This window comes from Aurantimonas sp. DM33-3 (assembly GCF_014334315.1).
Taxonomy (GTDB): Bacteria; Pseudomonadota; Alphaproteobacteria; order Rhizobiales; family Rhizobiaceae; genus Aurantimonas; species Aurantimonas coralicida.
This window is the reverse complement of the sequence record NZ_JACSGS010000001.1, coordinates 436,832-493,134: the sequence shown is the minus strand read 5'-3', so window position 1 is coordinate 493,134 and position 56,303 is coordinate 436,832. Positions and strand designations below refer to the sequence as shown.

Annotated in this window: 53 protein-coding genes and 1 tRNA gene (1 of these 54 cut by a window edge); 35 read left to right on the top strand and 19 right to left on the bottom strand. The window is 66.7% G+C overall.

Features of this window, described 5'->3' with window-relative positions:
• Positions 1 to 69: 69 nt before the first annotated feature.
• Positions 70 to 822, bottom strand: a complete 753-nt coding sequence (lipB, locus tag H9Q09_RS02710) for a lipoyl(octanoyl) transferase LipB (protein ID WP_187389765.1) — start codon at positions 820 to 822, stop codon at positions 70 to 72.
• A gap of 168 nt (positions 823 to 990) precedes the next feature.
• Between lipB and H9Q09_RS02705 the strand changes: the two genes are divergently transcribed.
• The 3 genes from H9Q09_RS02705 to H9Q09_RS02695 all read left to right on the top strand — a co-directional run bounded on the left by H9Q09_RS02705 (position 991) and on the right by H9Q09_RS02695 (position 3,211).
• Positions 991 to 1,075, top strand: a tRNA-Leu gene (locus H9Q09_RS02705).
• 206 nt (positions 1,076 to 1,281) lie between these two features.
• Positions 1,282 to 2,694 (top strand): magnesium transporter, encoded by a 1,413-nt coding sequence (gene mgtE / locus H9Q09_RS02700; protein WP_187389764.1) that lies wholly within the window; start codon positions 1,282 to 1,284, stop codon positions 2,692 to 2,694.
• A gap of 115 nt (positions 2,695 to 2,809) precedes the next feature.
• On the top strand, positions 2,810 to 3,211 hold the full coding sequence (locus H9Q09_RS02695; RefSeq protein ID WP_009209463.1) for a MerR family DNA-binding transcriptional regulator: 402 nt from the start codon (positions 2,810 to 2,812) through the stop codon (positions 3,209 to 3,211).
• 12 nt (positions 3,212 to 3,223) lie between these two features.
• Here H9Q09_RS02695 and H9Q09_RS02690 read toward each other — a convergent pair whose 3' ends face one another.
• The gene (locus H9Q09_RS02690; RefSeq protein WP_187389763.1) at positions 3,224 to 4,186 is read right to left on the bottom strand and encodes a heparan-alpha-glucosaminide N-acetyltransferase; all 963 of its coding nucleotides are present in this window, start codon (positions 4,184 to 4,186) and stop codon (positions 3,224 to 3,226) included.
• 93 nt (positions 4,187 to 4,279) lie between these two features.
• On the opposite strand from H9Q09_RS02690, the gene H9Q09_RS02685 reads away from it, so the two are divergent.
• The 3 genes from H9Q09_RS02685 to H9Q09_RS02675 are packed head-to-tail and all read left to right on the top strand — an operon-like array spanning position 4,280 to position 7,268.
• Positions 4,280 to 5,110, top strand: coding sequence for an aldo/keto reductase (locus tag H9Q09_RS02685; RefSeq protein WP_187389762.1), 831 nt, complete (start codon positions 4,280 to 4,282; stop codon positions 5,108 to 5,110).
• A complete protein-coding gene (locus H9Q09_RS02680) occupies positions 5,110 to 6,459 on the top strand; it encodes a mechanosensitive ion channel domain-containing protein (protein WP_187389761.1) in 1,350 nt (449 codons plus the stop codon). Before H9Q09_RS02685 ends, H9Q09_RS02680 begins: the two co-directional genes overlap by 1 nt.
• Before the next feature lie 17 nt (positions 6,460 to 6,476).
• On the top strand, positions 6,477 to 7,268 hold the full coding sequence (locus tag H9Q09_RS02675; RefSeq protein WP_187389760.1) for a YdcF family protein: 792 nt from the start codon (positions 6,477 to 6,479) through the stop codon (positions 7,266 to 7,268).
• Positions 7,269 to 7,285: 17 nt separating this feature from the next.
• On the opposite strand, the gene H9Q09_RS02670 is transcribed toward H9Q09_RS02675, so the two are convergent.
• Positions 7,286 to 7,969, bottom strand: a complete 684-nt coding sequence (locus H9Q09_RS02670) for a DUF599 family protein (RefSeq protein WP_348646263.1) — start codon at positions 7,967 to 7,969, stop codon at positions 7,286 to 7,288.
• 266 nt (positions 7,970 to 8,235) lie between these two features.
• Here H9Q09_RS02670 and H9Q09_RS22650 point away from each other — a divergent pair, with 266 nt between their 5' ends.
• Complete coding sequence (locus H9Q09_RS22650) at positions 8,236 to 8,361, top strand: hypothetical protein (protein WP_266102132.1); 126 nt, start codon at positions 8,236 to 8,238, stop codon at positions 8,359 to 8,361.
• Between the two features lie 243 nt (positions 8,362 to 8,604).
• Positions 8,605 to 9,042 (top strand): DUF1489 family protein, encoded by a 438-nt coding sequence (locus H9Q09_RS02665; RefSeq protein WP_187389759.1) that lies wholly within the window; start codon positions 8,605 to 8,607, stop codon positions 9,040 to 9,042.
• A 47-nt stretch (positions 9,043 to 9,089) separates the two neighbouring features.
• Here H9Q09_RS02665 and H9Q09_RS02660 read toward each other — a convergent pair whose 3' ends face one another.
• A complete protein-coding gene (locus tag H9Q09_RS02660; RefSeq protein WP_024350588.1) occupies positions 9,090 to 9,359 on the bottom strand; it encodes a hypothetical protein in 270 nt (89 codons plus the stop codon).
• Between the two features lie 115 nt (positions 9,360 to 9,474).
• Positions 9,475 to 10,953, bottom strand: a complete 1,479-nt coding sequence (locus H9Q09_RS02655) for a serine hydrolase (protein WP_348646262.1) — start codon at positions 10,951 to 10,953, stop codon at positions 9,475 to 9,477.
• A 373-nt stretch (positions 10,954 to 11,326) separates the two neighbouring features.
• Here H9Q09_RS02655 and H9Q09_RS02650 point away from each other — a divergent pair, with 373 nt between their 5' ends.
• The 3 genes from H9Q09_RS02650 (at position 11,327) to clpA (ending at position 14,780) form a co-directional block, all read left to right on the top strand.
• Complete coding sequence (locus H9Q09_RS02650; RefSeq protein ID WP_230785356.1) at positions 11,327 to 11,722, top strand: phasin family protein; 396 nt, start codon at positions 11,327 to 11,329, stop codon at positions 11,720 to 11,722.
• A 191-nt stretch (positions 11,723 to 11,913) separates the two neighbouring features.
• Positions 11,914 to 12,306, top strand: a complete 393-nt coding sequence (gene clpS, locus H9Q09_RS02645) for an ATP-dependent Clp protease adapter ClpS (protein WP_228240492.1) — start codon at positions 11,914 to 11,916, stop codon at positions 12,304 to 12,306.
• Positions 12,307 to 12,314: 8 nt separating this feature from the next.
• Positions 12,315 to 14,780, top strand: a complete 2,466-nt coding sequence (clpA, locus tag H9Q09_RS02640; RefSeq protein WP_187389757.1) for an ATP-dependent Clp protease ATP-binding subunit ClpA — start codon at positions 12,315 to 12,317, stop codon at positions 14,778 to 14,780.
• A gap of 83 nt (positions 14,781 to 14,863) precedes the next feature.
• Here clpA and H9Q09_RS02635 read toward each other — a convergent pair whose 3' ends face one another.
• The 4 genes from H9Q09_RS02635 to H9Q09_RS02620 form a co-directional block, all read right to left on the bottom strand.
• Positions 14,864 to 15,286 carry an HIT family protein gene (locus H9Q09_RS02635; RefSeq protein ID WP_009209475.1) on the bottom strand — a complete coding sequence of 141 codons (423 nt, stop codon included), beginning with the start codon at positions 15,284 to 15,286 and terminating at the stop codon, positions 14,864 to 14,866.
• Positions 15,287 to 15,363: 77 nt separating this feature from the next.
• The gene (locus tag H9Q09_RS02630; protein WP_210315173.1) at positions 15,364 to 16,593 is read right to left on the bottom strand and encodes a GNAT family N-acetyltransferase; all 1,230 of its coding nucleotides are present in this window, start codon (positions 16,591 to 16,593) and stop codon (positions 15,364 to 15,366) included.
• A gap of 38 nt (positions 16,594 to 16,631) precedes the next feature.
• Positions 16,632 to 17,360, bottom strand: a complete 729-nt coding sequence (locus H9Q09_RS02625; protein ID WP_187389756.1) for a glycerophosphodiester phosphodiesterase family protein — start codon at positions 17,358 to 17,360, stop codon at positions 16,632 to 16,634.
• A gap of 1 nt (position 17,361) precedes the next feature.
• Positions 17,362 to 17,829 (bottom strand): RidA family protein, encoded by a 468-nt coding sequence (locus tag H9Q09_RS02620; RefSeq protein WP_187389755.1) that lies wholly within the window; start codon positions 17,827 to 17,829, stop codon positions 17,362 to 17,364.
• Positions 17,830 to 17,967: 138 nt separating this feature from the next.
• Here H9Q09_RS02620 and H9Q09_RS02615 point away from each other — a divergent pair, with 138 nt between their 5' ends.
• The 14 genes from H9Q09_RS02615 (at position 17,968) to lpxB (ending at position 32,662) form a co-directional block, all read left to right on the top strand.
• On the top strand, positions 17,968 to 18,894 hold the full coding sequence (locus H9Q09_RS02615) for a DUF1849 family protein (RefSeq protein WP_187389754.1): 927 nt from the start codon (positions 17,968 to 17,970) through the stop codon (positions 18,892 to 18,894).
• Positions 18,895 to 19,104: 210 nt separating this feature from the next.
• Positions 19,105 to 19,953, top strand: a complete 849-nt coding sequence (rpsB, locus tag H9Q09_RS02610) for a 30S ribosomal protein S2 (protein WP_187389753.1) — start codon at positions 19,105 to 19,107, stop codon at positions 19,951 to 19,953.
• Positions 19,954 to 20,094: 141 nt separating this feature from the next.
• Entirely contained in the window at positions 20,095 to 21,021 is a 927-nt protein-coding gene (tsf, locus tag H9Q09_RS02605; RefSeq protein ID WP_187389752.1) for a translation elongation factor Ts, read from the top strand.
• A 255-nt stretch (positions 21,022 to 21,276) separates the two neighbouring features.
• Complete coding sequence (gene pyrH, locus H9Q09_RS02600; RefSeq protein WP_024350599.1) at positions 21,277 to 21,996, top strand: UMP kinase; 720 nt, start codon at positions 21,277 to 21,279, stop codon at positions 21,994 to 21,996.
• A 37-nt stretch (positions 21,997 to 22,033) separates the two neighbouring features.
• On the top strand, positions 22,034 to 22,591 hold the full coding sequence (frr, locus tag H9Q09_RS02595; RefSeq protein ID WP_029703112.1) for a ribosome recycling factor: 558 nt from the start codon (positions 22,034 to 22,036) through the stop codon (positions 22,589 to 22,591).
• 59 nt (positions 22,592 to 22,650) lie between these two features.
• Positions 22,651 to 23,367 carry an isoprenyl transferase gene (locus H9Q09_RS02590; RefSeq protein WP_009209484.1) on the top strand — a complete coding sequence of 239 codons (717 nt, stop codon included), beginning with the start codon at positions 22,651 to 22,653 and terminating at the stop codon, positions 23,365 to 23,367.
• A gap of 4 nt (positions 23,368 to 23,371) precedes the next feature.
• The gene (locus tag H9Q09_RS02585) at positions 23,372 to 24,223 is read left to right on the top strand and encodes a phosphatidate cytidylyltransferase (protein WP_187389751.1); all 852 of its coding nucleotides are present in this window, start codon (positions 23,372 to 23,374) and stop codon (positions 24,221 to 24,223) included.
• A 194-nt stretch (positions 24,224 to 24,417) separates the two neighbouring features.
• Entirely contained in the window at positions 24,418 to 25,557 is a 1,140-nt protein-coding gene (rseP, locus tag H9Q09_RS02580; protein WP_029703115.1) for an RIP metalloprotease RseP, read from the top strand.
• A 204-nt stretch (positions 25,558 to 25,761) separates the two neighbouring features.
• On the top strand, positions 25,762 to 28,218 hold the full coding sequence (gene bamA, locus H9Q09_RS02575; RefSeq protein WP_187389750.1) for an outer membrane protein assembly factor BamA: 2,457 nt from the start codon (positions 25,762 to 25,764) through the stop codon (positions 28,216 to 28,218).
• Between the two features lie 42 nt (positions 28,219 to 28,260).
• Positions 28,261 to 29,319 carry a UDP-3-O-(3-hydroxymyristoyl)glucosamine N-acyltransferase gene (gene lpxD / locus H9Q09_RS02570; protein ID WP_187389749.1) on the top strand — a complete coding sequence of 353 codons (1,059 nt, stop codon included), beginning with the start codon at positions 28,261 to 28,263 and terminating at the stop codon, positions 29,317 to 29,319.
• The gene (gene fabZ, locus H9Q09_RS02565) at positions 29,312 to 29,779 is read left to right on the top strand and encodes a 3-hydroxyacyl-ACP dehydratase FabZ (protein ID WP_024350605.1); all 468 of its coding nucleotides are present in this window, start codon (positions 29,312 to 29,314) and stop codon (positions 29,777 to 29,779) included. Before lpxD ends, fabZ begins: the two co-directional genes overlap by 8 nt.
• A gap of 2 nt (positions 29,780 to 29,781) precedes the next feature.
• Positions 29,782 to 30,588: an acyl-ACP--UDP-N-acetylglucosamine O-acyltransferase gene (lpxA, locus tag H9Q09_RS02560; RefSeq protein ID WP_009209490.1), complete on the top strand. Its 807-nt coding sequence runs from the start codon at positions 29,782 to 29,784 to the stop codon at positions 30,586 to 30,588.
• A 2-nt stretch (positions 30,589 to 30,590) separates the two neighbouring features.
• Positions 30,591 to 31,490 carry a UDP-2,3-diacylglucosamine diphosphatase LpxI gene (gene lpxI / locus H9Q09_RS02555; RefSeq protein ID WP_187389748.1) on the top strand — a complete coding sequence of 300 codons (900 nt, stop codon included), beginning with the start codon at positions 30,591 to 30,593 and terminating at the stop codon, positions 31,488 to 31,490.
• A complete protein-coding gene (lpxB, locus tag H9Q09_RS02550; protein WP_187389747.1) occupies positions 31,487 to 32,662 on the top strand; it encodes a lipid-A-disaccharide synthase in 1,176 nt (391 codons plus the stop codon). Before lpxI ends, lpxB begins: the two co-directional genes overlap by 4 nt.
• Before the next feature lie 50 nt (positions 32,663 to 32,712).
• Here the strand turns inward: lpxB and gltA are convergent, their stop codons facing one another.
• Both gltA and gltX read right to left on the bottom strand, forming a co-directional pair.
• A complete protein-coding gene (gltA, locus tag H9Q09_RS02545) occupies positions 32,713 to 34,005 on the bottom strand; it encodes a citrate synthase (RefSeq protein ID WP_009209493.1) in 1,293 nt (430 codons plus the stop codon).
• A 144-nt stretch (positions 34,006 to 34,149) separates the two neighbouring features.
• Positions 34,150 to 35,571: a glutamate--tRNA ligase gene (gene gltX / locus H9Q09_RS02540; protein WP_187389746.1), complete on the bottom strand. Its 1,422-nt coding sequence runs from the start codon at positions 35,569 to 35,571 to the stop codon at positions 34,150 to 34,152.
• A gap of 113 nt (positions 35,572 to 35,684) precedes the next feature.
• Here gltX and H9Q09_RS02535 point away from each other — a divergent pair, with 113 nt between their 5' ends.
• Positions 35,685 to 38,060: a ComEC/Rec2 family competence protein gene (locus tag H9Q09_RS02535; protein WP_187389745.1), complete on the top strand. Its 2,376-nt coding sequence runs from the start codon at positions 35,685 to 35,687 to the stop codon at positions 38,058 to 38,060.
• A 94-nt stretch (positions 38,061 to 38,154) separates the two neighbouring features.
• Here the strand turns inward: H9Q09_RS02535 and lexA are convergent, their stop codons facing one another.
• Genes lexA through H9Q09_RS02505 form a run of 6 tightly spaced genes read right to left on the bottom strand, consistent with a single transcriptional unit; the run spans position 38,155 to position 44,382 of the window.
• Positions 38,155 to 38,874 (bottom strand): transcriptional repressor LexA, encoded by a 720-nt coding sequence (gene lexA, locus H9Q09_RS02530; protein WP_187389744.1) that lies wholly within the window; start codon positions 38,872 to 38,874, stop codon positions 38,155 to 38,157.
• Positions 38,875 to 38,917: 43 nt separating this feature from the next.
• Entirely contained in the window at positions 38,918 to 40,159 is a 1,242-nt protein-coding gene (gene glp / locus H9Q09_RS02525; RefSeq protein WP_187389743.1) for a gephyrin-like molybdotransferase Glp, read from the bottom strand.
• The gene (moaC, locus tag H9Q09_RS02520; protein ID WP_187389742.1) at positions 40,156 to 40,656 is read right to left on the bottom strand and encodes a cyclic pyranopterin monophosphate synthase MoaC; all 501 of its coding nucleotides are present in this window, start codon (positions 40,654 to 40,656) and stop codon (positions 40,156 to 40,158) included. Before moaC ends, glp begins: the two co-directional genes overlap by 4 nt.
• On the bottom strand, positions 40,653 to 41,468 hold the full coding sequence (trpC, locus tag H9Q09_RS02515; protein WP_187389741.1) for an indole-3-glycerol phosphate synthase TrpC: 816 nt from the start codon (positions 41,466 to 41,468) through the stop codon (positions 40,653 to 40,655). Before trpC ends, moaC begins: the two co-directional genes overlap by 4 nt.
• On the bottom strand, positions 41,465 to 42,496 hold the full coding sequence (trpD, locus tag H9Q09_RS02510) for an anthranilate phosphoribosyltransferase (protein WP_187389740.1): 1,032 nt from the start codon (positions 42,494 to 42,496) through the stop codon (positions 41,465 to 41,467). Before trpD ends, trpC begins: the two co-directional genes overlap by 4 nt.
• Entirely contained in the window at positions 42,493 to 44,382 is a 1,890-nt protein-coding gene (locus H9Q09_RS02505) for a peptidyl-prolyl cis-trans isomerase (protein WP_187389739.1), read from the bottom strand. Before H9Q09_RS02505 ends, trpD begins: the two co-directional genes overlap by 4 nt.
• Positions 44,383 to 44,564: 182 nt before the next feature.
• On the opposite strand from H9Q09_RS02505, the gene tpiA reads away from it, so the two are divergent.
• The 6 genes from tpiA (at position 44,565) to eno (ending at position 51,111) form a co-directional block, all read left to right on the top strand.
• Positions 44,565 to 45,320: a triose-phosphate isomerase gene (tpiA, locus tag H9Q09_RS02500; protein WP_187389738.1), complete on the top strand. Its 756-nt coding sequence runs from the start codon at positions 44,565 to 44,567 to the stop codon at positions 45,318 to 45,320.
• A 116-nt stretch (positions 45,321 to 45,436) separates the two neighbouring features.
• A complete protein-coding gene (gene secG / locus H9Q09_RS02495) occupies positions 45,437 to 46,102 on the top strand; it encodes a preprotein translocase subunit SecG (protein ID WP_024350617.1) in 666 nt (221 codons plus the stop codon).
• A gap of 116 nt (positions 46,103 to 46,218) precedes the next feature.
• Positions 46,219 to 47,847, top strand: a complete 1,629-nt coding sequence (locus H9Q09_RS02490) for a CTP synthase (RefSeq protein ID WP_024350618.1) — start codon at positions 46,219 to 46,221, stop codon at positions 47,845 to 47,847.
• A 156-nt stretch (positions 47,848 to 48,003) separates the two neighbouring features.
• Positions 48,004 to 48,870 (top strand): VOC family protein, encoded by an 867-nt coding sequence (locus H9Q09_RS02485; protein ID WP_187389737.1) that lies wholly within the window; start codon positions 48,004 to 48,006, stop codon positions 48,868 to 48,870.
• The gene (gene kdsA, locus H9Q09_RS02480) at positions 48,867 to 49,703 is read left to right on the top strand and encodes a 3-deoxy-8-phosphooctulonate synthase (protein WP_187389736.1); all 837 of its coding nucleotides are present in this window, start codon (positions 48,867 to 48,869) and stop codon (positions 49,701 to 49,703) included. Before H9Q09_RS02485 ends, kdsA begins: the two co-directional genes overlap by 4 nt.
• Positions 49,704 to 49,830: 127 nt before the next feature.
• Entirely contained in the window at positions 49,831 to 51,111 is a 1,281-nt protein-coding gene (gene eno / locus H9Q09_RS02475) for a phosphopyruvate hydratase (protein ID WP_187389735.1), read from the top strand.
• Positions 51,112 to 51,192: 81 nt separating this feature from the next.
• Here eno and H9Q09_RS02470 read toward each other — a convergent pair whose 3' ends face one another.
• Both H9Q09_RS02470 and H9Q09_RS02465 read right to left on the bottom strand, forming a co-directional pair.
• Positions 51,193 to 52,101 carry a formate/nitrite transporter family protein gene (locus H9Q09_RS02470; RefSeq protein ID WP_187389734.1) on the bottom strand — a complete coding sequence of 303 codons (909 nt, stop codon included), beginning with the start codon at positions 52,099 to 52,101 and terminating at the stop codon, positions 51,193 to 51,195.
• A gap of 112 nt (positions 52,102 to 52,213) precedes the next feature.
• The gene (locus H9Q09_RS02465) at positions 52,214 to 53,191 is read right to left on the bottom strand and encodes a formate/nitrite transporter family protein (RefSeq protein ID WP_246715965.1); all 978 of its coding nucleotides are present in this window, start codon (positions 53,189 to 53,191) and stop codon (positions 52,214 to 52,216) included.
• A gap of 190 nt (positions 53,192 to 53,381) precedes the next feature.
• Here H9Q09_RS02465 and H9Q09_RS02460 point away from each other — a divergent pair, with 190 nt between their 5' ends.
• The 3 genes from H9Q09_RS02460 to H9Q09_RS02450 all read left to right on the top strand — a co-directional run.
• A complete protein-coding gene (locus H9Q09_RS02460; RefSeq protein WP_187389733.1) occupies positions 53,382 to 53,690 on the top strand; it encodes a septum formation initiator family protein in 309 nt (102 codons plus the stop codon).
• 380 nt (positions 53,691 to 54,070) lie between these two features.
• The gene (gene pdhA, locus H9Q09_RS02455) at positions 54,071 to 55,096 is read left to right on the top strand and encodes a pyruvate dehydrogenase (acetyl-transferring) E1 component subunit alpha (RefSeq protein WP_323133104.1); all 1,026 of its coding nucleotides are present in this window, start codon (positions 54,071 to 54,073) and stop codon (positions 55,094 to 55,096) included.
• Between the two features lie 11 nt (positions 55,097 to 55,107).
• A protein-coding gene (locus H9Q09_RS02450) for a pyruvate dehydrogenase complex E1 component subunit beta (protein ID WP_187389731.1) crosses the window boundary here: on the top strand, positions 55,108 to 56,303 show its 5' portion. Its footprint extends 247 nt past the window's final position; 1,196 of the gene's 1,443 nt are visible here — the first part of the coding sequence; its start codon is at positions 55,108 to 55,110; its stop codon lies off the right edge, out of view.

Genomic DNA, 56,303 nt, shown 5'->3' with positions numbered 1-56,303 from the left:
TGACGACATGCCCCCAAAGGCCCACCCGCTCGGCAGTGAGCGGCGGAAACGCGCCCGACGCCTCGCCGCCTAGCGCTGCGCGTCTGCCGTATCCCCGAACACCGCTTCGAACTGCGTGCGCAGCATCGTGTCGACCTCGGGCATGGACACCAGGATACCGAGATCGGCGAGGCTGGTGATGCCGTGGCCGCGAATGCCGCAGGGCACGATGCCGGTGAAATGGTCGAGATCGGGATCGACGTTCAGCGAGATGCCGTGGAAGGTCACCCAGCGGCGCACACGAATGCCGATGGCAGCGATCTTGTCCTCGGCGACCGTGCCATCGGCGGCGCGAGGGAGCTCGGGCCGTTGCACCCAGACGCCGACGCGGTCCTCGCGGCGCTCGCCGCGGACCTGAAAGCCGTCGAGCGTACCAATGATCCAGGCCTCCAGTGCGGCGACGAAGGCGCGGACGTCCTCGCGGCGGCGCTTCAGGTCGAGCAGCACATAGGCCACCCGCTGGCCGGGGCCGTGATAGGTGTATTCGCCGCCGCGCCCGGCCTTGAACACGGGAAACCGCCGGGCATCGACGAGATCGTCGTCCCGGGCGCCTGTGCCTGCCGTATAGAGCGGCGGATGCTCGACCAGAAGCACGGTCTCGGGCGCCGTGCCGGCGGCGATCTCCGCCACCCGGCGCTCCATCATCTGCAGCGCGTCCGGATAGGGCAGAAGACCGTCGACGACGCGCCACTCGACCGGGCCCGACCCCGCCCTGGCGGCAAATCGTTCGGTGACGGTGGCAAGGCGGGGGATCGCCGGCGAGGCTTCGGAAGACGTCGTCATGGCTGCTATGTAGCGGCTCGGGGAGGGCGCGAAAAGCAGGCCCGGGGCGGCGGCGTGCGATGATCCGACAAATGCCGGCGTCGCGATAGGAAAAGCCCTTGTGCGGTTCCGCGACTCTTGTTACATGCCCGCCACCGACGGCATTACCGGCCCTCGGTTACACGGCGTGCGGTCGTGGCGGAATTGGTAGACGCGCAGCGTTGAGGTCGCTGTGGGGCAACCCGTGGAAGTTCGAGTCTTCTCGACCGCACCAGCCTTCTTTCGACAATCGGATAGTCATGCGGCCTTGCCGCCCCGGTCTGCGGCACCCTCGGTCGCGACCTGACGACTGGCATCGATTGCGACATTCGTCGGAATGCCTGCCGCGGGCGGCTTCCGAATGACGGACATTTCCTCTAGACGCGTCTCGACCGTCCCTGCCGACGGGTTTCTCTGGTAACCCCAAGAATCGGAGGGTGCATGGCTGACACACAGCTCACAAGCGATGTGCCCGAGCCCGAAGCACTGTCGGGCATCTACGACGAGGGCGGCTTCGTCGACGGTGCGTTTCTTGAGCGCATCGAAGCGGCCATCGAGGGCGAGAACCCCGCCTATCTGCGCGAGGAAGTCGGCCGGCTGCACGAATCCGAGCTCGGCGACCTTCTCGAAGCGCTCGACAACGACGCCCGGCAGTCGCTCGTCCGGCTCATGGGCGACGAGTTCGACTACACCGCGCTCACCGAGGTGGACGAGGCGATCCGCCTGTCCATCGTCGACGCGATGCCGAACGCGCAGGTCGCCGAGGCGCTGCGCGAGCTGGATTCCGACGACGCCGTCTACATCCTTGAGGACCTGGACGAGGAGGACCGCAAGGAAATCCTCGACCGGCTGCCGTTTCGCGAACGCATCCGGCTGCGGCGCTCGCTGGAATATCCCGAGGAATCGGCCGGCCGGCGCATGCAGACGGAATTCGTCGCGGTGCCGCCGTTCTGGACCGTCGGCCAGACCATCGACTACATGCGCGACGAGGAGGAGCTTCCCGAATCCTTCGCGCAGATCTTCGTCATCGATCCCAGCTTCAAGCTTCAGGGCGCCGTCGATCTCGACCGCATCCTGCGCGCCAAGCGGCCGGAGAAGATCGAAGACATCATGCATGAGACGCGGCATGCGATTCCGGCCGAGATGGACCAGGAAGAAGCCGCCCAAATCATCGAGCAGTACGATCTTCTGTCGGCGGCGGTCGTCGACGAGAACGAGCGGCTGGTCGGCATCCTGACCATCGACGACGTCATCGACATCCTGCAGCAGGAAGCCGACGAGGACATCAAGCGCCTCGGCGGTGTCGGCGACGAAGAGATTTCCGATACGGTGCTGACGGCGGCGCGGTCGCGCTTCTCCTGGCTGTTGATCAACCTGGCGACGGCGATCCTGGCGTCCTGCGTCATCGGCCTGTTCGACGCCACGATCGAGCAGATGGTGGCCTTGGCGATCCTGATGCCCATCGTCGCCTCGATGGGCGGCAATGCCGGCACCCAGACCATGACGGTTGCGGTGCGTGCGCTCGCGGCGCGCGACATCGACCTCTACAATGCCGGCCGGATCATCCGACGCGAGGCGTTGGTGGGGCTCCTCAACGGCGTGCTGTTCGCCGTGATCATCGGGCTCGTCGCCGCCGTCTGGTTCGAAAGCGCCGGGCTTGGCGGGGTGATCGCGGTCGCCATGGTGGTCAACATGATGGCCGCAGCGCTCGCCGGCATCCTGATTCCGCTGGTTCTCGACCGGTTCGGCGCCGATCCGGCGATCGCGTCGGGTACCTTCGTGACCACCGTCACAGACGTGGTGGGATTTTTCGCCTTTCTTGGGCTGGCCGCCTTCTGGTTCGGCCTCGGCTGAGACCGAAAATGCCCAAGGCTCAGGTAACCATGGGGCAGTTCCCGGATTGACTTTTACGTAAATCTGGCGGCATGCATCACCCTGAGGGCGCCGACCGAGGGATACGGAACGTCGAATGCGAGACTATTATACGATCACGGAGCTCACCCGTGAGTTCGGCATCTCGACGCGGACCATCCGCTTCTACGAGGACGAGGGGCTCCTGGCGCCGATCCGTCGCGGGCGCACCCGGCTCTTCCGGCATTCCGACCGCCAGCTCCTGAAGAACATCCTGCGCGGCAAGCGCCTCGGTTTCTCCATCGCGGAGATCCGCGAGATCATGAGCATGTACAAGAGCCCGCCCGGCGAGGCCGGCCAGCTCAAGGCGATCATCGGGCGGGTCAGCGATAAGCGGCGCGAGCTCGAGCAGAAGCGCCGCGACATCGAGGACCTGCTGCGCGAACTCGACGCCGCCGAGGAAGCCTGCCTCACCCGTATGGCCGAGCTGGGCGTCGGCCAGAGCGTGCGAACCGGCTGACGGTCTCTCCGGTCACTCCGACCGGAACGAACACTCGCGGGTCACGTCGCGGATGGCCGACATCTGCGTCTCGCTCGGATCGCCACCCATCAACACGTCGAACAGGTCCCGGCGCTGCAATTCGCGTTGCGCGCAGCCGCAATAGCGTTCGCAGAAGGCCGCATCGCGCTCGGCGATGCAGGAGCGCTGGCAGTCGGTGTGGAAAACCGCGGTGCGATCGGCCGGCGCGATCTGGGCGAAGACGAAGACCAGCCCGTAGAGGATCGGCTGGTGCAACAGGTAGAACAGCAGCGAATGGCGGCCGATGGCGGCCAGCGGCGAGAGCGGGGCAAGCCCGGCATTCCAAGTGCGCATGCGCGCCACCCAGCCATGGTCGACGGCCAGCCGCGCGGCCGCGATCCCCGCGAGGACCGCCCCGAAGAACGGAAACAGCGGCACGAAGTCATTGGAGAGCGGCGGGGTCTGAAACAGGCCGATCCAGTTGAGCCATTTCGGATCGAGCAGCGGCGTCGCGACGAAGCTGCGCAGGGCGACCACCGCAATCGCCAGCGCCGCCGTCACCAACCAGGGCAGCCGCAGGAAGAGCAGGCCCAGCACGCTGGCGACCGCGATGTGATGCAGGATGCCGAAATAGACGAAGCTGTTGGGCGTCGCGAAGTACGTCGCCACGGTGATGGCGAGCGCGCCGGCCACGACCTGCAGGAGGCGCTTGCCGAAGGGCTGCCAGCGAATGCCGCGGCCGTTAGCCAGCACCAGGCTGACGCCGACCAGGAACAGGAAGGACGACGCGATGGCGCGCGCGAAGATGCGCCAGCCGCCATGGCCCGTCAGCCCGCGCTCGACATAGTTGAAGTACTCCAGATCCCAGGTGAAGTGGTAGATCACCATCGCGAACAGCGCGACGGCGCGCGCGATGTCGATGATGTCGATACGCCCGCGGCTGACGGGCGGGTTGTCTATCTGGCTCACGCACATTCCTTGACGCTGGACACACTTGCCGTCCGCCTATCTTTCAGGACGGACAGCGGCCGGAGCGACCCGGCACGCCGCAATCCGGAAAGGCAGTTCATGAAGATCATCGAGGCAGGCGGAGCCCGCATCCCCGCAATCGGATTTGGCACATTCACACTCGAAGGCCAGACTTGCGTCGATATGGTGGCAAAGGCGATCGATGCCGGTTACCGCCATATCGATACCGCCCGCATGTATGGGAACGAGAAGGAAGTCGGCGCCGGCATCGCGGCCAGCGGGATCGCCCGCGAGGAACTGTTCGTCACCACCAAGATCTGGTGGACGGATATCACTGAAGACAAGCTGATGGACAGCGCCCGGGCGGCGGTGGACGCGATCGGCCAGGGGCCGGTCGACCTCCTGCTGATCCACTGGCCCAACACCGACGTGCCGCTGGAAGAATCGATCGATGCGCTGAACGCGACGATCGGCGAGGGGCTGACCCGCCACATCGGCGTCGCCAATTTCACCAGCGCGATGGTCGACGAGGCGGCCGCCATGTCCTCGGCGCCGCTGGTCTGCAACCAGGTCGAATACCATCCCTATCTCAGCCAGGAGAACGTCCTCGCTGCCTGCCGTCGTCACGACATGGCGATGATCGCCTATTCGCCGATCGGCAAGGGCGGTGAGCTGCTGGCCGATCCGGTGATCACCGAAGCGGCAAGGGCCCACGGCAAGAGCCCGGCACAGATCGTCCTGCGCTGGGAGGTCGAGCAGGACATCGTCGGTGCGATCCCGCGCACGAGCACGCCTGAGCGGCTCAGCGAAAATCTCGACATCTTCGACTTCGAGCTGACCGAAACCGAGCGCACGGCACTGAACCAGCTGACCCTGCAGCGCAAACGCCTGATCGATCCCTCCTTCGCACCCCACTGGGATCGCGCCTGATGGACGAGGCGACGCTGCGGCGGACTGGCGAGTCGCTCGCCAACTGGGCGGGCGATGCGCTCGGCTTCTTCTACGAGCCGTCATCGCTGTTCCAGATCGCCGTTGTCGTCGCCTGCCTCGGCCTCGCCTGGGTACTCGATCGCCTGACCCGCGAACCGATCGAGGTCCAGGCGCGCAGGATCAAGGGCGCCCCCCGGATCCTGCGGCTGGTCGTCGCCGTGCGCCGCCGCATGGGGCTGATCTTCTTCGTGCTGCTTCTGTGGCTGGCGACCAGGATCGACATGGCGGCCGGCGGGCCGCGCTCGCAGATCATTGGTGTCGTGTTCGACCTGGCGCTGGCCTATCTGGTGATCGCCGTCGCCTCGCGCATCGTGCGCAACCGGCTTCTGGCCCGGCTGATCACCATCGTCGCCTCGCTGCTTGCCGGCCTCTCGATCCTCGACCTCCTGGAGCCGGTGGCGTCGGTGCTGGACCAGTCGGCGATCACCGTCGGCCAGAGCCGGATCTCGGCGCTTCTGGTGATCAAGGCGATCGCGGTGATCGGGATCACCCTGTGGCTCGCCTCGGTCGCCGGCAATTTTCTTGACACCCGTGTCCAGCGCAATCAGGAACTGACGCCGACGCTCCGGGTGCTGATCGGCAAGTTCCTGAAGATCGGCCTCATCCTGGTGGCGCTCGCCATCGCGCTGGCCTCGATCGGTGTCGATTTGACGGCGCTGACCGTCCTGTCGGGTGCCATCGGCGTCGGCCTCGGCTTCGGCCTGCAGAAGGTCGTGTCGAACTTCATCTCGGGAATCATCATTCTCCTCGACCGCTCGATCAAGCCGGGCGACACGATCTCGCTCGACGATACCTTCGGCTGGATCCGCGAGTTGCGGGCGCGCTTCGTCTCGGTGGTGACCCGCGACGGCCGCGAATATCTGATCCCCAACGAGGATTTCATCACCAACCAGGTGATCAACTGGTCGTTCTCGAACGACCTGGTGCGGATCGATGTGGAGTTCGGCGTCGCCTATGACAGCGATCCGCATGCGGTGATCCGGATCGCCAAGGAAGCCGCGGAGAGCTGCAATCGGGTGGTCTCCCACAAGCCGGCGGTCTGCTGGATGACCGGCTTCGGGGCGTCATCGATCGACTTCGTCGTGCGGTTCTGGATTCGCGATCCGCAGGCCGGTCTCACCAATGTCAGGGGTGACGTGCTGCTGGCCCTGTGGGATGCCTTCAAGGCGAACGGCATCGCCATCCCGTTCCCGCATCGCGAGATCCTCATGCGCACGCCGGTCGTCGTGCAGACGGAGCCGCGTGAGGATGCGCCGGTGGCGTCACGCCGGGATGGCGACGAGAGCTGACCGGAGAGGGCCCGCCATTGTTCTTCTATGCCGCCAAGATCGGCTGGTTCGTGCTGCAGCCGCTGGCCGCCATCCTGCTCGTTGCGATTCTCGGGCTTCTGGCCGGCTGGCTCGGCCGCCCACGCATCGCGGCGGGTCTGTTCCTGCTGGCCACGGTGACGCTGGCGGTGTGCAGCCTGACGCCCCTGGGTCTCGTGATGACGGCGGTGCTGGAGGACCGGTTTCCGCGTCCCGACCTGCCGCCGGAGATCGACGGGATCATCGTCCTCGGCGGGGCCTTCGACACGCGCGTGGCTCGCACGCGGGGCATGAACGAGCTGAACGATGCCGCCGACAGGGTCACCGCCGGCATGGAGCTGGCGCGGCGTTACCCGGAAGCGAAGCTGCTGTTCAGCGGCGGCGTGGCGGCGCTCCTGGAAGAGGACATTCCCGAGACCGAAGCCGCCGAGACGCTGTACCGGGGGCTAGGCTTGGCACCAGACCGCCTGCTTCTCGACGGGCGCGCGCGCGACACCTTCGAGAACGCCGTCTTCGCCAAGGAGCTTGCGCAGCCGAAGCCGGGCGAGACGTGGGTGCTGGTGACTTCGGCGTCGCACATGCCGCGTGCCGTCGGCTGCTTCCGCGTCGCCGGCTTCGACATCGTGCCCTATCCGGTGGATTACCGCACGCCGTCTGGGCCGGCCCTGTACCGCCCCTCCAGCACGACGACCCGCAACCTGGAAAAGGTGCACTTCGCCATTCGCGAATATCTAGGGCTCGTTGCCTACCGTCTGAGCGGACGCACCGACGCGTTGTTCCCGGCGCCCTGAGGCGGCAAGCGGCCGGTTCAGTCCAGCAGCGCCCGGCGCGCATTCGACATGAACTGCCGGTGGGCGAGAATCACCACGACGAGGACCGTCGCGGCGACGAGCGCCGTCGGGCCGAGGAACCAGCCGAGATAGGCGATGGCGAAGAAGACCGCGCGCAGTCCGGAGTTGAAGTGCTTGCCGGCGAGCTGGTTCAGCCGCGTGGCCTTGGCGAGGGCCCGCTCGGCGGCCTCCGGGTCGAGATCGGCTTCCGCGCGCATGGGAATCGCGCCGATCAGGATCGAGCAATAGTTGAACAGCCGGTAGGCCCAGCCGAACTTGAAGAAGGCATAGGCGAAGATCGTCACGAGGCCGAGCAGCTTGATCTCCACCAGCGCCCGGTCGAGCCGGGCGTGGAAAGGCAGTTCGGCGGCGATGGTGGCAATCTGGTCGGCCGAGCTGAACAGGGCGAAGCAACCGCCGATGGCGAAGATGCAGGCGGAGGCGAAGAAGGCGGTGCCCTGCTGCAGCCCGGCCATGATCGCCGTGTCGATCATCCGCAGATCGCGCAGCAGCATCACCTGCATCCAGCATTCGCGCTGCCGGTTCATCGCCTGGGACAGGCCGCGGGCCGCCAGCGGCCCGTGCTCCGTCACGATATTGTAGACGAGCCACACCGCCAGAAAGAATGCGAGTGCCGCGCCATCCCCCGTATCGATCGTCACAATGCGATGCCCCGCTTTGCCCCTCTGGGCGGGGGGCCGGATTTCCATGAGGTTTTCATAGCGCGCCGACGGGACGCAGGCCAGATGACGCGCGACACGCCAGCATCAGTCCGGGACAAGGTTGCCGTGGAACATAGCAGCCATGAGGAAATATGCATCGCACCCGCCTTGTGGCGTCGTCGCTTAACGGATATTTAAGAGCTGCAACCGCTGGACGGGGGTCATGACCGGTTCGCAAGCCATCTCGATTCAGGATATTCAGTTACATGGATGACAGCGTGCGCAAGTCGTGCTGGGGCGTGACCGTATGGACGGTCGCGATCTTCTCTACGCTCCTCGTTCTGGGGTTCCTCTTCACGGTTCCCGAGACCGTCGCCATCGCCGCCAGCTGACCGAACCGGTCGGCGCCAGGCGCCCACCGACGCAGACCTTTTCCCGACAGATCCGATCCGCTTCGCTTCGGCACGCCAGTGCCGGGCCGTCCTGACCTTGCCGAAGCTTTCGTTCGGCATGGCCGGGCAGGATATGGCGTGTCGGGCGTCTTGCGTGGAATCCGCCCGGCGGCGTCCTGAGGTCGCAGCCACGGGTGCCCGATCCGGCTTGACGCGGCGGGCCGTTTGCTTCGAGAAGCAGCCATGCCTTTGCATCTGATCAAGCTGTGCGTCGGAATCGGCAGCGTCGAGGAACTCGAGGAGCATGTCGCCGCGCGCCTCGACGCGGCGCGTCTTCAGGGTCGGCCTGCCGAACAGGCGCATGTGACGCGCATGGTTCCCAAGCGGATCGACGAACTGCTCGATGGCGGCTCGCTCTACTGGGTGATCAAGGGCCAGATCCAGGTCCGCCAGCCGCTCGTCGCCGTCGCGCCGTTCAAGGATGCCGAAGGCGTCGGGCGTTGCCGGCTCGTTCTGGAGCCGACTTTTGTGCGGACCGCCCGCCAGCCGCGCCGCCCGTTTCAGGGCTGGCGCTACCTGACGCCCGACGACGTGCCGCGGGACATCGGAACCGGCGATGCGGGCGAGGACGATCTGCCGGTGGACATGCAGCGCGAGCTCATCGAGCTCGGCCTGTTCTGAGGCGACGCCGAATCCGGCGGTCGCCTGAAGCTCATATTCTCTCGTCGTCAGCCGAAGCGCATGTGGATCGCCGCGTGCCCTTCGGGCGCGATGGTCCTGATCCGCGTGTAGGCGATCGGCTGCGATGCCCGCCAGGCGCGGGCGCCATGGGACAGAAGCAGCCCCACGAGATCCTTTGCCTTCAGCCGCGAACGGCCGTCGCGGGCTTCGCCGAGGCGAAGCGCGGCCTGCTGCAGCGGGTGGGGATTGGCGGCCCGTGCGCTGCCGGCGAAGGCGAGCGTGTTGGCGAAGCTGGCTGCCTGGTGCTCGGTCGTCATGCTGGAACCCTTCCTACGCGATACATCTTAGGGTCCGTCTGAACGGACGGGCTGGTCGGTCGCACGGCGGCGACAAGGAGGTCGGCGGCCCGGAACAAGGGCCGCCGGACCGGTGTCAGTTGGCGACGGCGTAGCAGCTGTACGAGCTGCGCTTGAGCGCGGCACAGGCCGACCAGGCCTGGTCCTTGCTGGCAAAGCCGGCGAAGCGAGCGCGGTAGAGCGTCTGCGAACCGCTCTTCACCGTCTCGGTGAAGGGCTCGGCATCCGCCAGCTCGCCGCCGACCTTGCGCTTGGCGGTGGCCAGCATCTCCATGGCGGCATCGGCTTCCGGCGTGGCGGCGATCTGGACCACCCAGGGGGAGGACGGCGTGCGAACGGTCTCCGAGACGCTGGCAACCTTTATTGCACCGGTCGTCGAGGGATCGAGATCGCGGCCACCCGGGACGGCTGCCGGCGGCAGGCGGACGCCTGCGCTCGGCACGCGGCTGGCGGCCGGGATCGGCATGCGCACCGACGGACGCTCGGCGACGAGGGCCGCCTTCAGGGCGTCACGGCCGACGATCGGACGCGACTGCGGCTGGACCATGCGGGCCACAGCCGGAGCGGCCTCGGAGCCGTAGGCCATTGCGATGCGCTGGTCGATCTCGGTCATGGCCGGGCGGGAATCGGGAACCGGGCCCTGCTTGGGAAGCGCGGCGACGATGGCCGGGCTGGCCGAGCGGGCGGCGAGCAGCATGCCGGAATCGCGGGTGCTGGCCTTCGGCAGATAGCGCGTCAGCAATTCGACCATGTGATCGTCGCGCGAACGGCCGGAGCGACCGCCCATGACCACGGCGACGAGGCTCTTTCCGTCCCGCTCGATGGAGGTGACGAGGTTGAAGCCCGAGGCGTTGATGTAGCCGGTCTTGATGCCGTCGACACCCTTCACCCGGCCCAGGACCCGGTTGTGGTTGCCGAGCCGGCGGCCACGGAAGCTGTAGGAGCGGGTCGAGAAGATCTTGTAATATTCCGGAAAATGCTCGCGCAGCGCGATGCCCAGGGTCGCCATGTCCCGCGCCGTGGTCTTCTGCCCGGAATCCGGCAGGCCATTGGCATTGCGGAAGGTGGTCTTCGGCATGCCGATCTGACGCGCCTTGGCGGTCATGCGGGCGGCGAAAGCCGATTCGGAGCCGGCCTGGAACTCGCCCAGCACGACGGCCGCGTCATTGGCCGACTTGGTGACCAGCGAATAGACGGCTTCCTCGACGGTGAGGGTCGAGCCGGTCTTCAGGCCGATCTTCGACGGCGGACGCCCGGCCGCATAGGCCGACACCGGCATCTTGTCCTTCATGGAAATCCGACCGCTCTTCAGAGCGTCGAAGGTCATGTAGAGCGTCATCATCTTGGTGAGCGACGCGGGGTAGCGGTACTCGTCGGCCCGGTCGTTGTAGAGGACCTGGCCATTGTTGGCGTCGATGACGAAGCCCGCATATTTGGCGTTGGCTTCGGCATGGCCGGCGCCGGTCAGCAGCATGCCGGCGCCGAAGGCGACGACGCCTGCGAACCTGCTGAGCGATCTGGCGGCGGTGGTGAGGCGGGGGAACGGGTTACGCACGCAGCAACTCTCTGGCTCGGGCAATGGGCGAGGAAGCCGGTCGATATCGTCGCAGCGCTTGGAAAGGCCGTGCAATATCAGCGGGCAACTCCCTCGGGTGTCGATCCGCAGATTAATGCCGGCGGGCTTACCAATCGGTTTATGGTTGCCGGACCGTTCCCATCCCGGATCGAAATTTCTCGTACCCTGCCAAACGAAACGGGCAGGAGTGAGGTGGAATTCCGTATGGGAAGCGTGCGGTGCGTCATTCCGCTTGAATCTTATTGTGCAGTGCAATATCTTAAGACGGGGCGCAGCTCAGGGCACCGGTCGGACCGGCACTTCCTGCTGAATGGACGTCCTTCCACAAACCAGCAATCCGAGGGAAATCCAGATGAACGCATATGAAGATGCCAGCAAGTTCTCCAAGGACGCGATGGACAGCGCGCTGAAGTCGGTGTCGGCCATGACCAAGGGCTTCCAGCAGGTCGCGTCGGAGACGTCCGAATTCGCCAAGCGCGCCTACGAGCAGCAGACCGAGTTCATGGAGAAGCTCTTCCAGGTGCGTTCGCCGGACAAGGCCATCGCGCTGCAGAGCGAATACGCCAAGACCGCCTATCAGGGCTGGGTCAGCCAGGCGACGCGCATGGGCGAAATCTACACCGATGTCGCCAAGGAGACCTACAAGCCGTTCGAGCAGTCGCTCGCGACGCTGTCGGCCGCCGGCACGTCCGTGGCGACCAAGCCGGCCGCTGCCGCCAAGCAGGCCGCCGAGACCAAGGCTGCCTGATCGGCGCCTCGGTTGTCCCGCGGTCGCGGGCACCACATATTCAGTACGAGGAAAAGCCCGGCTCTCCCGCCGGGCTTTTTCATGTCCGGGCCATGCCTTGGGGCGGGCAGGGACGAGACGCCGCACGATGATGCTTTGCCATGCCCGCGTTGCGTCTTAAAATCCGTGCCACGGCACATACATACAGAGCGATGACGAAGGTGGTTGAATTGAGCATGCACGCGTTTCCCGGCAACGGCGCTCCTGCCGTGCGGTCCCAGGCCGGGAAGGACGACGATCAGGTCCCCGATCGCGGGACCGAGGTCATCACGCGAACGAAACCCAAAACCCAGAAGCCGAGCCTTTACAGAGTGCTCCTTCTGAACGACGATTACACTCCGATGGAGTTTGTCATCCACGTCCTCGAGCGGTTCTTCCAGAAGGACCGCGAGGCAGCCACCAGAATCATGTTGCATGTGCACAATCACGGCGTTGGCGAATGCGGAGTGTTCACCTACGAGGTCGCCGAGACCAAGGTGACCCAGGTCATGGACTTCGCCCGCCAGCACCAGCATCCGCTGCAATGCGTGATGGAAAAGAACTGAGGTGAAGCTTGCCGACATTTTCGCAAAGCCTTGAGAAGTCGCTGCACTCGGCCCTGACGCTCGCAAACGACCGGCAACAGGAATTTGCGACGCTGGAGCATCTGCTGCTGGCGCTTCTCGACGACAAGGACGCGGCGGCGGTCATGCAGGGATGCAGTGTCGACCTCGACATCCTGCGCCGCAATCTGACGACCTACATCGATAGCGAACTCTCCAACCTCGTCACGGGACACGACGAGGATTCCAAGCCGACGGCCGGATTCCATCGGGTGATCCAGCGTGCGGTGATCCATGTCCAGTCGTCGGGCCGCGAAGAGGTGACCGGCGCCAACGTGCTCGTGGCGATTTTTGCCGAGCGCGAGAGCCACGCCGCTTATTTCCTGCAGGAGCAGGAGATGACGCGCTACGATGCGGTGAATTTCATATCGCACGGAATCTCCAAGCGCCCCGGCGCCTCCGAGACCAGACCGCTGCGCGGCGCCGAGGATGAGCAGTCGACAGTGGGACAGGATGACGAGGGCAAGCGCAAGAACGCCCCTGATGCGCTCACGGCCTATTGCGGCAATCTCAACGAGAAGGCGCGCAACGGGAAGATCGATCCGCTGATCGGGCGGGCCGAGGAGATCAACCGCACGATCCAGGTGCTGTGCCGCCGGTCCAAGAACAACCCGCTCTATGTGGGTGATCCGGGCGTCGGCAAGACCGCGATCGCGGAAGGGCTCGCCAAGCGCGTCGTCGAAGGCGACGTGCCGGATGTCTTGGCCGACGCGACGATCTTCGCGCTCGATATGGGCACGCTGCTCGCCGGCACCCGCTATCGAGGCGATTTCGAAGAGCGGCTGAAGCAGGTGATGAAGGAGCTCGAGGAATATCCGGGCGCCGTCCTGTTCATCGACGAGATCCACACGGTGATCGGCGCAGGCGCCACCTCGGGCGGCGCGATGGACGCGTCGAACCTGTTGAAGCCGGCGTTGTCCTCCGGCGCGATCCGCTGCATCGGCTCGACCACCTACAAGGAGTACCGGCAGTTCTTCGAGAAGGACCGGGCGCTGGTGCGCCGGTTCCAGAAGATCGACGTCAAGGAGCCGTCCATCGACGACGCCGTGTCGATCCTGAAGGGCCTGAAGCCCTATTTCGAGGATTTCCACCGGGTCAAATACACCAACGAGGCGATCAAGTCGGCGGTCGAGTTGTCGGCCCGCTTCATCAACGACCGCAAGCTGCCGGACAAGGCGATCGACGTGATCGACGAGACCGGCGCGTCGCAGATGCTGCTGGCGGCCGGCAAGCGGAAGAAGCAGATTGGCGTCAAGGAGATCGAGGCGACCGTCGCCACCATGGCGCGGATTCCGCCCAAGGCCGTCTCCAAGGACGATGCCGAGGTGCTGGAGCATCTCGACGCCCAGCTCAAGCGGGTCGTCTACGGCCAGGATGCGGCCATCGGCAGCCTTGCCTCGGCGATCAAGCTGGCTCGTGCCGGCCTGCGCGAGCCGGACAAGCCGATCGGCTCCTACCTGTTCTCCGGCCCGACCGGCGTCGGCAAGACCGAGGTGGCCCGCCAGCTCGCGGCGGCGCTCGGGGTCGAGCTGTTGCGCTTCGACATGTCGGAATACATGGAGCGCCACACCGTCTCGCGGCTGATCGGCGCGCCTCCGGGCTATGTCGGCTTCGACCAGGGCGGCCTGCTGACCGATGGCGTCGACCAGCATCCGCATTGCGTGCTGCTTTTGGACGAGGTCGAGAAGGCGCATCCGGATCTGTTCAACATCCTCCTGCAGGTGATGGACCACGGCAAGCTGACCGATCACAACGGCAAGCAGATCGATTTCCGGAATGTCATCCTGATCATGACGACCAATGCCGGCGCGTCGGAGATGGCCAAGGCGACGATCGGTTTCGGGCATTCCAAGCGCACCGGGGCTGACGAGGAGGCAATCAACCGCCTGTTCACGCCGGAATTCCGCAACCGTCTCGATGCGACGATCCCGTTCGGCCCGCTGCCGACGCCGGTCATCCACCAGGTGGTGCAGAAGTTCGTCATGCAGCTCGAGGCGCAGCTGTCCGAACGCGGCGTGACCTTCGAACTGTCGGAGGACGCGATCACGTGGCTCGCCGACAAGGGCTACGACGAGGCGATGGGCGCGCGGCCGCTGGGCCGGGTGATCCAAGAGCACATCAAGAAGCCGCTGGCCGACGAAGTGCTCTTCGGCAAGCTGAAGAATGGCGGCACGGTGAAGGTGTCCGTGGTCGATGGCGAGGACGGCGCCAAGGCGCTGCATCTGGAAGCCCTTGCCGACGAATTGCCGCCCAAGCCCAAGAAGCCCGCAGCCAGGAAGCGCGCCAAGGTGGCGCCGGACGGCTCGGACATCGAGGACGACGAGCCGGCGGGCGATGCGCCCGAAGCGGGGTCCACGGGATCTGCCGCCGCCAAGCGGGCAGGCACCGTTCCCAAGGTCCCGCGCAAGTCGCGCTGATCAAAACAGAAAGGGCCGCTCTCGGGGCGGCCCTTTTTCGTTGTGGCGGATCGTGCTGCGGGGCCGTGGCCCGATGGCCGAACTCAGTCGAGGGCGGCGCGGATCAGGGCTGCGTGCTCGGCCAGCATGTCCGGATCGGCCATGCCGTCGGAATGCTTCTTCAGCGGCACGCCGGCATAGACCGGCAGCACATGGAAATGCAGGTGAAACACGGTCTGTCCGCCGGCGGTCTCGTTGAACTGGGCAATGCGGACGCCGTCGGCGTCGAAGGCCTTCTTCACGGCACGCGCCAGCTTGGCGACCACCGGCATGACCGCGCCGAGGGTTTCGTCCGCCGCATCGAGGATGTTGCGCGACGGCGCCTTCGGAATGACGAGGCAATGGCCCTTCGATTCCGGCATCACGTCCATGATCGCCAGCGCCGTGTCGTCCTCGTAGAGTTTCTGGCTCGGGATCTCGCCGCGCAGGATCTTGGCGAAGATGTTGCCGTCGTCGTAGCCGCTCATGGTGTCCGGTCCTTCACAATCAGAATCAGACCGGACGATAGGCAGATTGCCGCGATTGTCGACGGCTGAGCCTGCCGTCAGCCACCCTTCTTGTAAGGCGTATGCTCCGACAGGACGTCGCTGACATGGGCGATTTCAGCGCGCTCGGCGTCCAGATAGTCGTCGACGGCTCGTCGCAGGCCCGGATGCGCGATCCAGTGGGCCGAATGGGTGGTCACGGGCTCATAGCCGCGGGCCAGCTTGTGCTGTCCCTGCGCGCCTGCCTCGACGAGGCCGAGGCCGCGCGTGATCGCGAAGTCGATGGCCTGGTGGTAGCAGACCTCGAAATGCAGGAAGGGATGGTCCTCGATACAGCCCCAGTTGCGGCCGTAAATCGTGTCGGCGCCGATGAAGTTCAGCGCCCCGGCGATGTAGCGACCGTTTCGCGAGGCCATCACGAGCAGCGTCTGGTCGGCCATGCGCTCGCCGATCAGGCTGAAGAATGCGCGGTTGAGATAGGGCCGGCCCCATTTGCGGCTGCCGGTGTCCATGTAGAATTCGTAGAAGGCGTCCCAGGCCGCCTCGGTCAGGTCGCTGCCGGTCAGCCAGGAAATGGAGATGTCGTTGGCCAGCGCCTCACGGCGTTCCTTGCGCAGCGCCTTGCGCTTGCGGGACGCCAGCGTCTCCAGAAACTCCTCGTAGGTCGCATAGCCGCGATTGCGGAAATGGAACTGCTGGTCAGTGCGGTGCAGCCAGCCGGCCTCGGTCAGGACGTCGCGGTCCGCGGGCTTGAGGAAGGTGGCGTGGACCGAGGAGACGCCCGTCTGGGCCGCATAGGTCCTGGCGCCCTCGGCCAGCGCCTGCCGCCGGATCGCCGCGCCGGGTGCGGTTCCTACCAGCAGTCGCGGCCCGGTGGCCGGGGTGAAGGGCACCGACATCTGCAGCTTCGGATAATAGCGCCCACCGGCGCGCTCGAAGGCGTCCGCCCAGCCCTGGTCGAAGACATATTCGCCCTGGCTATGGCCCTTCAGATAGGCCGGCGCGGCTGCGATCGGCACCCCTTGCGGATCTTCCAGAACCAGGTGCTGGGGCAGCCAGCCCGTCGCTTCGCCGACGCAGCCGCTATCCTCCAGCGCGGAGAGAAAGGCGTGCGATACGAAGGGGTTGGCGACGCCCGATGGAGTCGCGGTGGAGGCGGGCGACGTTGGCGCAGGCTCCACGGTCAGCGCGTCCCAGCGCGCGGCGTCGATCGCGCCGAGCCGATCGACCACCCGGATCGTGAAGCTCTCTTCGCTGGTGGTCGGGGCGGCGGCGGATTCGCGTGTCATGCGATGAATTTATGCCGGTCCCCCGGCAGCGCAAGGCGTCATTGCTGCGGCGCAATGCCTTCGAAGGTCATCTGATCGCAATGATCCCGGCTGACGCGGATCTGCGCCTCGGTACGCACGGTCCAGGAGATCAGCGGCGCGCCCTTGCCGCGGACCCATTCGGTGAACGGGTTCGGTAGATGGTGGATGTCATAGGACGAGAAATCGCAGCCGCGCTCGAACACCTGCCGATGGGCGGCGAAGGCGTCCGGCGTGTTTCCGGTCGCGGTCAGCCCGATCGGACGGCCGGGGCGGGCGGCCAGCATCTGGTCGATGAGCCAGGGATCGAACGACATCAGGGCCAGTTCGCCGCGGTAGGCTTCGAGGACCGGCTGCAGACGGGCGAAATAGTCCGCGTCCACGTCCGGTTCGATCCCCTTCAGTTCCATGACCACCGGAACGCGGCCGGCGACCGTTGCAAGAAAGTCCGCGACGGTCGGGATGACGGCATCAGTGCCGGCGAGCCGCAGGGCGGCGATCGCTTCATCGCCCAGCGCGCGAAAGTCGGCCTCGCGGCCGGTCAGCCGTTGCAGCGTGTGATCGTGAAAGATGAAGGGCGTGCCGTCGGCCGAAAGCTGCACGTCGCATTCGATCGCGTAGCCGGCGGTGATCGCTGTTTCGGCGGCGGGAATCGAATTCTCCGCCACCGTCTTGTTGCCGTCATGGAGCCCGCGATGGGCGATCGGGTTCGCGGTCAGCCAGCCGAGCGCCCCATCGAAGGCCGCCATGTCAGGCGACCTCGAACAGGGCTTCGATCTCGACGGCCGCATCCATCGGCAGCGCCGGCACACCGACGGCCGAACGGGAATGGCGGCCGTTCTCGCCGAGGATCTCGACCAGGAAGTCCGACGCGCCGTTCGCAACCTTGTGCTGCTCGGTGAAGCCGGCGTCGCTGGCGACGAAGACGGTGAGCTTCAGAAGGCGGCCGAGGCGGCTCCAGTCGCCGGAGACGGCCGATTTCGCCTGGGCGAGGATGTTGATGGCGCACAGCCGGGCGGCCTTCTGGCCGTCTTCCAGCGAGACGCCGGCACCGAGCTTGCCGGACACAGCCAGCTTACCGCCGTCGAGGGGCAACTGGCCCGAGGTCTGCAGCAGGCCGCCATAGATGACGCTCGGCACGTAGTTGGCGGCGGGCGCCGCGGCTTCCGGAAGGGTAACGGCGGCGGCTTCGAGGCGGCTTGCGATGGTATCGGCCATGTTGTTGTCTTCCTTTAGCTCGACGGATAGGAGCGCCGGGGAGGGGCTGTGCCGGCCAGATGGCCGCAAGCCCGTTCCGGACGCGCCGTTCCGCAGAGGCGTAGCCCATCCGCAGACCCAGTGAAAGATCGTCCCGCCATGCGCGCCAGCCTCGTAGCCCCTCTCGCGATCGGCCTTGTCGCCGGACCGGCTCTTGCGGCCGCCGCGACGATCGCGCCGCACCGCGCCTCCTACGAACTGGCGATGGACGGCAGCGGCGATCTGGTGGACGCCCAGGCACGGATAGCGGTCGAGATCACGCGGCCGGATTGCGACAGCTACGATATCGACTACCGCTTCGTGGCGCGGTTCCAGCAGGAGCAGGAACTGGTCGTCACCGACCAGCAGACCCAGACGCTGGAAAACCTCGCGGACGGAACGCTCGCCTTCAAAACGCGGACGCTGGTCGACGGCACAGAGCAACAGGTCGTGCGGGGCACCGCCGTCAATACGGGCGAGGAGACGCATGTCGCCTTCGTCGAACCGGAGAGCCGCTCGGTGAGCGTGCCGCTGGCAGCCTTTCCGATGCAGCATACGCTGGCATTGATCGAGAAGGCGGAGGCCGGCGAGCGGATCGTCCAGTCGCCGCTCTATGACGGCGACCCGACACCGGAAAAGGGCTTGTCCACGACCGCGATCATCGGGCCGGCGCCGGACAGCCCGGCAGGGCCCAGGGAGGCGGAGGAAGGCGCGCCGCTCGCAGATGAATCGGCACCGGAGGCGGACACGCGATCGGAGACCGCCGAGGGCGACACGCGCGACGACGATGGCGACCGCGGCGAAGCCGAAGACCTGATGGCAGCCGATGTGTCCCCGGCCAGCCAGCTGTCGGGTCTGCGCTCTTGGCGGATCAGCGAATCCTTCTATGACAGCGACAGCGATGCCGACGGCATGCCGGTCTTCGAGACGGCCTATACGCTCTACGAAAACGGTATCTCTGACGACCTGGTGCTGAGCTTCGACGGCTACCGCCTGGCCGGCGGCCTTGCGAGCCTCGATCTTCTGGACGTGCCGGCCTGTCCCTGACGGGGCTGGCACCGAGCGCCCGCGATCCCCATATCGACCCTGAACGCCGTCGCCATGTTGCCTCGCGTGGGCTTTTGGTGTATCGGCGCTTCCATTCCACACACGGAACTCGGGTTTCGACGTTCGGGCATGCCCCGACGCCGCGATCCACCGGTGGCGGCATTCGGCCGCTTCTTTTCCGTGGAGGCTCAACCGGTAAAGGAAAAAACCATGGCATTGCCAGACTATTCCATGCGCCAGCTGCTCGAGGCAGGCGTGCATTTCGGTCACCAGACGCATCGCTGGAACCCGAAAATGTCGTCCTACATCTTCGGGGCGCGCAACAACATTCACATTCTCGACCTCGGCCAGACCGTGCCGCTGCTGCATCGTGCGCTGCAGGCGGTCTCCGACACCGTGGCCCGTGGCGGCCGTGTGCTCTTCGTCGGCACCAAGCGCCAGGCTTCCGACATCGTCGCCGATGCGGCGAACCGTTCGGCCCAGTATTACGTCAACGCCCGCTGGCTCGGCGGCATGCTGACCAACTGGAAGACCATCTCCAACTCGATCCAGCGCCTGCGCAAGCTCGACGAGATGCTGGCCGGCGAAGCCCAGGGCTTCACCAAGAAGGAGCGCCTGACGCTGCAGCGCGAGCGCGACAAGCTCGACCGCGCCCTCGGCGGCATCAAGGACATGGGCGGCGTGCCGGACATGATCTTCATCATCGACACCAACAAGGAGTCGATCGCGATCGAGGAAGCCAAGCGCCTGCACATCCCGATCGTCGCGGTCGTCGATTCGAACTGCGATCCCGCACCGATCGACTACCCGATCCCGGGCAATGACGACGCCGCCCGCGCCATCACCCTGTATTGCGACCTGATCGCCCGCGCCGCCGTCGACGGCATCGCGCGCCAGCAGGGCGATTCCGGCATGGATGTCGGTGCCATGGAAGAAGCGCCGGTGGAAGAGGTCGTCGAGGCCGAGCCGGTCGCCGAGGAAGCCCCGGCCGAGGAAGCCCCGGCCGCGGACGCTCCGGCAGCCGAGGCTCCGGCCGAGAACGCAACGCCCGCCGCCTGAGGCGAGGCGGCGAACGGCGCGGTCGGGCGGATGCCCGGCCGACGCCCGCGCCCGTCTCCGGCGTCGTAATCACGGCGTCACAATTCTGGCGCACCCGTTCCATCCGAGCCGGTGCGCCCAATCATTTCTGAAGAGGCAAAAATGGCAATTACCGCTTCGATGGTGAAGGAACTGCGCGACAAGACCGGCGCAGGCATGATGGACTGCAAGACCGCGCTGTCCGAGACCGACGGCAACATGGAAGAGGCCATCGACTGGCTGCGCGCCAAGGGCATTGCCAAGGCCGACAAGAAGTCCGGCCGCACCGCGGCCGAGGGTCTCGTCGGTTCGGCGTCCGAGGGCACCAAGGCCGTCGTCGTCGAGGTCAATTCCGAGACCGACTTCGTCGCCCGCAACGACGCCTTCCAGGGCCTCGTGCGCGACGTCGCATCGGTCGCTCTGACCACCGACGGCAGCGTCGAGGCGGTTGGTGGCGCTGCCTATCCGGGCGGCACCAAGAGCGTCAACGACACGATCAAGGACACGATCGGCACCATCGGCGAGAATCTGACCCTGCGCCGTTCGGCCATGCTCAGCGTCAATGACGGCGTCGTGGCGTCCTACATCCACAACCAGGTCGTGGACGGCCTCGGCAAGCTGGGCGTGCTCGTCGCGATCGAATCGACCGGTGACAAGGCCGCGCTGGCGCAGTTCGGCCGCCAGGTCGCCATGCACATCGCCGCGACCAACCCGCTGGCGCTGACCGCCGAGGAAGTCGACGCGGCCACCGTCGAGCGCGAGAAGGCGATCTTCAGCGATTCGGCACGCCAGTCGGGCAAGCCGGAGAACATCATCGAGAAGATGGTCGAGGGCCGCCTGCGCAAGTTCTACGAGGAAGTCGTTCTTCTGAAGCAGAACTTCGTCATCAATCCCGACCTGACCGTCGAGAAGGCGCTGGCCGAGGCCGAAGGCAGCTTCGGCGCGCCGGCCAAGATCACCGGCTTCGTGCGCTTCGCCCTCGGCGAAGGCGTCGAGAAGGAAGAGACCGACTTCGCAGCCGAAGTCGCCGCCGCCGCCGGCAAGAAGTAAGTCCCGCACGCCGGACACCCGTCCGGCGGCGACACGACCGACCGATCGAGGGCGTCCGCTTCACAAGCGGGCGCCCTTATTGTATCGCATCCCCCAAGCGTGGCAGGCGTTTGCGAGAACGACCTGCCGCCGGATTTCCACATGCGCCCGCCGGTCCGGCGCGGCGTCGTCCGCAGATGCCCTCCCGGCAGCACGGCTTCGTTGCCGTCGCCGCTGCCTTGACGGGCGGGCCGCCGGACGCAGGCAAGGTGAGCAATGGCCTCCGAGATACGATACCCGCGGGTGCTTCTGAAGGTGTCCGGTGAAGCTTTGATGGGGTCGCAGGGCTTCGGGATCGACGTCGCTGTGGCCGATCGGATCGCCTCCGACATCGCCGAGGCGCATCGGCTGGGCGTCCAGGTCTCCGTCGTCGTCGGCGGCGGCAACATCTTCCGCGGCGTGGCGGTGGCCTCCAAGGGCGGCGACCGCGTCACCGGCGATCACATGGGCATGCTCGGCACCGTCATCAACGCGCTGGCCCTGCGCACCTCGCTGATCAAGCTGGGCGTCGACACCATCGTCCTGTCGGCGATCGCGATGCCCGAGATCTGCGAGAGCTTCTCCCAGCGCAGCGCTTTGGCGCACCAGGCCGCGGGCCGGGTGGTCATCTTCGCCGGCGGGACCGGCAATCCGTTCTTCACCACCGATTCCGCCGGCGCGCTGCGCGCAGCCGAGATGGGGGCGGCGGCCCTGTTCAAGGGCACCCAGGTCGACGGCATCTATTCCGCCGATCCCAAGAAGCATCCCGACGCGGTGCGCTACGACACGCTGACCCATGACGAGGTCCTGCAGAAGGGCCTGGCCGTGATGGACGTGGCGGCCGTCGCGCTGTCGCGCGAGAACGACATCCCGATCGTCGTCTTCTCGATCCACGAGAAGGGCGAGTTCGCCAAGATCCTGTCCGGCGGCGGCCGGGCGACGATCGTTACCGAATAACTGCGTCCGCGCAGTCGAGAGCCGAAAAGAGGACATCATGGCCGACATGGATCTGAACGAACTGAAGCGCCGCATGGATGGCGCCATCGCCAGCCTGAAGGGCGACCTGACGGGCCTTCGCACCGGCCGCGCTTCGCCGAGCCTGCTCGATCCGATCTATGTCGACGCCTACGGCTCGAAGATGCCGCTCAACCAGGTGGCCAACGTCTCGGTGCCGGAGCCGCGCATGGTCACCGTCACCGTCTGGGACAAGCAGATGGTGGGCAAGGTCGAGCGCGCGATCCGCGAGAGCAATCTCGGCCTGAACCCGATCACCGACGGCGCGACGCTGCGCATTCCCCTGCCGGAGCTGAACGAGCAGCGCCGCAAGGAACTGGTCAAGGTGGCGCACCAGTATGCCGAGGGCGCCAAGGTCGCGGTCCGGCATGTGCGGCGCGACGGCATGGAAACCTTGAAAAAACTGGAAAAGGACGGCGATATCGGTCAGGACGAGAGCCGTCAGCAGTCGGACCGCGTCCAGAAGATGACCGACGAGACGATCGCCGAGATCGACTCGGCGCTTGCCGTCAAGGAAGCGGAAATCATGCAGGTCTAGCCTGCCATGGGCGTCGACCTCGTCGTCGCGGCGGAATGATCGAGGGAAGGGCTGATACGGTGCGGGATCTCCAACACGTCGCCATCATCATGGACGGCAATGGGCGCTGGGCGAATGCCCGCGGCCTGCCGCGCAGCATGGGGCACCGTCGGGGCGTCGAGGCCGTGCGCGAGGCGGTCCGCGCGGCGGGCGAGCTCGGCATCCAGTATCTGACCCTGTTCGCCTTCTCCTCGGAGAACTGGCGTCGCCCCGAGGCCGAGGTCGAGGAGCTGATGGGGCTGTTGAAGCACTTCATCCGCCGCGACCTCGCCGAACTGCACAAGGAGGGCGTGCGCGTCCGGGTGATCGGCGAGCGCGAGAACCTTTCGTCGGACATCCGCGCGCTGCTCGAGGAAGCCGAGAACCTGACGCGCGACAACCAGCGCCAGACCCTGGTGGTCGCCTTCAATTACGGGGCCCGCGACGAGGTCGCCCGGGCCATGCGCCGCGTTGCCGCCAAATACGCGGCGGGCGAGGTCGAGCTCGAGGGGCTGACCGCCGAGTATCTCGACGAGCATCTCGATACCGCCGGCATTCCCGATCCCGACCTGATCATCCGCACCAGCGGCGAGCTGCGCCTGTCGAATTTCCTGCTCTGGCAGGCGGCCTATTCCGAATTCGTCTTCCTGCCGTGCCTGTGGCCCGATTTCGACCGCAAGGCGTTCGAGGAGGCCATCGCCGATTATTTCAGCCGGGATCGTCGCTACGGCGGGTTGTCGCGCGAAATCGCTTCCTGATCCGATGGGCCTGGAACTTCGACGGTTCTTTCTCGCCGGCAGTTGGTCCGACCTGAAGTCGCGCGTCATCTCCGCGCTGATCCTCGGCATCATCGTCATCGCCCTGACCGCCATCGGCAGCTGGCCGTTCCGGGTGCTGTGCGCGCTCACCGGCATCATCGTCTTCGACGAATGGGCGCGCATGACCCGCGCCAAGCGCGTCCGGCCGATTTACCACTTTGCCCGCGGGGCCCTGATCGTCGCCGTCGTCGCGCTGATCTTCGATCTCGGCCTGCTGGCGGTGGCGATCGTCGGTGCGGCGATGATCTTCATCGCCGCGACGGACCGCGACGAGCGCAGCGCGCGTTGGGTGCATTGGGGCCTCTTCTACGCGGGCGCCGCCGCGCTGGCGCCCGGCATGCTGCGCGGCTCCGATCCCGCCGGCCTTGCGACGCTCGGCTTCATCATCGTCGTCGTGTGGTCGACGGACATCTTCGCCTATTTCACCGGCCGCACGCTGGGCGGTCCGAAGCTGCTGCCGGCGGTGTCGCCGAAGAAGACGCTGTCGGGTGCGGCCGGGGGCCTCCTGGCCGGAACGATCCTCGGCGCGGTCTACGCCCATTTCGTCAGCGGCGAGGTCGGTGCCTTCATCATCGTCCTGGCAGCGATCCTGTCGGTGGTCGGGCAGGCGGGCGACCTGTTCGAATCCTGGATCAAGCGGCGTTTCGGCGTGAAGGATTCGGGCCGTCTGATCCCCGGCCATGGCGGACTGATGGACCGTATCGACGCGCTCGTCGTGGCGATGGCCGTGACCTGGGCGGTCGGCGTGGCGATCGCCGGATTCGGCGAACCGGCCCGTGGCATATTTGCCCTCTGAGCACAGCGATTTCACCGCGAGCGCCGTCATCATTGCGACTTGTTCGTCAACTGCTATGGAAAGGGGCCCGCGGCGCCGCTCGAAAGCGCGCAGCCACGGGCATTGTCTGATCATTTGAATGCGGCATCGTCCCGACCGGATGTCGATGCCGGTCCGGAACCGGCGGTCCGGGTTGGAACGCGAAAGGGTGCGGAATGGAATCGCCTGTCGGGCTCGCCCAGATCTGGAGCGGAGGCCTCATCTACATCGTCCCGTTCCTGTTCGTCCTGACGATCATCGTCTTCTTCCACGAGCTGGGGCATTTCCTCGTCGGCCGCTGGTGCGGCATCAAGGCGCTGGTCTTCTCGGTCGGCTTCGGTCCGGAACTGATCGGCTTCAACGACCGGCGCGGCACGCGCTGGAAGCTCGCGGCGGTGCCGCTGGGCGGCTACGTCAAATTCCTCGGGGACGAGAACGCAGCCTCGGTACCGGACCGTGCGGCGGTGGACGCGATGTCGGACGCCGAGCGCAGCGGGGCGTTTCCGGCCAAGAGCGTCGGCCGCCGTGCCGCCACGGTGGCCGCGGGCCCTATCGCCAACTTCATCCTGGCGATCGTGATCTTCGCTGGCGTCGCCTATGTCGAGGGACGCGTCGTCGGTGATCCGGTCGTGGCCGAGGTGAGGGACGGTTCGCCTGCCGCGGCCGCCGGCTTCAAGCCGGGCGACAAGGTGCTGTCCGCCGACGGCGAGACGATTCGCTATTTCTCCGACCTGCAGCGCTATGTCTCGTCGCGGGCCGACACGCCGATCCGCATGACGGTGGAGCGCAACGGCTCGCCGGTCGAGCTGACGGTGACCCCGCGCAGCGAGGTCCAGACGGACGGGTTCGGCAACGAGTTCAAGGTGCCGGTCGTCGGACTGGTGGCGAACAATGACGGCTCGTCCTTCCGGGTGGAGAGCCTGTCGCCTGTGGAGGCGGTCGCCTACGGCGTCTCGCAGACCTGGTTCGTCACGACACGGACCGTGGACTTCATGGGTGAGGTGATCACCGGTCGCCAGAACGCCGACCAGATCGGCGGTCCGATCCGAATCGCGCAAGTGTCGAGTCAGGTTTCGACGATAGGACTGGGCGCGCTGCTCAATCTGGCGGCGCTGCTGTCGGTCTCCATCGGGTTGCTCAACCTTCTGCCGATTCCGATGCTGGACGGCGGACATCTGCTGTTCTACGCATTCGAGGCGATCCGTGGCCGGCCCCTGAGCGAACAGGTGCAGGAAGTCGGCTTCCGAATTGGGCTCGCACTGGTGATGCTGCTTATGGTATTCGCCTTCTGGAACGATATTTCGGGACTCGTCTGATGAGTCCCGCCGGGTCGGGGGACTTGGGGGCTTGCAAACTGTTAACCAAAGCGACGATGTCCGTGACAACGTTGCAACGGCTTTTCCGATTCCTAAAGGGACTCGGGCCAGTTTGCTTGAACGGACTCGGAAAGCCGGTACAAGGCAACGATGCGCATTGCTCCCACTGCGTCTCGATACAATGATGAAAAGGTGGCTGGGCCAATGAGGGCTGGAACGAATATCATGCGCGCGGTCTCCGCTGTCGCGCTTTCCTCGACGGTTCTTGCAGCTGCGACCCTCGGGGCCCAGCTTGCCGCTGTCACGGTCGCCGAGGCGGCTGTCGTCAATCGCATCGACGTTCGCGGCAACAGCCGGGTGGAAGCGGACACGATCCGCGGCTTCATGCAGATCTCGGCCGGACAGAACGTTTCCGAGGCCGATCAGGATCAGGCGGTCCGTCGCCTGTTCTCCACGGGCCTCTTCTCGGACGTGCGCATCAGCCAGTCCGGCGGCACGCTGATCGTGCAGGTCGACGAGAACCAGATCGTCAACCAGGTTCTCTTCCAGGGCAATTCCAAGGTGAAGGACGAGCAGCTCATCGCCGCCGTCCAGACGCAGCCGCGCGCAGCTTATTCGAGCGCGACCACGCAGGCCGACGTCGAAGCCATCCAGGCCGCCTACACCAGCATCGGCCGCAGCGACGCCATCGTCACCGTGCGCACGCAGGAGATCGGCGAGAACCGCGTCAATGTCATCTACGACATCCAGGAAGGCGACCGCACCAAGATCGAGAGCATCAGCTTTGTCGGCAACAACGCCTTCGGCGACAGCCGGCTGAAGCAGGTCATCGCCCTGCGCGAGAGCGGCATCCTGAGCTTCATCCAGCGCAACGATATCTACGATCCGGAGCGCCTGCGCACCGACGAAGAGACGCTGCGCCGCTTCTACTACAACCGCGGCTATGCGGATTTCCGCATCGTGTCGTCGGTGGCCGAGCTCGACGAGAGCCAGAACAGCTATTTCATCACCGTCACCGTCGACGAGGGTGAGCGCTACAGCTTCGGCAACGTGACGATCGACAGCACCGTCGCCGGCGTCGACACCGAGTCGCTCTATGGCGAGATCGAGACCCAGACGGGCGAGGTCTACAGCGCCAAGGACGTCGAGGACACGCTGGTCAATCTGACCAACAGCCTCGCCAATGCCGGCTTCGCCTTCGCGCAGGTCACCCCGCGCGGCGACCGCGATTTCGCCAGCCGCACGATCGCCATCGACTACGTCATCGACCAGGGCCCGCGGGCCTATGTCGAGCGTCTGGAAATCCGCGGCAACACCAAGACCCGCGACTATGTCATTCGCCGCGAGTTCGACGTGTCCGAGGGCGACGCCTTCAACCAGGTGCTGGTGCAGCGCGCCAAGCAGCGCCTCGAGGACCTGAAGTATTTCGAGAAGGTCTCGGTTTCGACCGCGCCCGGCGCCGAGCCGGACCGCGTGATCGTGATCGTCGACGTGGTCGAGAAGGCCACCGGTGAGCTGTCGCTGGGCGGCGGTTACACGACCGGCGGCGAAAGCTCCGGTCCGGTCGCCGAGATCGGCGTCACCGAGCGCAACTTCCTCGGCCGCGGCCAGTTCATCAAGGTCTCCGCAGGCTTCGGTGCCGACACCCGGAACTACAGCCTGTCGTTCACCGAGCCGTATTTCCTCGGTCGGCGTCTGGCTGCAGGTTTCGACGTATATCGCAGCGAGAGCAGCTCGGGCGATTACGACTCCGAGCGCACCGGTGGCGACATCCGTATCGCGGCGCCGATCACCGAGGATCTGACGGCCCAGATCGCCTACAACATCAAGCAGGAAAAGTTCGGCGACGATAACGGCACGACCTACAACCAGTTCACCAATGCGCAGCTGGTCGACGGAAGCGGCAATCTCTTCGAGAGCACCTGCGGCACGCCGAACCCGAACAGCAATATCGTCGATCTGAACGGCAACGCGGCCGTGGCGCCGCCCTATACGGACTCGCCGATCATCAACCAGGCGATCTGCGAAAGCCCGTATCTGACGTCGTCGGTCTCCTACGCGCTGACCTACAACACGCTCGACAACACCAACGATCCGCGCAACGGCTTCTTTATCCAGGCCGGGCAGGAATTCGCCGGTGTCGGCGGCGATGCGAACTTCGTCAAGACGACCGGCAAGGCCAGCTATTTCCACCTCCTGAACGAGGAATACGACGTGATCGGCTCGCTCAATGCGGGCGGCGGCAACGTCACCTCCTTCGGCGGCGACGGCCTGCGGGTGTTCGACAACTTCTTCAAGGGCCAGGACATCGTTCGGGGCTTCGACTACAAGGGCATCGGCCCGCGCCAGAACGGCGTGTCGATCGGCGGCAACAACTATGCCAACGCCTCGGCCGAAGCGACCTTCCCGCTGCCGGGTATCTCGCGTGACCTCGGCTTCCGGGGTGCGGTCTTCGCGGATGCCGGTTCGCTCTGGGGCAGCGAGTACGAGAACGATCCGGGTGTCATCGGCGTCGATGCCTCGCTGCGCGCGTCGGCGGGCGTCGGCCTGATCTGGGCATCGCCCTTCGGTCCGCTGCGGGTGAACTACGCCCATCCGCTGGCCAAGGAAGATTTCGACGAGCTGCAGGAATTCTCCTTCGGATTCTCGTCCCGCTTCTGATCGACAATGTGGGGGCCGGCTTGTCCGGCCCAGACCGTCCCGATGCATGAATTGACTTTCTTCCCGCGCGGCGACGGTCTCACCCTTGCGGAGCTGGCAAGCCTTACGGGCGCCAGCTTGGGCGAGGGGGCCGACCCGGCACTGCGGATCACAGGCGTCGCCGCCCTGTCCGAGGCAGGGCCGCAGGACCTGTCCTTCTTCGACAGCAAGCGCTACAGCGCCGAGCTCGCGGCAACGCGGGCCGGCTGCGTTCTCGTCTCTCCCAAGAATGTCGGGCTCCTGCCCCCGGGCATGCCGGCGCTGGTGACCGCCAGTTCCGCGATCGCCTTTACCGAGGCGGGCAGGGCGCTGTTTCCCGGCGCCGTCCTGCCGACGCCGGCCACCGGGTCGCACGGGGTCTCGCTCAAGGCCGACATTCACCGCGAAGCCAGGCTCGAAGACGGCGTGACGGTGGAAGCCTTCGCGTCGATCGGTCCCGGCGTCGAGATCGGCCGCGGAACGACCGTCGGTGCGGGCGCCGTCATCGGCGCCGGCTGCCGCATCGGCCGCAATTGCCGGATCGGCTCGAACGTGACCGTGACCCATGCGCTGGTCGGCGATCGGGTGATCCTGCACCCCGGCGTGCGGATCGGGCAGGACGGCTTTGGCTACACGGCAGGGCCCGCAGGCCTCGTCAAGGCGGTGCAGATCGGCCGTGTCATCATCCAGGACGATGTCGAGATCGGCGCGAACACGACCGTCGATCGGGGCGGCGTTCGCGACACGGTGATCGGCGAAGGCACCAAAATCGACAACCAGGTCCAGATTGCCCACAATGTGCGGATCGGGCGGCACTGCGTGATCGTTGCGCAGGTCGGCATCTCCGGCAGCACGACACTCGGCGACGGCGTGATGATCGGCGGCCAGACCGGCATCAACGGCCATCTGACGATCGCCGACGGCGCCCAGATCGCGGCCGTGTCGTCGGTCGCCGGCGACGTGCCGAAGGGCGCGCGCTGGGGCGGTACGCCCGCAAAACCCGTTCGGGACTGGTTTCGTGAGCTCATGACGTTATCTGAGCTTGCGCAACGGGGACGTTCTCCAAGGAAGACAGATGAGTGACGACGCGATGGTACTCGAAAGCGCCGATATCCTGGAGATCATGGAGCTTCTACCCCACCGCTATCCGTTCCTGCTGGTCGATCGCATCATCGACATCGACGGGGACCGCAGCGCGATCGGGATCAAGAACGTCACCGCGAACGAGCCGCATTTCCAGGGACATTTCCCGACGGCTCCGGTGATGCCGGGTGTGCTGATTCTCGAGGGCATGGCCCAGACCGCAGGCGCCATCTGCACCCGGGCGACCGGCGGCGGCACGCCGCAGCTCGTCTATCTGATGACCATCGACGGCGCCAAGTTCCGCAAGCCTGTGGTTCCGGGCGACCGGGTCGAATACCACGTGACCCAGTCCAAGAAGCGCGGCAACATCTGGAAGTTCGACTGCGTTGCGCAGGTCGACGGGGTCAAGGTGGCCGAGGCGGTCGTCAGCGCAATGTTGTCGCCCCGCGGCCCGAACTGACCATGGCCGAGACGACCATTCATCCGAGCGCCGTCATCGAGGACGGCGCGGTGATCGGTGACGGCTGCGAGATCGGTCCGTTCTGCCATGTCGGGCCGCAGGTGCAGCTTGGCGCCAACAGCCGCCTGCGCTCGCATGTGGCGCTGTGGGGCAACACGGTGATCGGCGAGAATGCGCAGATCTGGCCGTTCGCCTCGCTCGGCCATGCGCCGCAGCATCTGAAATATCGCGGCGAGGACACAAGGCTGGTGATCGGCCGCGACTGCCTGATCCGCGAACATGTGACGATGAACCCCGGCACCGTGCAGGGGCGCTCCGAGACCACGATCGGCGACAATTGCGCCTTCTTCACCGGTGCCCATGTCGCCCATGACTGCATCGTCGGGCGCAATGTCACGGTGATCAACAACGTCATGCTCGCCGGTCACTGCACGATCGGCGACTATGCCACGATCGCCGGCGGCTCGGGCATTCACCAGTTCACCCGGATCGGCCACCATGCCTATGTCGGCGGCCTAGCGGCGGTCGAGGGGGACGTCATCCCCTTCGGCATGGTGCTGGGCAACCGTGCCTATCTGTCGAGCCTGAATGTCATCGGCATGAAGCGGGCCGGCTTCGATCGCGAAGCGATCCGCAATGTGCGCCGCGCCTACCGGATGCTGTTCTCCTTCGATCTGACGTTCAAGGAGAACATGGACGAGGTGCAGAGCGAGTTCCCCAACGATCCGCTCGTGCAGGATCTCCTCGGGTTCATCCGCTCGGGCGGCGACCGCGCCCTGTGCTTTCCGCGCCATCCCCAGCTAAGCTGACAATGGCCGGACTGGCTCCCGATCGGCCGGGCGACGCTCTCGGTCTGGTGGCGGGGGGCGGATCGCTGCCGCGACTGGTGGCGGAAGCGGCGCGCGCCTCAGGCTGGCGGGTCGTCGTGGTGCGTATCGGCGACGGCATGGCCGACGACTGGGCGGGTTACGAAGGGGGCGCCTATCCCTGGGGCCGTACCGGCGATGCGATCGCCTACATGAAGTCGTGCGGTGTCCTGCGCATGGTGTTCTGCGGCACCGTCAGCCACCGTCCCGATTTCCGCTCGCTCATTCCCAGTTTCCAGACCCTGATCCGGCTGCCGGCGGCGCTGAAGATCGTACGGGGCGGCGACGACCGGTTGTTGCGCGCTCTGTCGCGCTACATGGAGCGCCAGGGCTTCGAGATGCTGGCGGTGCAGGACATCGTTCCGCAGCTCCTGACGCCCGGCGGCACGTTGACCCGTCGCATGCCCGACGCCGACGAAGAACAGGCGCTGGTGCTCGCCGCCCGGGCCGCGGGACGGCTGGGCGAGCTCGATATCGGACAGGCGGTCGTTGCGTCCCGGGACCGGGTGATCGCGCTGGAAGGGATCGAGGGTACGCGCGAGATGCTCCAAAGGGTCGCCGATCTCAAGGTTCGCGGCCGCATCGGACGTTCCGAGCGCTGCGTGCTGGTGAAAAGCGTCAAGCCGACCCAGGACGAGCGCTTCGACCTGCCGAGCATCGGTGGCGCCACCATCGAGGAGGCGGCCGCTGCCGGCATCACGGTGATCGGGGCGACGGCCGGGCGCAGCCTGATCCTCGGGATCGACGACGTGCTCGAGGCCGCCGAAGCCGCGGGCATCGCAATCGTCGGTCTCGGAGAGGATACCGGCATGGCAAACGGCGACGACGGGGGAGACCGGCCATGACGACCATCGCCTTCGTGGTCGGGGAAGCGTCAGGGGACCGGATCGGGGCCGATCTCATCCGCGCTCTTCGTCCGAAACTTGGCGACGGATTGCGGCTGGTGGGGCTCGGCGGCGAGGCGATGCAGGCCGAGGGTCTCGACAGCCTGTTCGACATCGACGAATTGTCGATCATCGGGATCGGCGCGATCTTGGCGCGGCTGCCGCAGCTGATGCGCCGACTGTCTCAGGTGGCCGACGCGGTGATCGCCTCGCGTCCGGATATCCTCGTCATCATCGACAGCCCGACCTTCTCCCACCGGGTGGCGAAGCGGGTGCGCGAGAAACTGCCGGACGTGCCGATCGTCAATTACGTGCCGCCGACGGTCTGGGCCTGGCGCGAGGAGCGGGCACGAAAGATGCGGGCCTATGTGGACCACGCCATCTGTATCCTGCCCTTCGAGCCCGCCACCATGGAACGGCTGGATGGGCCGCCATCGACCTATGTCGGCCATCCGCTGATGCGGGTGCCGGCGCTGGCGCAGATGATCGCCGACCCGGCGCGCACCGCGCCGGAGCGCCCTCCGGCATCGCCTCCGCGTCTCCTGATCCTGCCGGGGTCGCGCCGCGGCGAGATCAACCGGCTGATCGACGATTTTGGCCGTACCTTCGATGTCCTTCGGGAGCGTATGCCGGGCGTCACGGCGGTCATTCCGGCGCTCGAACGGCATCGTGGTCTGATCGAACAGAAGATCGCCGGTTGGGAGGTGAAGCCCGAGATCGTCACCGGCGAGACCGCGAAATGGTCGGCCTTTGCCGAAGCCGACGCGGCGCTGGCGGCCTCCGGCACGGTGTCGCTGGAGCTGGCGTTGGCCGATGTTCCGATGGCGCTGGCCTACCGGCTCGACCCGGTGGCCTACCAGTTCCGGCACCTGATTTCGGCCTGGACGGCGGCAATGCCGAACTTCATCGTCGGCCACGCGCTGGTGCCGGAGCATTTCCACGAATTCGTGCGCCCGGAAATGCTGGCCCGCCGGCTCGAGCGGCTGATGACGCCGACGCCGGAGCGGGCGGCGCAGCGCGCTGGCTTTGCCGACATCCGCGAGATGATGCGGATCGACGTTGCGCCGGGCGAGGCGGCCGCCGCGATCGTCCTCGATTGCATTGCGCGCGGCAGGACTTCCATCCAGACATAGAAACGGGCGCCGCAGCGCCCGTTTTTCTTTGATCTCGAGGCGGCTAAGCCTCAGCCGCGCTCGTCGACGGCGACGTAGTCGCGCATCTCGGCGCCCGTATAGAGCTGGCGGGGACGGCCGATCCGCTGATGCGGGTCCTCGATCATCTCCTTCCACTGGGCGATCCAGCCGACCGTGCGCGCCACGGCGAAGAGCACCGTGAACATGGTGGTCGGGAAGCCGAGCGCCTTCAGGGTGATGCCCGAGTAGAAGTCGACATTCGGGTAGAGCTTCTTCTCGATGAAGTACTCGTCGGTCAGCGCGATGCGCTCGAGCTCCATCGCCACTTCGAGCAGCGGATCGTCCTTGATGCCGAGTTCGTCGAGGACCTCGTGGCAGGTCTGCTGCATGATCTTGGCGCGCGGATCGTAGTTCTTGTAGACCCGGTGGCCGAAGCCCATCAGGCGGAACGGATCGTTCTTGTCCTTGGCCCGCGCAATGAACTCGGGGATGCGGTCCTTGGTGCCGATCTCCATCAGCATGTTGAGCGCAGCCTCGTTCGCGCCGCCATGGGCAGGGCCCCAGAGGCAGGCGATGCCGGCGGCGACGCAGGCAAACGGGTTGGCACCCGAAGAGCCGGCCAGCCGGACCGTCGAGGTCGAGGCGTTCTGCTCGTGATCGGCGTGGAGGATGAAGATCCGGTCCATGGCCCGCGCCAGCACCGGGTTGATCCGGTAGGGTTCGCAGGGCACCGCGAAGCACATGTGCAGGAAGTTCTCGGCATAGGCGAGATCGTTGCGCGGATACACGAAGGGCTGGCCGATATGGTACTTGTAGGCCATCGCCGCGATGGTCGGCATCTTGGCGACCATGCGCAGGCTCGCCACCATCCGCTGGTGCGGATCCGCGATATCCGTCGAGTCGTGGTAGAATGCCGACAGGGCGCCGACCGAGCCGACCATGACGGCCATCGGATGCGCGTCGCGGCGGAAGCCCGTGTAGAACCGGCTCATCTGCTCGTGGACCATGGTGTGCCGGGTCACGCGGTAGACGAAATCGTCCTTCTCGCGGGTCGTCGGCAGTTCGCCGTAGAGCAGCAGGTAGCAGGTCTCCAGGAAATCACCGCGCTCGGCGAGCTGGTCGATCGGGTAGCCGCGATGCAGCAGCACACCCTCGTCGCCGTCGATATAGGTGATCTTGGATTCGCAGGACGCCGTCGAGGAGAAGCCCGGGTCGTAGGTGAAGAGACCGGTCTGCTTGTACAGCGCGGTGACGTCGACGACGTCCGGTCCGATGCTGCCGCTGCGAACGGCCAGATCCGCATCTTTCTGACCCAATGTGAGCTTCGCCGACTGTTCCGTCATGCGTTTTCCCTTCGATGATAGCCGCTCAGGTATCGACCTCTCGCAGCGCACACAGATTGTTCAGATGCCTGACTACTCCAAACCCAGGAGTGCGACAAGTTTCCGATCACGCAATGTGTTGCGCCGCAATAGTCCTGTCCTTGGTCAGGCCGACTGATCGCCCAGCCGCGCCAGCGATTCGTCCCGGCCCAGCACGGCCAGTACATCGAACACGCCCGGGGAGGTGGTGCGGCCGGTCAGGGCCGCCCGCAGGGGCTGTGCCGCCTTGCCCAGCTTCAGGCCGTTCTCCTCGGCATAGGCGCGTACTATGGCCTCCAGCTCCGCCGCAGACCAGTCCGGGGCCGCCTCGAAGCGCTTGGCGAGGGCGCCTACGATTTCGCGGCCGCCATCGTCGAGAATCGCCGCCGCCTTGTCCTCGAAGGACAACGGCCGGTCGGCGAAGAGATAGGCGGTGCTCTCGGTCAGCTCGACGAGGGTCTTGGCGCGCTCTTTCAGCCCGGGCATGGCCGCGGTCAGCTTGGATCGGATTTCGTCGTCGGAGCGGGTCTTCAGGATGCCGCCATTGGGCAGCACGTCCCGCTCGGCCATCAGCATGTCGACCAGATCGGCGTCGTCGCTGCGCCGGATCCAGTGGCCGTTGAGCGCTTCCAGCTTGGCGAAGTCGAAGCGCGCAGCGCCCTTGTTGATCTCGCCGAGATCGAACCATTCGATCATCTCCTCGGTGGAGATGATCTCGGAATCGCCATGGCTCCAGCCGAGCCGCACGAGGTAGTTGCGCAGCGCCACCGGCAGATAGCCCATGGCCTGGTAGGCCTCGATGCCCAGCGCGCCGTGGCGCTTCGACAGCTTGGCGCCGTCCGCGCCATGGATCAGCGGGATGTGCGCCATGACCGGCACGTCCCAGCCCATCGCCTTGTAGATCAGCGTCTGGCGGCCAGCATTGGTCAGGTGGTCGTCACCGCGGATGATGTGGGTGACGCCCATGTCATGGTCGTCGACGACCACGGCCAGCATATAGGTCGGGCTGCCGTCTGAGCGCAGCAGCACCAGATCGTCGAGATCCTTGTTGGGAAAGCGGACGTCACCCTGCACCTTGTCACGGACGATCGTCTCGCCCTCCAGCGGCGCTCGCAGGCGGATCACCGGCTTGACGCCCTCGGGGGCCTCGGACGGGTCGCGGTCGCGCCAGCGGCCGTCATAGCGCGGCGGACGCTTCTCGGCGCGCGCGGTCTCTCGCATCTCTTCCAGTTCGGCCTGGCTGGCGTAGCAGCGATAGGCCTCGCCCTTGGCGAGCATCTCCTCGACCACCTCGCGGTGGCGGTCCGCCCGCTCATACTGCGACACCGGCGGCTCGTCTGCGGTCAGGCCCATCCAGTCGAGCCCGTCGATGATCGCCTGGACCGCCGGCTCGGTCGAGCGGGCGCGGTCGGTGTCCTCGATCCGCAGCAGCATCTTGCCGCCCGTTGCCCTGGCGTAGAGCCAGTTGAACAGCGCCGTGCGCGCGCCACCGATATGCAGGAAGCCCGTCGGCGAGGGGGCAAAGCGGGTCACGACGGCGTCCGTCATGGTCTCTCCGATATTGATACGCTGAGTGTTGGGAGCGATCGGCGTGGATCGCTTTCGCTTGGCGGCTGTGTACCATAGGCGAGGGGAGAGACAAGCCGACGGGACCGGACGGCATGGACAGCGCCAGCGATCGCGACGAACGCGCAGGCGCGGCCTTCGGGCGGCGCGACGCCGTTCGGGCAGCGTTCCGGCGCTGGCGGGCGACGATCGTGCTGCCGCCGCGTAGCCGTTGGCGCCGTCTCGGCCGGGAATGGCTCGCCGACCAGTTTGCCGCCGAGACCCGCGCCCGTACCGGTTTTCTCCTGGTCCCGCTCGGCCTGATGATCGGCGTGGCGCTCGTCCACGGCGCCGGCTGGGCCCCGAATGTCTGGCTGACCGTCCTTGCCGCCATCGCCAGCCTCGGCCTCGCGCTGCGCCGTATGGGACGCCCCGTTCTGCACCCGATGCTGATCCTCGCGGGCTTCACCTTCGTGGGTACCGCCCTTGCGATCGGCGAGATTCAGCGCACCGAAACGACGATCCTGTCCGGCCAGGCGACGGTGCGCATTGCCGGTCCCGTCCTCTCGCGAGAGCGGACGGAGGACGGACGCTATCGCTATGTGATCGCAGTCGCAGAAACCGAGCGGCCAGTCCTGTCGCGACCGCCGGAGCGAGTGCGCATCGTCGTCGGCAGCCGACATGAGCCGATCGCGCCCGGCGGCCTCTATCGCGGCCTCGTCCGGCTCGGGCCGCCGTCCGGTCCGGCATTTCCCGGCAGCTACGACTTTGCCATGGCGCCGTTCTTTGCCGGGATCGGAGCCTATGGTTATTCGCTCGGCGCGCCGGAGGCCGAGCCGACGCCGTCCACGGCAAGCGACGATGGACGCGGTCTTCTGGCCGAACTGCGGCATCTGCAGACGCAGACGCGCCTCGCCCTGACCGAGCGCATCAGCATGGTGATCGGCGGCCGGGAAGGCGCCATCGCCGCGGCCCTCATCACCGGCGAACGCGCCGGTATCCCCGACGATGCCCGCGAATGGCTGCGCGGCACGGGGCTCGCCCACGTCCTGTCGATCTCGGGCCTGCACATGGCGATCGTCGCCGGCTTCGCCATGCTGGCCGTGCGGTCGTCGCTGTCCCTCGTGCCGGCCATCTCGCTGCGCCTGCCGGCGAAGAAGATTGCGGCCTTTGTCGCGCTGGCCGTCGCGGCGATCTATCTGGCGATCTCGGGCGCCAATGTCGCGACCCAGCGATCCTTCGTGATGCTGGCGATCATGCTCGGCGCCGTGCTGATCGACCGCCCCGCCCTGACGCTTCGCAACGTGGCGATCGCTGCCATCGTCGTCATCCTCGTCGCTCCGCATGCGGTGATGACCGCCAGCTTCCAGATGAGCTTTGCGGCGACCGTGGCGCTGATCGGCGGCTATGCGGCCCTGTCGCAATGGCGCGCGGGGCGCGAACGCGGCCGCGAGACGGATAGGGGCGTCGCCGGCAAGATCCTGGTCGCGCTCTCTGCGATCATGGTCACGTCGCTTCTGGCGGGATCGGCAACCGCGCCTTATGCCGCCTATCACTTCCACCGGATGGCGGCCTTCGGCTTCGTCGCCAATCTCCTGACCATGCCGCTCTTCACGCTGTGGATCATGCCGCTGGCGCTGGTGGGAACGCTGCTGATTCCGTTCGGGCTCGACGCCTGGCCGTTCCAGGCGATGGGTGCCGGCCTCTGGCTCGTCCTCGAGATCGCCCGCAACGTCTATGCCTGGCTGCCGGACCAGGCGATCGGACGCATGACCGCATCGGGACTTCTGCTGCTGACGGCGGCGATCCTCACCGCGTCCTGTCTGGCAAGCCGGTTGCGCTGGCTTGGCCTGCCGCTGGCACTCGCCGGATTCGTCGCAGCGCCCGACAGGACGGTCCCACCGGAACTGCTGATCTTCGAGGACGGCAAGGAGGTCGCGACTCTCGCGGCGGAGGGCCAGCTTGCTTTCCTTCGTGCAAGGCCCAGCGGTTTCATCGCGGAACAATGGGAGCGGGCCTTCGAGGCGCGGGCGCCGCGGGGCACGGACACCGAGCGGATCCGTGCGACGATTCCCGCCGAGTGCGCGGCCAAATACTGCCGCTTCACCACGCGCGGCGGCCTGCGGGTGGTCTGGACTGAGGATTATGCCCGCACGGGCGATGCCTGCGACGAGGCGGATGTTGCCATCGTCTCACGGGCGATCCGGCTGACGGAATGCCGATCCGGCGCCTTTCTGGTGACGCTGCGCACGCTGCGGCGGACCGGCTCGCTGGCGATCGGCCGGGAGGCGGCGACAGGCCGGCCCCGCATCGTGCCGGCGGTCAGCGATCCGCCCGAACGCTGGAACGTTCACCGGCTGGCGCCCTGGCCGGAATACTGGCGCAAGCCAGCCGCGCCAGACCCGCCGGTACCCGTCACGCAGCCGGCCTCGGCGACCGTCAGCAATGGGGGCCCGGCCGGTTCAGGCCGAACCGCGACGGTTGGGCCCTGAGCGAGGACGAGCCGGTTTCGGGCCTCAACGCTTCGGGCGCGAGTCGCGAGGACCTATCACCCGTTCTGCACCGACCGCGTTCCGTCCGGAGCGGTCAGTAGCGGCGGATCAGGCCGATCAGCTTGCCCTGGACCTTGACCCGGTCCGAGCCGAAGATCCGGGTTTCATAGGCCGGATTGGCCGCCTCCAGCGCGATGGTGTCGCCGCGACGGCGGAAGCGCTTCAGGGTCGCTTCCTCGTCGTCGACGAGGGCGACCACGATCTCGCCCGGCGTCGCCGTGTCGCCCCGGCGGATGACCACCGTGTCGCCGTCGAGAATGCCGGCCTCGATCATCGAATCGCCCTTCACTTCGAGGGCGTAATGTTCGCCGCTGCCCAGCATGTCCGGCGGAACGACGATGGAATGGGTGTTGTGCTGGATGGCCGAGATCGGCACGCCGGCGGCGATCCGCCCCATGACAGGGATGGCCGTCGAGGCGGACGCCTTGGCCGGCGCCGGTTGCGCCGTGGGGGCGGGCCGGGCGGTATCGCGACTGCCTTCGATGACGCTCGGCTTGAAGCCGGTGCGCCCGACAGGTGCCGGGCGGTTGCCCTGAATCGACTCGGGCAGTTTCAGGATTTCCAGCGCCCGGGCCCGGTTGGGCAGGCGGCGGATGAAGCCCCGCTCCTCGAGCGCGGTGATCAGGCGGTGAATGCCGGACTTGGACCGCAGGTCCAGCGCGTCCTTCATTTCATCGAAGGACGGGGGCACACCAGTCTCGCGCACCCGATCGTTCACGAAGACCAGAAGATCGTGCTGCTTGCGCGTCAGCATCCGGGCGACTCCTCAAAACAAAACCTGAACAAACCTATCTGTTCTAGTTGTGTTCCGCAAGTGGCTCCAGCGCCGTCAGGGGGACGTAATCGCAGGGATCGCCTGCTTCGGCCGGTGCGGCGCGGACCGGGCGCACGAGCAGGGCATCGGCCGCAGCATAGATCGACAGCAGCGAGGAATCCTGGCGCGACAACGGCACGATACGGGGTGGGCCGGCGCCATCCGGTTCGATCCGGGCGCGGACGAAATCCGTGCGGTCGCCATTGTCCGACATCGGCGCGGCGAGAACGCCCCGGCGGTACAGCGGACGCGCGGGACGGCCCGCGAGGCGCCGGACCAGCGGTGCCAGGAAGAGGGTGGCGGCGACCATGGAGGAGGCGGGGTTGCCGGGCAGGCCGACGACCCGCATGTCGCCCAGCCTGCCGGCCATCAGCGGCTTGCCGGGGCGCATGGCCACTTTCCAGAAGTCGAGGGAGACGCCATGGGCGGCGAAGACCTTGCCGACGAGATCGTGGTCGCCGACCGAGGCGCCGCCGATGGTGACGAAGATATCGGCGCCGTCGGCGATCGCCTGCGTCAGCTGGGCATCGATGGCCGCTTCCCGGTCGGGCGCGATCCCGCAATTCAGCGGCAGGCCGCCGGCCTCGCGCACCAGCGCAGCGACGCCGAAGGTGTTGGAGGCGACGATCTGCGAGGGGCCGATGGGTTCGCCGGGCAGGACGAGCTCGTCACCGGTCGCCAGGATCGCCACGCGGGGCCGGCCGCGTACCGGGATCGACGGATGGCCGCCGCTGGCGGCCAGCGCGATGGCGCCCGGGGTGAGCACGGTGCCGGCGGTGAGAAGCGGCGTGCCGGCTGCGAAGTCGATTCCCGCCGGGCGGATGTGCTGGCCGACGACGACCGGCGCCGTCGCCGTGACGGTGCCGTCCCGCCGGTCGGCGTTCTCCTGGATCAGGATGGCGTCGGCGCCGGCCGGGACCGGCGCTCCGGTGGAGATGCGGATGGTCTCGCCTGGCTGCAGCGTGCCGTCATAGGCATGGCCGGCGGCCGATTCGCCGACGAGCCGCAGGGAGGGGAAGGGCGCTTTGTCGCCAAGGTCGGCGGCGCGGACCGCGTAGCCGTCCATGGCGGAGGCGTCGAAGGCCGGCTGGGTGCGCCGCGAGGCGAGGTCCGCGGCCAGAATGCGGCCCGACGCGTCGCGCAGGGGCAGCGTCTCGGTTCGGTCGAGGGGGCGGGCGTCCTCGACGAGGAGACGATAGGCCTCCTCGACGGGGATGAGACTCACGACGCGGCGTCCGCCGACCAGTCGCCGGAGCGGCCGCCGGATTTCGCCAGGAGGCGGATGCCGCTGATGGTCATGGTGCGGTCGACCGCCTTGGCCATGTCGTAGATGGTGAGGCAGGCGACCGAGACGGCCGTCAGCGCCTCCATCTCGACGCCGGTCTTGCCGCCGACCCGCGCCGTCGCGGTGACCCGCAGGCCGGGCAGCGCAGGCTCGGCGGTGATCTCGACACCGATCTTCTCCAGCATCAGCGGATGGCAGAGCGGGATCAGGTCGTGGGTCTTCTTGGCGCCCATGATGCCGGCAATGCGGGCAATGCCAATGACGTCGCCCTTCTTGGCCTCGCCGGCCAGGATCAGGTCGAGCGTCGCCGGCTCCATCATCACGAAGCCTTCGGCCTCAGCGACGCGGCGCGTGCGCTCCTTGTCGCCGACATCGACCATGGACGCGGCGCCGGTGGCGTCGAGATGCGTCAGCGTGGCGTCGCGCGGATCGCTCATGCGGGCACCGTGATGGCAGGATCGCCGCCGATCAGCGCCCGCGTCGCGGCCTCGACGTCCTCCTGACGCATCAGGCTCTCGCCGACGAGGAAAGTGCGGATGCCGTGCCCGGCGAGACGCTGGCAATCGGCATGGGTGAAGATGCCGCTTTCGCCGACCAGGACGCGATCGTCGGGCACGAGGGCGGCCAGCCGCTCCGCGGTGTCCAGCGAGGTCTCGAAGGTGCGCAGATTGCGGTTGTTGATGCCCAGCAGCGGCGAGGCGAGGGCAAGCGCCCGCTCGGTCTCGGCCTCGTCATGCACCTCGACCAGCACGTCCAGGCCATAGGCGACGGCCGCGGCTTCGAGGTCGCGGGCAAGGGCGTCGTCGACCGCGGCCATGATGATGAGGATCGCGTCGGCGCCCCAGGCGCGGGCCTCGGCCACCTGATAGGTGTCGTAGAGAAAATCCTTGCGCAGCGCGGGCAGGCTCGTCGCCGCGCGCGCCGCCGTCAGGAAGGACGGATCGCCCTGGAAGGACGGCGTGTCGGTGAGAACGCTGAGACAGGCGGCGCCGCCGCGCTCATAAGCGGCTGCGAGGGCGGGCGGGTCGAAATCCTCGCGGATCAGGCCCTTGGACGGGCTCGCCTTCTTCACTTCGGCGATGAGCGCAAACTCGCCGGCGCGATGGCGCGCGCCAAGCGCCGCCGCAAAGCCGCGCGGCGGCTCGACGGACGCGAACTGGCCTTCGAGATCGGCCTGCGAGATCCGCTGCTTGGCGGCGGCGATCTCCTCGCGCTTGTAGGCTTCGATCCTCTGCAGGATGTCGCTCATTTGGTTTCCCCCGCAATCGCCTGGGTGACCGCGGCCAGCCGCTCCAGCGCGGCGCGGGCGCGGCCGCTGTCGATGGCGTCGGCCGCCTTGGCGATGCCCTCGCGTAGATCGGCCGAATGGCCCGACATGACCAGTGCGCCGGCCGCGTTCAGGAGGACGATCTCGCGATAGGCGTTGTCGGCTCCGTCGAGAACGGCGCGCAACGCCGTAGCATTGGTCGCGGCGTCGCCACCCTTGATGTCGGCCAGCGGCCAGCGGCGCAGACCGACATCCTCCGGCTCGATGGCGAACTGGCGGATCTCGCCATTCTCCAGCGCCGCGACTTCGGTCGTGCCGCAGACCGTCATCTCGTCGAGACCGTCGCCATGGACGAGCCAGGCGGATTCGGTGCCGAGCGCGCGCAGCGTCTCGGCCATCGGCACCAGCCATTCACGCGAGAACGAGCCCAGAAGCAGCTTGCCGACGCCGGCCGGGTTGGACATCGGTCCGAGCAGGTTGAAGATCGTGCGGGTGCCGAGCTCGACGCGGCTCGGGCCCACGAACCGCATGGCGGCGTGGTGGGTCGGCGCGAACATGAAGCAGATGCCGGCGTCCGCGAGGGCCCGCGAAATGGCATCGGGCTTCAGGTCGACATTGACGCCGAGCGCCATCAGGACATCGGCCGCGCCGGATTTGGACGACAGGGCACGGTTGCCGTGCTTGGCGACGACGAGGCCGCAGCCGGCCAGAACGAAGGCGGAGCAGGTGGAGACGTTCAGGGTGCCGGCGTGATCGCCGCCGGTGCCGACGATGTCGACGGCCTCCGCCGGCGCCTCGACCCGCAGCATGTTGGCGCGCATGACGTCCACCGCGCCGGCCATCTCGTCGACGGTCTCGCCGCGCACGCGCAGCGCCATCAGGAAGCCGCCGATCTGCGACGGCGTCGCTTCGCCGGACATCATGACCGAAAAGGCCTCGCCGGCCTCGGCGCGGTCCAGCGTCTCGCCCGCCGCGACCTTGGCGATGAAGGGTTTCAGGCTCTGGCTCAACGGATCAGCGCCTTTGCCCGCTCGATGCCCGCCGGGTGAACGGCGATGGCGGTGTCGTTCTGGAGCAGCGACACGTAGGTCTCCAGAATGTCGTTCTCCAGCATGCCGGTCATCTGGCCGCGCTCGTTGGCGGCGACGTTGGCCGCAGGGTCTGCCGGCGGCGCAACCTCGACGACGCGCAGGACGATCTGCGAGCCGGCCTCGCGACCGGCCGCCGTGGCGACCGTTCCTGTTCCGCCGGAGAACGCCGCGTTGACGCCGGCCTGGCCGAGTTCCGACACGCCGGACTGGCGCGAGATCGCCGCTGCCGTGCGGGCTTCGGCGCCGACCGCGGCCGCCGCATCGGCCATGCTCTGGCCGGCCTGCAGCTCGGTCTTCATCTGCTCGGCGCGCTCGGCGAGCTGCCGGTCCGTCTCGGCGGCCTTCCAGTCGGCCAGTACCCGGTCGCGCACCTCGTCGAGGGTACGGTCGCGGGCCGGATCGATGCTGATCACGTCATAGAAGACGTAGCCGTTGGACTGGAAGTTGATCGGCACATTGTCGAGGCCGGGCTCGGTCTCGAAGACGCCGGGCAGGAATTCCTGCGCCGACGGCTGTTCGGCGACGGGCTGGCCGTCCGGGCCGTTGCCCTCGCGGTCGACGGCCGGGATCGTCTGCACCGTCAGGCCGGCGCTCTGCGCCGCTTCGGCGAAGGTCGCGCCGCCGGCGCGGGCATCCTCGAAGGCGTTGTAGGCGCTGTTGGCCGTATCGCTGGCCGCCACGAGTGCCAGTGCCGAGCGAATCTCGTCGGAGACCTCTTCCAGCGTCTGCACGGTTTCCGGCTGGATTTCGGTGACCTGCAGAAGCACCGGACCGAAGGCGCCGCTGACCACGTCCGACACCTCGCCTTCGGCGAGTGAGAAGGCCGCCTCGGCGACCGTCGCATCGGGAATCTGCGAACGGGTGACGAGGCCGAGATCGATATCGGCCGGGCTGCGACCGGCATCCCGCGCGACGTCGGCAAAGCTCGTGCCCGCCTCGAGCTTGGCCTTGGCGGCTTGCGCAGCGGCCTCATCGGGGAAGGCGATCTGCTGCACCCGGCGCTGCTCGGCGGTGGTGTAGCGCTCCCTGTACTGCTCGTAATCCGCCGCGACCGCCTCGTCGGTGATCGTCGTCGGGTCGGCCATCGCCTCGGGCGTCAGGACGGCGTAGGCCACCGAGCGATATTCCGGCGCGGCATAGGTCTCGCTGTTTTCCTGGAAATAAGTGGCCAGAACCTCGTCGGACGGGTCGGCGACCGGGGGAATCGTGGCGGGCGTCAGCGTCACATATTCGATCGTGCGCCGCTCGCCATTGTAGAGGCCGAGCGCCGTGGAGAAGGCGTCGGGAATGGCGATGCCTTCCGAGACCGCGTCGACGATCTGGCTGCGCACCGCCTGGTTCTCCTGGCCGCGAATGTAGTCGGCCTCGCTGATCCGGGCGTTGTAGAGCGCATTCTGGAACTGGGCGCGGGAGAAATTGCCCGAGGCATCCTGGAAGGTCGGGTCCTCGGCGATCACCTGGGCGAGTCGGTCCTGCGACAGGCCGAGATCGATGCGGCGGCCCTGTTCGTCGAGCACGGCACCGGCGACGAGCTGGCTGATGACCGACTGGCCGATGCCGAACATCTCGGCTTCCTCGGCGGTGGGCCGGCGGCCGATCTGCTGGGCGAGGCGGGATTGAGCCCGGTTGTAGGCCAGCGCATAGTCCTGCAGCGACACTTCGGTCTCGCCGGCGGTCAGCACGGCATTCGCCACCCCGCCGCGAAAGACGTCGCCGATGCCCCAGACGGCAAAGCTGAGCACGAGAAGGCCGAGCAGGATCTTGGCCGTCCAGCCGGAAATGCTGCCGCGGAGCGTGTTGAGCATGATGGTCTCCCGTTCGCCCGACAAGGATCGCCGCGCGCGAGGCGATCCTGGGCATTCTGTTCCGTGCCTTTTAGGAAACCGGGCCCATCGGACGCAAGCGACCCGCACGATTGATTTACGCCCTTCGATGCGTAAGGTCCGCGCCGGGCCCTGGGCGCCTGACAAAGAGCTGAGGAAACACGATGGCACCGACGCCGCTGATTGCCGGAAACTGGAAGATGAACGGGCTCCTGAAGGAGCTGGGTGAGCTGCAGACGCTGGCCGAAGCCGCCGGCGCCGGCCTCAACCAGGGCCGCGACATCCTGATCTGCCCGCCGGCCACGATGCTGTCGGCGAGCTTTGGCATTCTCGGCCACCATGTCGCCGTGGGCGGCCAGGATTGCCATCCGGCCGAAAGCGGCGCCCATACCGGCGACATTTCCGCTGCGATGCTGAAGGATGTCGGTGCGCGCTACGTGATCGTCGGCCATTCCGAGCGCCGCGCCGATCATGGCGAGAGCGACGAACTGGTCCGCGCCAAGGCCGAGGCGGCGATGGCCGCCGGCCTGATCGCGGTGATCTGCATCGGCGAGACCGAGGCGGAACGCGATGCCGACGCAACGACGGACGTCCTGGCGCGGCAACTGGCCGGCTCGCTGCCGGACGACATGGACGGTGACCGGGTCGTTGTTGCCTATGAGCCGGTCTGGGCGATCGGCACCGGCAAGACGCCCACGGCGGACGACGTGCGGCACATCCACGACTTCATCCGCAGGACGCTGGTCGAGCGTTTCGGCGAGGCCGGAAACGGGGTTCGCATCCTCTACGGCGGGTCGGTGAAACCGGGCAATGCGGCGGAACTCCTGGCAATCGATAATGTCGATGGAGCCCTTGTCGGCGGGGCCAGCTTGAAGGCGTCGGACTTCATCGCGATATGTCAGGCGTCGCCGACAGCCTGACCGGAACGACACGGGCCGCGCGCCCAATCGCCCGCAAATGCCGAATACGGTTGGAAAGCGGGCGTCGCTTCTGTAGAAGGCGCGCAATTATCGAATAGACGCGTTGCGAAAGTTCCATGGAAACCATTCTCATCATCATCCACTTGATGATCGTCGTGACGCTCGTCGTCGTCGTTCTGTTGCAGCGCTCCGAAGGCGGTGCGCTCGGCATCGGTGGCGGTGGCGGCGGCATGATGTCGGCCCGCGGTGCCGCCAATGCGCTGACGCGCACGACCGGCATCCTGGCAGCGGCGTTCTTCGTCACCTCGCTCTCGCTCGGCATCCTGGCGCGCTACGGCGCCCAGCCGACCGACATTCTGGACCGCCTGCCGGTCAATCAGAGCGGCCAGAGTGCGCCGGCTGGTGATGGCAGCGATCAGGGTGGTAGCCTGCTGGATCAGCTGGGCGGATTGCCCGAGCAGCCGCAGGCGCCCGCTGGCGGCGCCGCGACGGAAACGGCACCTGTCGCCGCCGACGCACCGAGCGCGGCTCCGTCGCTGCCCGACGAGGCACCGGCAGCCCCGACCGGCGAGACCACCGCAGCTCCGGCGCAGCCGGCACCGGCGGCTGAGGAAGCTCCTGCACCGGCGACCGAGGCAGCACCTGTCGAGGAAATTCCTGCCAATCCGGCCGAGGATGCACCGGGCGTCGAAGACGCGCCGACCGTGCCGCCCGTCGAGGAGCCGGCCGCAGGCACGACACGTCCGTCCGACGAGCCGGCGACGCCGCAGAACGGCCAGTAGCGCTTCGTTCGCCCATTGAACGTCATCGGCGGGGCACCTTCGGGTGCCCCGCTGGTTTTTCGCATGTGTAAAAAGTGACTGGCGGAATCATCTCCGCCGCGATATCGGGAAGGCCCATGGCGCGATATATCTTCATCACCGGCGGCGTGGTCTCTTCTCTCGGCAAGGGCATTGCATCGGCCGCACTCGGTGCACTCCTGCAGGCACGCGGTTATCGCGTGCGGCTGCGGAAGCTCGACCCCTATCTCAACGTCGATCCGGGCACGATGAGCCCGACGCAGCACGGCGAGGTGTTCGTCACCGACGACGGCGCCGAGACCGATCTGGATCTCGGCCATTACGAGCGCTTCACCGGCCGCTCGGCCAACCGGATGGACAACATCACCACCGGGCGGATCTACCAGGAGATCATCGCCAAGGAGCGCCGCGGCGATTATCTCGGCGCGACGGTCCAGGTCATCCCGCACGTCACCGACGCCATCAAGGAATTCGTTCTCGACGGGAACGAGGATTTCGATTTCGTTCTCTGCGAGATCGGCGGCACGGTCGGCGACATCGAGGCGCTGCCGTTCTTCGAGGCGATCCGCCAGCTCGGCAACGACCTGCCGCGGGGCGGCGCGATCTACGTCCATCTGACGCTGATGCCGTACATTCCGACGGCCGGCGAGCTGAAGACCAAGCCCACCCAGCATTCGGTGCGCGAACTGCGCGCCATCGGCATCCAGCCGGACATCCTGCTGGTGCGCGCCGACCGGCAGGTGCCGGCGGAAGAGCGTCGCAAGATGAGCCTGTTCTGCAATGTGCGGGAAACGGCGGTCATCCAGGCGCTGGACGTCGCGACGATCTACGATGTGCCGATCGCCTATCACCATGAGGGTCTCGACACCGAAGTGCTGGCCGCCTTCGGCATCGACCCGGCGCCCAAGCCGCAGCTGCAGCTCTGGCACCAGGTGACGGACGGCATTCGCCATCCCGAGGGCGAGGTGACCATCGCCATCGTCGGCAAATATACCGGCCTCAAGGACGCCTACAAATCGCTGATCGAGGCGCTGCAGCATGGCGGCATCGCCAACAAGGTGCGCGTCAAGCTCGACTGGATCGAATCGGAGGTCTTCGAGCAAGAGGATCCGACGCCGTATCTGGAGCGGGTGAACGGCATTCTGGTGCCCGGCGGCTTCGGCGAGCGCGGCTCGGAAGGCAAGATCCTCGCGGCCAAGTTCGCCCGTGAGCGCAACGTGCCGTATTTCGGCATCTGCTTCGGCATGCAGATGGCGGTGATCGAGGCGGCCCGTTCGCTGGCCGGCATCCAGAACGCCGGCTCGACCGAATTCGGTGATCCCGAGGAAGCCGTCGTCGGCCTGATGACCGAATGGCTGAAAGGCAACGAGCTGGAGCAGCGCGCCAAGAAGGGCGACCTCGGCGGCACCATGCGTCTCGGCGCCTATGCGGCGAGCCTCAAGGAAGGCTCGAAGATCGCCGAGATCTATGGCGATACGACCATCGAGGAACGGCATCGCCACCGCTACGAGGTCAACCGCGCCTATCGCGAGCCGCTGGAAGCCGTCGGCATGAGCTTCGCCGGCATGTCGCCGGACGGCCTTCTGCCGGAGACGGTCGAACTGGCCGACCATCCGTGGTTCATCGGCGTGCAGTACCATCCGGAGCTGAAGTCGCGCCCGTTCGAGCCGCATCCGCTGTTCGCCAGCTTCATCGCCGCCGCCGTCGAGCGTTCGCGGCTGGTCTAGGCGTCTGCAGCCGTGCCGGCCCGGTGCGGCTGCGTCCCCGTGACAAGCAAGCCGCCCTTGGTGGAATGCCGGTCACCGGTGATGTCCGGTGCGGGCTCGGCCGGGCCGGGCGCCATGCATCTGGAATTGCCGCGGGAGATCGAATAGGCCGTGACCATGCGCGCGATCGATCATCTCGTCCTGTCCTTCGATAACCTCGCCACGGCCCGCGAACGGCTGGGCGCGCTCGGCTTCACCGTCGCACCGGACGCCGTCCATCCCTTCGGCACCGGCAATGCCTGCGTGTTCCTCGCCGATGGCGTCTATCTCGAACCGCTGGCGGTCGTGGACGCGGCGGCGCAGGTCGATGCGCTGGCAGCCGGGAATTTCTTCGTCGCGCGGGACGCGGCGTACCGGGCCGAACAGGATCTGCCGGGCTTTTCGGGCCTGGCGTTCCGGTCGGCCGATGCGCTGGCCGACCGCGACGCGCTCACCGCGCAGGATCTCGCCGAGCCGGCGACCGTCGATTTCTCCCGCACGTTCCGGCAGGGCGACGGTGCCGAGGCGACCCTGTCGTTTCGGCTGGCCTTCGCCCGCCTGCTGCCCGGTTTCGTGGCGTCGCTGTTCTTCTGCGAAGCTCGCCACAGCGTCGCTCCGGATCGCTCGGCCCTGTCGCGCCATGCCAATGGGGCCGATGGTCTCCTGCGCATCGTCCTGGTCGGGACGGTGGATGAGGAGACGCGGCGGCTTCTGGAGACAATCGCCGGATCGACGCTGACAAGCGACGGCAGCGGCGGCGCGACACTCGCCCTGGCGAATGTCGTTCTGGAGTTCCTGACGCCGTCCCTTGCCCAGGCACGCTACGGCGTCGCGGCCGTTGACGATCGGCTGCGGCTCGCCGGGATGGTCCTGGCGGTGGCAGATCCCGATCACGCGCGCGCCGCGCTTGCGCCGGATGTCGTGACGGAGCGGGACGGACGGATCGTCGCCACGCTCGGTCCCGCCAGCACACCCTTCATCGCCTTCGAGGAGAGACCATCATGACAGCGCCCAACGGCACCGTCGCGGCTCGCAACACCGTGTTCGACAATTCCCGGCCCTTCGCGCTGATCGCCGGCCCATGCCAGATGGAAAGCCGCGACCACGCGATGATGATCGCGGAGAAGATGAAGAGGATCACCGACGATCTGGGCATCGGCTACGTCTTCAAGGCAAGCTTCGACAAGGCCAACCGTACCAGCCTGAAGGGCCGGCGCGGCATCGGCCTGGCCGACGCGCTGCCGGTCTTCGAGGAAGTGGCGCGGACCTTCGACCTGCCGGTGCTGACCGACGTCCACACCGAGGAACAGTGCCGTGAGGCCGGAACGGTCTGCGACATCCTGCAGATCCCGGCGTTTCTTTGCCGGCAAACCGACCTTCTGATCGCGGCGGCCGGAACCGGCCGGGTGGTCAACATCAAGAAGGGCCAGTTCCTGGCCCCCTGGGACATGAGCAATGTGCTCGCCAAGGTCACCGAGAGCGGCAATCCCAACGTGCTCCTGACCGAGCGCGGCGCGTCCTTCGGCTACAATACGCTGGTTTCCGATTTCCGCGCCTTGCCGATCATGGCCGGGATGGGCGCACCGGTGGTCTTCGACGCCACCCACTCGGTGCAGCAGCCGGGCGGGCGGGGCGGCTCGTCGGGCGGCGAGCGCCGCTTCGTCGAGACGCTATCGCGGGCCGCCGTCGCGGTCGGCGTCGCCGGCCTGTTCATCGAGACCCACGAGGATCCGGACAACGCGCCGTCGGACGGCCCCAACATGGTGCCGCTGGACCGCATGCCCGAGCTCCTGAAGCGCCTGCAGGCGCTGGATGCGGTGGCCAAGGGCTTCGACTGAGCCACTCCATGCCGGGCGTCGGCGCGGGCGCTCAGCGCCATCGCCGGCCGACCGCGACCAGAATCAGTTCAATCCGTCACATGCCTGGTCTAGAAGGCTGGCAGAACCACATTTGGAGGCACCCCGCATGACCGCGATCATCGACATCATCGGACGCGAAATTCTCGACAGCCGGGGCAACCCCACGGTCGAGGTGGACGTCATCCTGGAAGACGGCACGCTGGCCCGCGCGGCGGTCCCGTCCGGCGCCTCGACGGGCGCCCACGAGGCGGTCGAGCTGCGCGACGGCGGCAGCCGCTACATGGGCAAGGGCGTCCAGAAGGCGGTCGACGCGGTCAATGGCGAGATCCTCGAGGCGATCGGCGGCTACGAGGCCGAGGACCAGATCCGCATCGACGCCGCCATGCGCGAGCTCGACGGCACCCCGAACAAGAGCCGGCTCGGCGCCAATGCGATCCTCGGCGTGTCGCTGGCGGTCGCCAAGGCCGCGGCCGATGCCTCGGCGCTGCCGCTCTACCGCTATGTCGGCGGCGCCTCGGCGCATGTGCTGCCCGTGCCGATGATGAACATCATCAATGGCGGCGCCCATGCCGACAACCCGATCGACTTCCAGGAATTCATGATCATGCCGGTCGGCGCCGAGCGCTTCTCGGACGCGTTGCGGATGGGCGCGGAAGTCTTCCACACGCTGAAGAAGATGCTGAAGGACGCCGGCCACAACACCAATGTCGGCGACGAGGGCGGCTTCGCACCCGGTCTCGCATCCGCCAAGGACGGTCTCGACTTCGTCATGCGGGCGATCGAGAAGGCCGGCTACAAGCCCGGCGAGGACATGTTCCTGGCGCTCGACTGCGCCTCGACCGAGTTCTTCAAGAACGACGTCTACGACCTGGAAGGCGAGGGGCGGAAGCTGTCGCCGGACGACATGACCGGCTATCTAGCCGAACTCGCCGGCGCCTATCCGATCATCTCGATCGAGGACGGCATGGCCGAGGACGACTGGGCCGGCTGGAAGACGCTGACCGAAAAGACCGGCGCCACCGTGCAGCTCGTCGGCGACGATCTCTTCGTGACCAATTCGGAGCGCCTGCGCGACGGCATCGCCAAGGGCGTCGCCAATTCGATCCTCGTCAAGGTCAACCAGATCGGCACGCTCACCGAGACGCTGGACGCGGTCAATGTCGCACACCGGGCCGGCTACACCGCCGTGATGTCGCATCGCTCGGGCGAAACCGAAGATTCGACCATCGCCGATCTCGCGGTCGCGACCAATTGCGGGCAGATCAAGACCGGTTCGCTCGCCCGTTCGGACCGGCTCGCCAAGTACAACCAGCTTCTGCGGATCGAAGAGGAACTGGGCGACCAGGCGGTCTATGCCGGCCGCTCGATCCTGCGCGCGCGAGGCTGACAATCCTGCCGCTTCGGCGGTGCACGGAACGAACCAGAAAGGGCGCCAGCGAAAGCCGGCGCCCTTTGTCGTGTCCGGTGGTCAGTTGCCGCGCTGATCGAGTTCGTTGACGACCTGGCCGTAGCTGATCAGCGAGAACAGTGCGGACCCGCCAAGGACATTGCCGAGCAGGGCCGGCAGGTAGAAACCGACAAGCGCGTCCTCAACCGACATCCGGCCCGCGAACATCAGCGCCATCGCTTCCACCGAACCGGCCACCACATGGGCGAGGTGGAAGAGGGCGATCAGATAGGTCAGGAGCGCGATGACCAGGAAGCCCGAGCGATCGGCCGAGGGCAGCAGCCAGACGACCGTCGCCATCAGCCAGCCCGCCGCGATGCCGCGCAGCAGCATGTAGTGGAAGGCCGGCTCCATCGCCTCGGCGGAAAGGGTGAGCGCCGCCTCGCGGATCTCCGGCGCATTGAGGACATCGTAGGCAATGCCGGCGCCGAACACCGCGGTTCCCACCATGTTGGCGGCCAGAACCACCGCCCACAGCCGCACCAGGGCCACGACGCCTTTCCAGCGTCGGCGAGCCAGGACGGGCAGGGTGGCGCTGAGGGTGATCTCGGTAAAGAGCTGCTGGCGGCCGAGAATGACGATCAGGAAGCCGACCGTATAGCCCCAGGATTCCAGCAGGGGCCGCCAGGGCGCATCGGGCAGATACGCCCTGAGCGCTGCCATGGTGTAGACCGAAAAGCCGATCGACAGCCCCGCCGCAAGGCCCGACCACCAGAGGCTGGCGGTCGGCCGGGTCAGTTCATCCTCGCCCTCCTGGCGGACGATCTCGTAGACCGCCAGCGGACGCAGCTTCAGCCGGTCGTCGATCTGGTGCAGTTCGCCCTCGGTGAGGGTGGAGCCTTCCTTCTCGATCCGCTGTTCGGTGACGTCATTCGAATGCCGGCGCTTGCCGGCATCATGGACGGCTTTCGCCGATGTCTGTTCATCCATGTCATCTTCGCGTTCGGTGATGCCGCCGCGGGACGGCCATTGTCCCCAACATGGGACCGAGCGCCCGCGACGACAGAGCCGGGCGGTGAACAGCGGGTCACCGCCCCTTGCGTCAGCTCACCTTGGGACGCTCGCCGGGCGGCCGTCCCTTGGCGCCCAGCATCCATTCGCGCCAGGACAGGCGCTCGCCGTAACGCTCGAACAGCGCCGAATCCTCGTGGGCGGCGAACTGGGAATAGTTCAGGACGGCCACGAAGGTGACGCCGCCGATGGTGTTGCCGAGCAGGACCGGCAAAACGAACATCGGGAACAGCGGCAGGAACGCCACCTCCTCCAGCCGGAAGCTGAGGAAGAACACCTCCACCGACGAGGTGATGACGTGGAAGAAGCCGCCAACGCCGACGAAATACATCAACAGCCAGACGAACAGGATCTTCGACACCGTGTCGCGGCCGCCATGGACCAGCCAGACCATGGCCGCAACGATCCAGCCGGCGATGACGCCCTTGGAAAACAGTGAGAACCAGCCGGTCTCATAGGCCTCGTGGCCCATCTCCAGGGCTCTTTCCAGCCGCTCCGGCGTCATCACGTCGAAATAGGCGAGGAGGCCGGCGGCACCGACGGCGCCGATCATGTTGGCGACCAGCACCACAGCCCACAGGCGCAGGAGGTTGCGCAGGCTGGCGAGCTTGGTCAGGACCAGGACGACCGGCGTCAGCGTGTTCTCGGTGAAGAGCTGGTAGCGGCCGAGGACGATGATCAGGAAGCCGACCGGGTAGAGCAGATTGCCCAGGAGGCCGGGTGTCGCCTCGCCGGCGGCCTCTGTGAACACAACGCGGGCGAGGAAGGTCAGGCCGAGAGCGCCGCCGGCGCCGATCCCGCTCCAGAAGAGATAGCGGTTGTTGGCATCGAGTTCGTCATCGGCGGTGGACAGCACCCGCGCGAAGATTTCCTCGAAGGCGAAGAAGTCCGACAGGGTCTCGCCCTCGGACGGCGCGTTGTCGAGCGAATCCTCCGGATCGGCCCGGCGCATCGCCTCCTCTTCTTCCTGGTGGCGGCGTGCCTTCGGGTCGTCCTCTTCGTGAGCCATGCATGTATCCTCGGTAGGGTCGCGGCGGATGGGCGCCGGTGCGGCTCATCTAGCGCCGCCGCGCGATTGCGGAAGATCGCCAGTCCATGCCGGCGTCGATTCCGCGCCGGCAGCGCAGATTGCACCGCGCGTGCCGTGGTTTACGCGGCCTTAAGCGGAACATGCGAAGGGTCGGGAAAAGGAGGGCCCGATGCGCACCATCCAGAAACGTCAAAGCCGGATCGGCGGCCTCATCGTGCCGGCGATCACCGTCAGCTTCCTCGCCTATTTCGCGATCCACGCCCATAGCGGCAAATACGGCATCGAGGCGAAGGCCGAACTGACACGCGACCTCGCGGTGAAGAGCGCGCGTCTCGACGAACTCGAGAACCGCCGCGAACGTCTCGAACGCCGGGTGCAGCTGCTGCATGACGGGACGCTGGAACGCGACATGATCGACGAGCGGGCGCGGCGCGCGCTCAACGTGACGACGCCCGAAGAGATCGTCATCCTGCGATAGTCCGGACGCCAGCCGATATTGCACCTGCACAGTGATGGCGGGTTTGATCGGCGGCAGTGCCGCCGAACGGTGTATTCCGACCCGAATTCGCCTGCCAAACCAGCGCCTGCGCGCACGAAAACGACCCATCATAGACTTAAACGTAATCTCGGTTGAATTTGCTGCGTTGCAGCATGTAAACCGGAATCCGATTAAAGCGCGCAGTGTCGCTTGATGGGCGGTGCGGAGCATCTATACTCGGGGTGAATTGTAGCCGCGAATTGGCGGATCAAGACCCGGAGGCAGCATTGGCGGCCAGGCAGAGCAAGACACCCGCATCCAAGAAGGCCGCAGGCCCCTCGGGCGACGGCGCGGTTTCCACGGCGGATTCGTCCGCGGAGATCGTCAAGACGCTCGAGCATTTCGACGCGCCCGCGCCCGCAACCTTTTCCAAGGACGAGGAGATTCGCGCCTATCGCGACATGCTCCTCATCCGCCGCTTCGAGGAAAAGGCCGGCCAGCTTTACGGCATGGGCTTCATCGGCGGCTTCTGCCACCTCTATATCGGCCAGGAAGCGGTCGTCGTCGGCATGCAGATGGCGATGAAGGAAGGCGACGAGGTCGTCACCGGCTATCGCGACCACGGTCACATGCTGGCCACCGGCATGGAAGCGCGCGGCGTGATGGCCGAGCTGACCGGCCGCCGCTCGGGCTATTCCAAGGGCAAGGGCGGCTCGATGCACATGTTCTCGAAGGAGAAGAAATTCTTCGGCGGGCACGGCATCGTCGGCGCGCAGGTGCCGATCGGCACCGGCCTCGCCTTCTCCAATCGCTACAAGGGCAATGATTCGATCTCGATCACCTATTTCGGTGACGGCGCGGCCAACCAGGGCCAGGTCTATGAGAGCTTCAACATGGCCTCGCTGTGGAAGCTGCCCGTCGTCTACGTGATCGAGAACAACCGCTATGCCATGGGCACCTCGGTGAACCGGGCTTCGGCGGAGACGAATTTCGCCCATCGCGGCCTGTCGTTCAAGATTCCGGGCATCCAGGTCGACGGCATGGATGTGCGGGCGGTCAAGGCCGCCGGCGATCTGGCCGCCGAGCATTGCCGCTCGGGCGAGGGGCCGATCATCCTCGAGATGATGACCTATCGCTATCGCGGCCATTCCATGTCCGATCCGGCCAAGTATCGCAGCCGCGACGAGGTCCAGAAGATGCGGTCGGAATCCGACCCGATCGAACAGGTCAAGCGCCGGCTCATGGAAGAGCAGGGCATGTCCGAGGACGACGTCAAGGACATCGACAAGAAGGTCCGCGAGATCGTCGCCGACTCGGCTGATTTCGCCCAGAATGATCCCGAGCCGGACGTCTCCGAGCTGTGGACCGACATCTATGCGGACGTGCTTCCGCAGGCGGCCGAGTAGGGGAAGCGACCATGCCGATTCAAATCCTGATGCCCGCCCTGTCCCCGACCATGGAGGAGGGCAACCTCTCCAAGTGGATCAAGCAGGAAGGCGACACCGTATCGCCCGGTGACGTGATCGCCGAGATCGAGACAGACAAGGCGACGATGGAAGTCGAAGCCGTCGAGGAAGGCACGCTGGGCAAGATCCTGGTCCCGGCCGGCACCGAAGGCGTGCGGGTGAACGCCCCGATCGCCCTGCTGCTGGCCGAGGGCGAGGACGAAAGCGCGCTGGAAGACGGTGCCGCGACCGCGGCGAAGTCCGCGCCTGAAGAGCCGGCGAAGAGCGACGAGGCGCCGGCTGCTGCCGAGACGTCCGCGTCTTCGGGCGGTGACATGGAGGCGCGCCGGGTGCCCGCCGAGGGCAAGGTTCACCCCGAGCCCGAGGACGAGGTCGGCGCGTTCGGCCAGGAGATCCCCGAGGGCACCGAGATGGTGTCGACCACGGTCCGCGAGGCGCTGCGCAGCGCCATGGCCGAGGAACTGCGCCGTGACGACGACGTCTTCGTCATGGGCGAGGAAGTCGCCGAGTACGAGGGCGCCTACAAGATCACCCAGGGCTTGCTGGCCGAATTCGGTGCCCGCCGCATTGTCGATACGCCGATCACCGAGCACGGCTTTGCCGGTCTGGGCGTCGGCGCGGCCTTCGGTGGCCTGAAGCCGATCGTCGAGTTCATGACCTTCAACTTCGCCATGCAGGCGATTGACCAGATCATCAATTCGGCGGCCAAGACCTTGTACATGGCCGGCGGCCAGATGGGCTGCCCGATCGTGTTCCGCGGTCCGAACGGCGCCGCGGCGCGCGTCGCGGCCCAGCACAGCCAGGACTACGCGGCGTGGTACAGCCACATTCCGGGTCTGAAGGTGGTGCAGCCCTATACGGCGGCCGACGCCAAGGGCCTGCTGAAGTCGGCGATCCGTGACCCGAACCCGGTCATCTTCCTCGAAAACGAGATCCTCTACGGCCAGAGCTTCGACGTTCCGGCGATCGACGACTGGACCGTGCCGATCGGCAAGGCCCGCATCCACCGCAAGGGCAAGGACGTCACGATCGTCTCCTTCGGCATCGGCATGACCTATGCGGTCAAGGCGGCCGAGGAACTGGCGGCCGAGGGAATCGACGCGGAGGTCATCGACCTGCGCACGATCCGTCCGATGGACATCGACAG

Bases quoted from the DNA above. Each gene is read 5' to 3' on its own strand.
- pyrH (WP_024350599.1), top strand. From the start codon at position 21,277: ATGGCCTCCGAGATACGATACCCGCGGGTGCTTCTGAAGGTGTCCGGT.
- mgtE (WP_187389764.1), top strand. From the start codon at position 1,282: ATGGCTGACACACAGCTCACAAGCGATGTGCCCGAGCCCGAAGCACTG.
- H9Q09_RS02535 (WP_187389745.1), top strand. From the start codon at position 35,685: ATGGACAGCGCCAGCGATCGCGACGAACGCGCAGGCGCGGCCTTCGGG.
- lpxB (WP_187389747.1), top strand. From the start codon at position 31,487: ATGACGACCATCGCCTTCGTGGTCGGGGAAGCGTCAGGGGACCGGATC.
- bamA (WP_187389750.1), top strand. From the start codon at position 25,762: ATGAGGGCTGGAACGAATATCATGCGCGCGGTCTCCGCTGTCGCGCTT.
- H9Q09_RS02620 (WP_187389755.1), bottom strand. From the start codon at position 17,829: ATGGCCGATACCATCGCAAGCCGCCTCGAAGCCGCCGCCGTTACCCTT.
- H9Q09_RS02485 (WP_187389737.1), top strand. From the start codon at position 48,004: ATGCGCGCGATCGATCATCTCGTCCTGTCCTTCGATAACCTCGCCACG.
- lpxD (WP_187389749.1), top strand. From the start codon at position 28,261: ATGCATGAATTGACTTTCTTCCCGCGCGGCGACGGTCTCACCCTTGCG.
- gltX (WP_187389746.1), bottom strand. From the start codon at position 35,571: ATGACGGACGCCGTCGTGACCCGCTTTGCCCCCTCGCCGACGGGCTTC.
- secG (WP_024350617.1), top strand. From the start codon at position 45,437: ATGGAAACCATTCTCATCATCATCCACTTGATGATCGTCGTGACGCTC.
- H9Q09_RS02665 (WP_187389759.1), top strand. From the start codon at position 8,605: ATGCCTTTGCATCTGATCAAGCTGTGCGTCGGAATCGGCAGCGTCGAG.
- H9Q09_RS02490 (WP_024350618.1), top strand. From the start codon at position 46,219: ATGGCGCGATATATCTTCATCACCGGCGGCGTGGTCTCTTCTCTCGGC.
- gltA (WP_009209493.1), bottom strand. From the start codon at position 34,005: ATGACGGAACAGTCGGCGAAGCTCACATTGGGTCAGAAAGATGCGGAT.
- tpiA (WP_187389738.1), top strand. From the start codon at position 44,565: ATGGCACCGACGCCGCTGATTGCCGGAAACTGGAAGATGAACGGGCTC.
- fabZ (WP_024350605.1), top strand. From the start codon at position 29,312: ATGAGTGACGACGCGATGGTACTCGAAAGCGCCGATATCCTGGAGATC.
- rseP (WP_029703115.1), top strand. From the start codon at position 24,418: ATGGAATCGCCTGTCGGGCTCGCCCAGATCTGGAGCGGAGGCCTCATC.
- lpxI (WP_187389748.1), top strand. From the start codon at position 30,591: ATGGCCGGACTGGCTCCCGATCGGCCGGGCGACGCTCTCGGTCTGGTG.
- clpS (WP_228240492.1), top strand. From the start codon at position 11,914: ATGACGAAGGTGGTTGAATTGAGCATGCACGCGTTTCCCGGCAACGGC.
- H9Q09_RS22650 (WP_266102132.1), top strand. From the start codon at position 8,236: ATGGATGACAGCGTGCGCAAGTCGTGCTGGGGCGTGACCGTATGGACG.
- H9Q09_RS02460 (WP_187389733.1), top strand. From the start codon at position 53,382: ATGCGCACCATCCAGAAACGTCAAAGCCGGATCGGCGGCCTCATCGTG.
- H9Q09_RS02695 (WP_009209463.1), top strand. From the start codon at position 2,810: ATGCGAGACTATTATACGATCACGGAGCTCACCCGTGAGTTCGGCATC.
- H9Q09_RS02615 (WP_187389754.1), top strand. From the start codon at position 17,968: ATGCGCGCCAGCCTCGTAGCCCCTCTCGCGATCGGCCTTGTCGCCGGA.
- frr (WP_029703112.1), top strand. From the start codon at position 22,034: ATGGCCGACATGGATCTGAACGAACTGAAGCGCCGCATGGATGGCGCC.
- rpsB (WP_187389753.1), top strand. From the start codon at position 19,105: ATGGCATTGCCAGACTATTCCATGCGCCAGCTGCTCGAGGCAGGCGTG.
- lexA (WP_187389744.1), bottom strand. From the start codon at position 38,874: ATGCTGACGCGCAAGCAGCACGATCTTCTGGTCTTCGTGAACGATCGG.
- trpC (WP_187389741.1), bottom strand. From the start codon at position 41,468: ATGAGCGACATCCTGCAGAGGATCGAAGCCTACAAGCGCGAGGAGATC.
- H9Q09_RS02660 (WP_024350588.1), bottom strand. From the start codon at position 9,359: ATGACGACCGAGCACCAGGCAGCCAGCTTCGCCAACACGCTCGCCTTC.
- H9Q09_RS02470 (WP_187389734.1), bottom strand. From the start codon at position 52,101: ATGGATGAACAGACATCGGCGAAAGCCGTCCATGATGCCGGCAAGCGC.
- kdsA (WP_187389736.1), top strand. From the start codon at position 48,867: ATGACAGCGCCCAACGGCACCGTCGCGGCTCGCAACACCGTGTTCGAC.
- H9Q09_RS02690 (WP_187389763.1), bottom strand. From the start codon at position 4,186: ATGTGCGTGAGCCAGATAGACAACCCGCCCGTCAGCCGCGGGCGTATC.
- lpxA (WP_009209490.1), top strand. From the start codon at position 29,782: ATGGCCGAGACGACCATTCATCCGAGCGCCGTCATCGAGGACGGCGCG.
- H9Q09_RS02630 (WP_210315173.1), bottom strand. From the start codon at position 16,593: ATGACACGCGAATCCGCCGCCGCCCCGACCACCAGCGAAGAGAGCTTC.
- H9Q09_RS02625 (WP_187389756.1), bottom strand. From the start codon at position 17,360: ATGGCGGCCTTCGATGGGGCGCTCGGCTGGCTGACCGCGAACCCGATC.
- H9Q09_RS02635 (WP_009209475.1), bottom strand. From the start codon at position 15,286: ATGAGCGGCTACGACGACGGCAACATCTTCGCCAAGATCCTGCGCGGC.
- tsf (WP_187389752.1), top strand. From the start codon at position 20,095: ATGGCAATTACCGCTTCGATGGTGAAGGAACTGCGCGACAAGACCGGC.
- eno (WP_187389735.1), top strand. From the start codon at position 49,831: ATGACCGCGATCATCGACATCATCGGACGCGAAATTCTCGACAGCCGG.
- H9Q09_RS02585 (WP_187389751.1), top strand. From the start codon at position 23,372: ATGGGCCTGGAACTTCGACGGTTCTTTCTCGCCGGCAGTTGGTCCGAC.
- H9Q09_RS02680 (WP_187389761.1), top strand. From the start codon at position 5,110: ATGGACGAGGCGACGCTGCGGCGGACTGGCGAGTCGCTCGCCAACTGG.
- H9Q09_RS02505 (WP_187389739.1), bottom strand. From the start codon at position 44,382: ATGCTCAACACGCTCCGCGGCAGCATTTCCGGCTGGACGGCCAAGATC.
- H9Q09_RS02685 (WP_187389762.1), top strand. From the start codon at position 4,280: ATGAAGATCATCGAGGCAGGCGGAGCCCGCATCCCCGCAATCGGATTT.
- lipB (WP_187389765.1), bottom strand. From the start codon at position 822: ATGACGACGTCTTCCGAAGCCTCGCCGGCGATCCCCCGCCTTGCCACC.
- moaC (WP_187389742.1), bottom strand. From the start codon at position 40,656: ATGAGCGATCCGCGCGACGCCACGCTGACGCATCTCGACGCCACCGGC.
- H9Q09_RS02650 (WP_230785356.1), top strand. From the start codon at position 11,327: ATGAACGCATATGAAGATGCCAGCAAGTTCTCCAAGGACGCGATGGAC.
- H9Q09_RS02465 (WP_246715965.1), bottom strand. From the start codon at position 53,191: ATGGCTCACGAAGAGGACGACCCGAAGGCACGCCGCCACCAGGAAGAA.